The 57,671-nt window shown below is 51.2% G+C and carries 51 protein-coding genes, 8 tRNA genes and 2 pseudogenes (1 of these 61 running past the window's edge); 30 read left to right on the top strand and 31 right to left on the bottom strand.

All coding sequences use genetic code 11. The features are described from left to right. Positions 1 to 285 carry the 5' portion of an iron uptake porin gene (locus H6F67_RS15985; RefSeq protein ID WP_242020659.1) on the bottom strand. Its footprint begins 1,554 nt before the window's first position, so only the first 285 of its 1,839 coding nucleotides appear in the window; its start codon is at positions 283 to 285; the stop codon falls past the left edge of the window. An 812-nt stretch (positions 286 to 1,097) separates the two neighbouring features. Between H6F67_RS15985 and H6F67_RS15980 the strand changes: the two genes are divergently transcribed. The 6 genes from H6F67_RS15980 to H6F67_RS15955 all read left to right on the top strand — a co-directional run bounded on the left by H6F67_RS15980 (position 1,098) and on the right by H6F67_RS15955 (position 6,527). Then, complete coding sequence (locus H6F67_RS15980; RefSeq protein ID WP_190767618.1) at positions 1,098 to 2,399, top strand: ABC transporter substrate-binding protein; 1,302 nt, start codon at positions 1,098 to 1,100, stop codon at positions 2,397 to 2,399. Between the two features lie 18 nt (positions 2,400 to 2,417). Next, positions 2,418 to 3,320, top strand: a complete 903-nt coding sequence (locus tag H6F67_RS15975) for a carbohydrate ABC transporter permease (protein WP_190767617.1) — start codon at positions 2,418 to 2,420, stop codon at positions 3,318 to 3,320. A 3-nt stretch (positions 3,321 to 3,323) separates the two neighbouring features. Then, positions 3,324 to 4,211, top strand: a complete 888-nt coding sequence (locus H6F67_RS15970; protein ID WP_190767616.1) for a carbohydrate ABC transporter permease — start codon at positions 3,324 to 3,326, stop codon at positions 4,209 to 4,211. A 33-nt stretch (positions 4,212 to 4,244) separates the two neighbouring features. Then, entirely contained in the window at positions 4,245 to 5,408 is a 1,164-nt protein-coding gene (locus tag H6F67_RS15965) for an ABC transporter ATP-binding protein (RefSeq protein ID WP_190767615.1), read from the top strand. 57 nt (positions 5,409 to 5,465) lie between these two features. Continuing rightward, a complete protein-coding gene (locus tag H6F67_RS15960) occupies positions 5,466 to 5,969 on the top strand; it encodes a hypothetical protein (protein WP_190767614.1) in 504 nt (167 codons plus the stop codon). Between the two features lie 99 nt (positions 5,970 to 6,068). Next, positions 6,069 to 6,527, top strand: coding sequence for a hypothetical protein (locus tag H6F67_RS15955; RefSeq protein WP_190767613.1), 459 nt, complete (start codon positions 6,069 to 6,071; stop codon positions 6,525 to 6,527). An 85-nt stretch (positions 6,528 to 6,612) separates the two neighbouring features. On the opposite strand, the gene H6F67_RS15950 is transcribed toward H6F67_RS15955, so the two are convergent. From H6F67_RS15950 to nuoB, 13 genes are all read right to left on the bottom strand, one after another. After that, entirely contained in the window at positions 6,613 to 7,986 is a 1,374-nt protein-coding gene (locus H6F67_RS15950) for an alkaline phosphatase family protein (protein WP_190767612.1), read from the bottom strand. A 214-nt stretch (positions 7,987 to 8,200) separates the two neighbouring features. Continuing rightward, positions 8,201 to 9,412, bottom strand: coding sequence for a metabolite traffic protein EboE (eboE, locus tag H6F67_RS15945; protein ID WP_190767611.1), 1,212 nt, complete (start codon positions 9,410 to 9,412; stop codon positions 8,201 to 8,203). A 42-nt stretch (positions 9,413 to 9,454) separates the two neighbouring features. Beyond that, positions 9,455 to 10,651: a 3-dehydroquinate synthase gene (locus tag H6F67_RS15940; RefSeq protein WP_190767610.1), complete on the bottom strand. Its 1,197-nt coding sequence runs from the start codon at positions 10,649 to 10,651 to the stop codon at positions 9,455 to 9,457. 93 nt (positions 10,652 to 10,744) lie between these two features. After that, positions 10,745 to 11,677 (bottom strand): UbiA-like protein EboC, encoded by a 933-nt coding sequence (eboC, locus tag H6F67_RS15935; protein WP_190767609.1) that lies wholly within the window; start codon positions 11,675 to 11,677, stop codon positions 10,745 to 10,747. A 105-nt stretch (positions 11,678 to 11,782) separates the two neighbouring features. After that, entirely contained in the window at positions 11,783 to 12,706 is a 924-nt protein-coding gene (locus tag H6F67_RS15930; protein ID WP_190767608.1) for a TatD family hydrolase, read from the bottom strand. A gap of 88 nt (positions 12,707 to 12,794) precedes the next feature. Beyond that, complete coding sequence (locus H6F67_RS15925) at positions 12,795 to 13,685, bottom strand: EboA domain-containing protein (protein ID WP_199304453.1); 891 nt, start codon at positions 13,683 to 13,685, stop codon at positions 12,795 to 12,797. A 961-nt stretch (positions 13,686 to 14,646) separates the two neighbouring features. Then, a complete protein-coding gene (locus H6F67_RS15920; RefSeq protein ID WP_190767606.1) occupies positions 14,647 to 20,490 on the bottom strand; it encodes a HAMP domain-containing protein in 5,844 nt (1,947 codons plus the stop codon). Positions 20,491 to 20,925: 435 nt separating this feature from the next. Then, complete coding sequence (locus tag H6F67_RS15915; RefSeq protein ID WP_190767605.1) at positions 20,926 to 23,169, bottom strand: family 1 glycosylhydrolase; 2,244 nt, start codon at positions 23,167 to 23,169, stop codon at positions 20,926 to 20,928. Positions 23,170 to 23,236: 67 nt separating this feature from the next. Continuing rightward, positions 23,237 to 23,920, bottom strand: coding sequence for a hypothetical protein (locus tag H6F67_RS15910; RefSeq protein WP_190767604.1), 684 nt, complete (start codon positions 23,918 to 23,920; stop codon positions 23,237 to 23,239). A gap of 187 nt (positions 23,921 to 24,107) precedes the next feature. Continuing rightward, positions 24,108 to 25,373 (bottom strand): ATP-grasp domain-containing protein, encoded by a 1,266-nt coding sequence (locus H6F67_RS15905; RefSeq protein WP_190767603.1) that lies wholly within the window; start codon positions 25,371 to 25,373, stop codon positions 24,108 to 24,110. Beyond that, entirely contained in the window at positions 25,370 to 26,296 is a 927-nt protein-coding gene (locus H6F67_RS15900; protein ID WP_190767602.1) for an isoaspartyl peptidase/L-asparaginase family protein, read from the bottom strand. Before H6F67_RS15900 ends, H6F67_RS15905 begins: the two co-directional genes overlap by 4 nt. Positions 26,297 to 26,631: 335 nt before the next feature. Then, positions 26,632 to 27,039 carry a pentapeptide repeat-containing protein gene (locus H6F67_RS15895; protein WP_190767601.1) on the bottom strand — a complete coding sequence of 136 codons (408 nt, stop codon included), beginning with the start codon at positions 27,037 to 27,039 and terminating at the stop codon, positions 26,632 to 26,634. 44 nt (positions 27,040 to 27,083) lie between these two features. After that, positions 27,084 to 27,872, bottom strand: a complete 789-nt coding sequence (gene nuoB, locus H6F67_RS15890; protein WP_190767600.1) for an NADH-quinone oxidoreductase subunit NuoB — start codon at positions 27,870 to 27,872, stop codon at positions 27,084 to 27,086. Between the two features lie 414 nt (positions 27,873 to 28,286). On the opposite strand from nuoB, the gene H6F67_RS15885 reads away from it, so the two are divergent. Together H6F67_RS15885 and H6F67_RS15880 are read left to right on the top strand one after the other, a co-directional pair. Continuing rightward, the gene (locus H6F67_RS15885) at positions 28,287 to 29,090 is read left to right on the top strand and encodes a phytanoyl-CoA dioxygenase family protein (RefSeq protein ID WP_190767599.1); all 804 of its coding nucleotides are present in this window, start codon (positions 28,287 to 28,289) and stop codon (positions 29,088 to 29,090) included. A 21-nt stretch (positions 29,091 to 29,111) separates the two neighbouring features. After that, positions 29,112 to 30,098: a glycoside hydrolase family 43 protein gene (locus H6F67_RS15880; RefSeq protein ID WP_190767598.1), complete on the top strand. Its 987-nt coding sequence runs from the start codon at positions 29,112 to 29,114 to the stop codon at positions 30,096 to 30,098. A gap of 724 nt (positions 30,099 to 30,822) precedes the next feature. On the opposite strand, the gene H6F67_RS15875 is transcribed toward H6F67_RS15880, so the two are convergent. The 8 genes from H6F67_RS15875 to H6F67_RS15840 all read right to left on the bottom strand — a co-directional run bounded on the left by H6F67_RS15875 (position 30,823) and on the right by H6F67_RS15840 (position 37,766). Beyond that, positions 30,823 to 31,221 (bottom strand): nuclear transport factor 2 family protein, encoded by a 399-nt coding sequence (locus H6F67_RS15875; RefSeq protein ID WP_190767597.1) that lies wholly within the window; start codon positions 31,219 to 31,221, stop codon positions 30,823 to 30,825. 39 nt (positions 31,222 to 31,260) lie between these two features. Beyond that, complete coding sequence (locus H6F67_RS15870; RefSeq protein ID WP_190767596.1) at positions 31,261 to 31,812, bottom strand: SRPBCC domain-containing protein; 552 nt, start codon at positions 31,810 to 31,812, stop codon at positions 31,261 to 31,263. Further along, a complete protein-coding gene (locus H6F67_RS15865; RefSeq protein WP_190767595.1) occupies positions 31,809 to 32,132 on the bottom strand; it encodes a helix-turn-helix transcriptional regulator in 324 nt (107 codons plus the stop codon). Before H6F67_RS15865 ends, H6F67_RS15870 begins: the two co-directional genes overlap by 4 nt. Positions 32,133 to 32,326: 194 nt before the next feature. Next, positions 32,327 to 32,935 (bottom strand): HAD family hydrolase, encoded by a 609-nt coding sequence (locus H6F67_RS15860; RefSeq protein ID WP_190767594.1) that lies wholly within the window; start codon positions 32,933 to 32,935, stop codon positions 32,327 to 32,329. 157 nt (positions 32,936 to 33,092) lie between these two features. Next, positions 33,093 to 33,587 carry a glutathione peroxidase gene (locus H6F67_RS15855; RefSeq protein ID WP_190767593.1) on the bottom strand — a complete coding sequence of 165 codons (495 nt, stop codon included), beginning with the start codon at positions 33,585 to 33,587 and terminating at the stop codon, positions 33,093 to 33,095. 381 nt (positions 33,588 to 33,968) lie between these two features. After that, complete coding sequence (locus H6F67_RS15850; RefSeq protein WP_190767592.1) at positions 33,969 to 35,156, bottom strand: ABC transporter permease; 1,188 nt, start codon at positions 35,154 to 35,156, stop codon at positions 33,969 to 33,971. 4 nt (positions 35,157 to 35,160) lie between these two features. Beyond that, positions 35,161 to 36,378, bottom strand: a complete 1,218-nt coding sequence (locus tag H6F67_RS15845; RefSeq protein WP_313926840.1) for an efflux RND transporter periplasmic adaptor subunit — start codon at positions 36,376 to 36,378, stop codon at positions 35,161 to 35,163. Between the two features lie 167 nt (positions 36,379 to 36,545). Next, positions 36,546 to 37,766: a phosphoglycerate kinase gene (locus H6F67_RS15840; RefSeq protein ID WP_190767591.1), complete on the bottom strand. Its 1,221-nt coding sequence runs from the start codon at positions 37,764 to 37,766 to the stop codon at positions 36,546 to 36,548. Positions 37,767 to 37,938: 172 nt separating this feature from the next. On the opposite strand from H6F67_RS15840, the gene H6F67_RS15835 reads away from it, so the two are divergent. The 4 genes from H6F67_RS15835 (at position 37,939) to glmU (ending at position 41,991) form a co-directional block, all read left to right on the top strand. Continuing rightward, on the top strand, positions 37,939 to 38,340 hold the full coding sequence (locus tag H6F67_RS15835; protein WP_190767590.1) for a universal stress protein: 402 nt from the start codon (positions 37,939 to 37,941) through the stop codon (positions 38,338 to 38,340). Between the two features lie 284 nt (positions 38,341 to 38,624). After that, on the top strand, positions 38,625 to 39,455 hold the full coding sequence (locus tag H6F67_RS15830) for a carbohydrate ABC transporter permease (RefSeq protein WP_190767589.1): 831 nt from the start codon (positions 38,625 to 38,627) through the stop codon (positions 39,453 to 39,455). 552 nt (positions 39,456 to 40,007) lie between these two features. Then, on the top strand, positions 40,008 to 40,478 hold the full coding sequence (locus H6F67_RS28510; RefSeq protein WP_396798158.1) for a DUF2267 domain-containing protein: 471 nt from the start codon (positions 40,008 to 40,010) through the stop codon (positions 40,476 to 40,478). Positions 40,479 to 40,626: 148 nt separating this feature from the next. Beyond that, positions 40,627 to 41,991, top strand: a complete 1,365-nt coding sequence (glmU, locus tag H6F67_RS15820) for a bifunctional UDP-N-acetylglucosamine diphosphorylase/glucosamine-1-phosphate N-acetyltransferase GlmU (protein ID WP_190767587.1) — start codon at positions 40,627 to 40,629, stop codon at positions 41,989 to 41,991. On the opposite strand, the gene H6F67_RS15815 is transcribed toward glmU, so the two are convergent. The 4 genes from H6F67_RS15815 to H6F67_RS15800 all read right to left on the bottom strand — a co-directional run bounded on the left by H6F67_RS15815 (position 41,973) and on the right by H6F67_RS15800 (position 43,812). Further along, on the bottom strand, positions 41,973 to 42,212 hold the full coding sequence (locus tag H6F67_RS15815; RefSeq protein WP_190767586.1) for a hypothetical protein: 240 nt from the start codon (positions 42,210 to 42,212) through the stop codon (positions 41,973 to 41,975). The genes glmU and H6F67_RS15815 overlap by 19 nt on opposite strands. A gap of 146 nt (positions 42,213 to 42,358) precedes the next feature. After that, positions 42,359 to 42,649: a 50S ribosomal protein L27 gene (rpmA, locus tag H6F67_RS15810; RefSeq protein WP_190767585.1), complete on the bottom strand. Its 291-nt coding sequence runs from the start codon at positions 42,647 to 42,649 to the stop codon at positions 42,359 to 42,361. A gap of 27 nt (positions 42,650 to 42,676) precedes the next feature. Then, complete coding sequence (gene rplU, locus H6F67_RS15805; protein ID WP_190767584.1) at positions 42,677 to 43,066, bottom strand: 50S ribosomal protein L21; 390 nt, start codon at positions 43,064 to 43,066, stop codon at positions 42,677 to 42,679. Between the two features lie 305 nt (positions 43,067 to 43,371). After that, positions 43,372 to 43,812 (bottom strand): Rrf2 family transcriptional regulator, encoded by a 441-nt coding sequence (locus tag H6F67_RS15800; protein WP_190767583.1) that lies wholly within the window; start codon positions 43,810 to 43,812, stop codon positions 43,372 to 43,374. A gap of 214 nt (positions 43,813 to 44,026) precedes the next feature. Between H6F67_RS15800 and H6F67_RS15795 the strand changes: the two genes are divergently transcribed. Continuing rightward, positions 44,027 to 44,431: an AbrB family transcriptional regulator gene (locus tag H6F67_RS15795; protein ID WP_190767582.1), complete on the top strand. Its 405-nt coding sequence runs from the start codon at positions 44,027 to 44,029 to the stop codon at positions 44,429 to 44,431. Positions 44,432 to 44,609: 178 nt separating this feature from the next. On the opposite strand, the gene H6F67_RS15790 is transcribed toward H6F67_RS15795, so the two are convergent. The 3 genes from H6F67_RS15790 to H6F67_RS15780 all read right to left on the bottom strand — a co-directional run bounded on the left by H6F67_RS15790 (position 44,610) and on the right by H6F67_RS15780 (position 46,627). Further along, positions 44,610 to 44,831 (bottom strand): hypothetical protein, encoded by a 222-nt coding sequence (locus H6F67_RS15790; RefSeq protein WP_190767581.1) that lies wholly within the window; start codon positions 44,829 to 44,831, stop codon positions 44,610 to 44,612. Positions 44,832 to 45,266: 435 nt separating this feature from the next. Further along, positions 45,267 to 46,352, bottom strand: a complete 1,086-nt coding sequence (locus tag H6F67_RS15785; protein ID WP_190767580.1) for a hypothetical protein — start codon at positions 46,350 to 46,352, stop codon at positions 45,267 to 45,269. Between the two features lie 134 nt (positions 46,353 to 46,486). Continuing rightward, on the bottom strand, positions 46,487 to 46,627 hold the full coding sequence (locus H6F67_RS15780) for a hypothetical protein (RefSeq protein ID WP_190767579.1): 141 nt from the start codon (positions 46,625 to 46,627) through the stop codon (positions 46,487 to 46,489). Here H6F67_RS15780 and H6F67_RS15775 point away from each other — a divergent pair. Both H6F67_RS15775 and H6F67_RS15770 read left to right on the top strand, forming a co-directional pair. Then, positions 46,626 to 48,263, top strand: a complete 1,638-nt coding sequence (locus tag H6F67_RS15775) for an ABC transporter substrate-binding protein (protein ID WP_190767578.1) — start codon at positions 46,626 to 46,628, stop codon at positions 48,261 to 48,263. The two genes, H6F67_RS15780 and H6F67_RS15775, sit on opposite strands and share 2 nt — an antisense overlap. A 70-nt stretch (positions 48,264 to 48,333) precedes the next feature. Further along, a complete protein-coding gene (locus tag H6F67_RS15770; protein WP_190767577.1) occupies positions 48,334 to 49,359 on the top strand; it encodes an ABC transporter permease in 1,026 nt (341 codons plus the stop codon). A 70-nt stretch (positions 49,360 to 49,429) separates the two neighbouring features. On the opposite strand, the gene H6F67_RS15765 is transcribed toward H6F67_RS15770, so the two are convergent. Then, positions 49,430 to 50,719 carry a hypothetical protein gene (locus H6F67_RS15765; RefSeq protein WP_190767576.1) on the bottom strand — a complete coding sequence of 430 codons (1,290 nt, stop codon included), beginning with the start codon at positions 50,717 to 50,719 and terminating at the stop codon, positions 49,430 to 49,432. A 676-nt stretch (positions 50,720 to 51,395) separates the two neighbouring features. Between H6F67_RS15765 and H6F67_RS15760 the strand changes: the two genes are divergently transcribed. The 15 genes and pseudogenes from H6F67_RS15760 to H6F67_RS15695 all read left to right on the top strand — a co-directional run bounded on the left by H6F67_RS15760 (position 51,396) and on the right by H6F67_RS15695 (position 57,255). Continuing rightward, a tRNA-Leu gene (locus H6F67_RS15760) sits at positions 51,396 to 51,469 on the top strand. A gap of 1 nt (position 51,470) precedes the next feature. Beyond that, positions 51,471 to 51,546 (top strand) — tRNA-Met (locus H6F67_RS15755). Between the two features lie 201 nt (positions 51,547 to 51,747). Beyond that, positions 51,748 to 51,819: transfer RNA gene (locus tag H6F67_RS15750), tRNA-Gly, on the top strand. Between the two features lie 5 nt (positions 51,820 to 51,824). After that, positions 51,825 to 51,899, top strand: a tRNA-Val gene (locus tag H6F67_RS15745). Between the two features lie 5 nt (positions 51,900 to 51,904). Continuing rightward, positions 51,905 to 51,981: transfer RNA gene (locus H6F67_RS15740), tRNA-Ala, on the top strand. A 388-nt stretch (positions 51,982 to 52,369) separates the two neighbouring features. Then, positions 52,370 to 52,446: transfer RNA gene (locus tag H6F67_RS15735), tRNA-His, on the top strand. Between the two features lie 3 nt (positions 52,447 to 52,449). Beyond that, positions 52,450 to 52,537: transfer RNA gene (locus tag H6F67_RS15730), tRNA-Ser, on the top strand. Between the two features lie 120 nt (positions 52,538 to 52,657). Next, positions 52,658 to 52,858: a hypothetical protein gene (locus H6F67_RS15725; protein ID WP_190767575.1), complete on the top strand. Its 201-nt coding sequence runs from the start codon at positions 52,658 to 52,660 to the stop codon at positions 52,856 to 52,858. Between the two features lie 32 nt (positions 52,859 to 52,890). Beyond that, positions 52,891 to 52,964, top strand: a tRNA-Asn gene (locus H6F67_RS15720). 115 nt (positions 52,965 to 53,079) lie between these two features. Next, on the top strand, positions 53,080 to 53,535 hold the full coding sequence (locus tag H6F67_RS15715) for a DIP1984 family protein (RefSeq protein WP_190767574.1): 456 nt from the start codon (positions 53,080 to 53,082) through the stop codon (positions 53,533 to 53,535). 399 nt (positions 53,536 to 53,934) lie between these two features. Continuing rightward, positions 53,935 to 55,392 (top strand): vWA domain-containing protein, encoded by a 1,458-nt coding sequence (locus H6F67_RS15710; RefSeq protein ID WP_190767573.1) that lies wholly within the window; start codon positions 53,935 to 53,937, stop codon positions 55,390 to 55,392. Positions 55,393 to 55,568: 176 nt separating this feature from the next. Next, positions 55,569 to 56,444, top strand: a pseudogene (locus H6F67_RS15705) (IS982 family transposase). An 82-nt stretch (positions 56,445 to 56,526) separates the two neighbouring features. After that, positions 56,527 to 56,631, top strand: a pseudogene (locus H6F67_RS28505) (TniQ family protein); the annotation flags it as partial. A gap of 93 nt (positions 56,632 to 56,724) precedes the next feature. Continuing rightward, positions 56,725 to 57,063 carry a helix-turn-helix transcriptional regulator gene (locus H6F67_RS27755; protein ID WP_242020658.1) on the top strand — a complete coding sequence of 113 codons (339 nt, stop codon included), beginning with the start codon at positions 56,725 to 56,727 and terminating at the stop codon, positions 57,061 to 57,063. A gap of 42 nt (positions 57,064 to 57,105) precedes the next feature. After that, complete coding sequence (locus tag H6F67_RS15695) at positions 57,106 to 57,255, top strand: hypothetical protein (protein WP_190767571.1); 150 nt, start codon at positions 57,106 to 57,108, stop codon at positions 57,253 to 57,255. A gap of 215 nt (positions 57,256 to 57,470) precedes the next feature. On the opposite strand, the gene H6F67_RS15690 is transcribed toward H6F67_RS15695, so the two are convergent. Further along, positions 57,471 to 57,671, bottom strand: a 201-nt coding sequence (locus H6F67_RS15690; protein WP_190767570.1) for an ATP-binding protein, incomplete at its 5' end; no start/stop codon positions are given.

Here is a 57,671-nt window from a genome sequence, read left to right as displayed (position 1 = left end):
TGGTGCAGCGGCAGGCAGCGGCAAAACAGTTTGACTGACAAGATCAGGCTGCGCCGGAATTTCCAAATCCGCTTGAGCCAGATCGGTTTGGGAGGGTGCGATCGCCTCTGCGATCGTCGGCTCAGTTTCGTCGGCTAAAAGGCTGGTGTTGCTAACCGTTGCAGTTTCTTCTGAAGATGCAGCGGCAGCATCCAAATTTGTATCAGTGACATTGGCTTGTGCGGGCAGTGAAACCGAGGCGATCGCCAGCGCGAAGAGAATCGGTCGAGCAAATAAAGTGTTCATTATCTATAAAGATTGCAAGAGACGAAAATTCACTCCTCCTGTCACTTGCTAACGGGCACACCCTGCAATTAAAGACCGCAAAGATTCTTAAAATTGCGGGGTAAACACCACAGCAAACAGGTGAATTGTCGAATGTTTCAGCTCAGGAAAATTTGCAGCGCAAACATCGATCGAGAGTAACAGCTTTCGCTGGTTCTCCCACTTCCACCCATTGCTGGAACACCGACAATCTTTAATTTAATTTTTTGGTCGAAAACTCACTGTCTACCAAAAGAGAGAGCTTACTGCTAATAAAACTGAAGATAGGCTGTTTGTTAAGAGTGCCTGTAGCAAACTGAACAAGAACAATTAAGAAAAGTCGATTGTTGCTCTAGATTGACTCGATTCATCGGTGAAACTTGCAACGCTGCATCTCGATCGCTGGAGAACGCCGGACTGAGCGGCAGAATCACGACTTCAAATGTTAAGTTTTAATAAAAACTAAGCTGCGTTCATCGGCGCAAAACTTTTAGAATTCTAACATTATGAGCTGTGTTTTTGCTTGATCCCCGGATGCAAATCTTCAGTCTATCTTCAGACCGTTTTGAAGGTTTAAGCGTTAGTATTATGTTTTAATTTACGCAGTTTTTGGCTTTCAAAAAGGCAGAAATCATTCAATCTCAAACAGCAAAGCGCCTCAATCAAAGTAGATTAAGTATTTTTTCTTACTGCTAAAGATTGCTAGCGAAGCAAGTAAGATTTGAAGATTTATTAAGGAAGTCAAAACTTGGAATTGCGATCGCTCAAATCAAATTCGAGTTCACAAATTAACCATGCTGTTCTCTAGGCGATTTCCATTTTTATCAATATTTCGATTCAAGCGCTGGCGCTTTTTGGCAGTTGCGATCGCCGCGCTCAGCAGCATTCTAATTAGCTGGGCAGTGATGGCGCAGCAGCCCGTCACGCTGCGGCTGCTGATGACTGCTCCGGATGCTCAGCCCTGGCGAGAAGCAATGGTCGCTGAGTTTGAGCAGAAATATCCCAACATTCGCATCGAAGTGGTGGAAGGGCCAAACGCCACCAACTTGATCGAAGACTTGTATACGTCGGCCTTTTTGCTGGGTGATTCGCCTTACGATTTGGTGAACATGGACGTGATTTGGACGCCCAAGTTTGCCGCTGCTGGCTGGCTAGTAGATCTGACCGATCGCGTTACGCCCGAACAGCTAGAGGGCTTTTCCACCGTTGATATTGAAGGCGGTAAGTACAACGATCGGCTGTATCGTCTGCCGCTGCGATCGGATGCTGGCGTGTTCTACTACCGCAAAGACCTGTTAGACAAACACGGTCTTCAGCCGCCGGAAACCTTTGACGAACTGATGGAGCAATCCAAGCTGCTGCAAGAAAGCGGCGATGTGCCTTGGGGCTATGTTTGGCAAGGTCGGCAATACGAAGGCTTAGCGGCGATGTTCGTCGAAGTCTTGGAAGGCTTCGGCGGCTTTTGGGTGAATCCAGACACCTTGGAGGTGGGACTCGATCGCCCCGAAACGATCAACGCAATCAACTGGCTCCGCAGTACGGTCAGTGAAGGCGTGTCGCCTCCCGGTGTAACGACCTATCAAGAAGAAGAAACCCGCCGATTTTTTCAAAGCGGACAGGCAGCTTTCTTGCGGAGTTGGCCGTATGTTTGGCCGCTGGCAAATGCAGATGATTCTGAAATCAAAGGCAAGATTGGCATTAAGCCGATGCTGCACGCGCAGGGTCAAGAGAGCGGAGCCTGCTTAGGCGGATGGGGTTTGGCAATCTCGAAAAGTTCGCGCCACCAGGAAGAAGCTTGGCAGGCGGTGCAGTTCTTCAGCAGCGTCGAGCCGCAGCGCAACTACATCCTGGAAGCGGGCTATGTGCCCAGCCGCAAAGTCCTGTTTAGCGATCCGCAAGTCGTCCAAAAGTTTCCGCACTATCCGCAACTGTTGGAAATTGTGGGAACAGCGGTTTTGCGCCCGCCGATCGCTCAGTACGCTCAGGCCTCCGACATTTTGCAGCGCTATCTCAGTGCCGCTTTGACCAATCGCATGAGTCCTGAAGAGGCGATGCGGGCAGCCGCCAATGAAACGCGCACTCTGCTGAAAACCTAACCCTTGAAGAGAACATTCATGGACACGATTCGATCGCGGGAACAAAAAACCGCCTGGATCTTGATGACGCCTGCACTGCTGCTGCTGGCGCTGGTTTATCTTTATCCGATTCTGCGAGCCTTCTGGCTGAGTTTGTTTACGCGCAACTTGGGAACGCAACTGCAACCCCAGTTTTCCGGCCTGTTCAACTACGGGCGGATGATGGGCGATGGCCGCTTTTGGCAGTCCTTTGGCACAACCGCAATTTTCACAACTGCTTCCGTGTTGACAGAACTCGCGATCGGCATGTGCATCGCTTTGATTTTGAATCATGCCTTTCGAGGGCGATCGTTCGTCCGCACCTCTGCAATTTTGCCTTGGGCACTGCCCACCGCGCTGATTGGCCTGGCTTGGGCGTGGATTTTTAACGACCAGTTCGGCGTGGTCAACGACATCCTCCGACGCCTGGGACTGATTGAAACAGGCATCAACTGGCTGGGTGAACCAACGCTGGCATTGCTGGCCGTCATCTTTGCGGACGTGTGGAAGACGACGCCGTTCATCAGCATCTTGCTTCTGGCCGGACTGCAATCGATCTCGCCTGATTTGTACGAAGCGCACGCGCTTGACGGAGCATCGGCCTGGCAAAGCTTCCGGCGAATCACCGTGCCGCTGCTGATGCCGCAAATCGTGATTTCAATGCTGTTCCGCTTCGCGCAGGCGTTTGGCATCTTCGACCTGATTCAGGTGATGACGGGAGGTGGTCCCGGCGGTGCAACCGAGGTGGTGTCGCTCTACATCTACGCCACGATCATGCGCTATCTCGACTTTGGCTATGGGGCGGCACTCGTGGTCGTCACGTTTTTGCTGCTCGTTTTGGCGGTGGCGATCGCTGCCTTCTTGCTCAATCGATCGCGCAAACACACGACAGGAGTCGCATAACCAATGGCAACTACGATTCAAGACCGTCGCAGCGCGGCGGCTCCCACAGGCAAACCAACCAGCGCCCGAATCGGCGAAATTTTGCGGTGGATTGCGATCGTTGGGGTTGTAATCTTTTGTCTTGCGCCGATTCTGTGGCAGCTTTTGACTTCTTTTAAGGTCAACGAAGACATCACGGCTGTGCCGACGGTGTACTTTCCGACCCGCTTCACCTTTCAGCACTATGCCGAACTGTTTGAGCGGCGTCCCTTCTGGCGATATATCCTCAACAGTGCGTTTGTGTCGATCGTTTCGACCTTGCTGTGTTTGGCTTTGGGAACGCCTGCCGCCTATGCACTTGCCCGACTGCGCCCACGCGGACAAAGAGCGATTCTGGCAGGCGTTCTGATCGTGACGTTGTTCCCCGGTGTGCTCTTGTTTCTCGGTTTGCTGGAAATTATTCAACTGCTGCACCTGGGCAACAACTACCTCGCCTTGATCATTCCCTACACGGCGATTAACCTGCCGCTGACGATTTTGGTGCTGCGATCGTTTTTTGAGCAACTGCCAAAAGATCTCGAAGACGCCGCAAAAGTAGACGGCTACAACACCACGCAGATGCTCACCAAAATTCTGCTGCCGATGACTGTCCCTGCTTTGGTGACGACCGGAATTTTAACGTTCATCTTCGCCTGGAACGAATTCATCTTCGCCTTGACCTTCATCACCGACGAGAACATGAAGACGATTCCAGTTGCAGCCTCGCAGCTTGGTGGCGCGTCGTCGTTTGAAATTCCGTATGGGGCGATCGCTGCTGCCACCGTCGTGGGCACGTTGCCGCTTGTCCTCCTGGTGCTGTTCTTCCAGCGCAAGATCGTTCAAGGGCTGACCGCAGGCGCAGTCAAAGGCTAATCCAATCGCAATTCATTTATCTGGGAAAAAATCATGGCAAAACTCGAATTAGTCCACCTCAACAAAACCTATTCGCCCAAAGTCGTGCCCGTTCGCGATGTCAGCTTGACGGTTGACGACAACGAATTTCTGACGCTGCTGGGGCCGTCGGGCTGCGGAAAATCCACTGTTTTGCGGTTGATTGCCGGATTGGAACAGCCCACACAAGGACAAGTTTTGATCGGCGGGCGCGACGTGACGAATTTGCGTCCGGGCGATCGCAACATTGCAATGGTGTTCCAAAGCTACGCGCTCTATCCGCACCTGAGCGTATATGACAACTTGCGATCGGGTCTGCGGCTCAAGCATGTTCCTGAAGCGGAAATTAAACAGCGCGTCGCCCACGCTGCTCAGTCGCTCGACCTGGGTGGCCTGATGGATCGCAAACCCGGACAGCTATCGGGAGGTCAGCGGCAGCGGGTCGCGCTGGGTCGCGCTCTGGTGCGCCAGTCGGATATTTTCTTGCTGGATGAACCGCTGTCGAACCTGGATGCCCTATTGCGCGAACGAGTCCGGGCAGAACTCAAGCAGCTATTCGACGCGCAGCAAGTTCCTGTTGTTTATGTAACGCACGACCAAACCGAGGCGATGACGCTTTCCTCAAAAGTGGCCGTTCTCAATCAAGGCTTGGTGCAGCAGCTTGCTCCGCCCCACGAAATCTACAACAATCCTGCCAACCGCTTTGTGGCCGGATTTGTCGGCAGTCCCCAGATGAACTTGGTGACGGTTCCCTGCGATGGGCGATCGGCCATTGTTGGCAACTTCCGCATTCCGCTTCCTTTGCAGGGCGGCTCTGCCCCGCGCCAAGTTGTCATGGGCATTCGTCCGGAACATGTGCGTCTGGCCGAAGCCAGCGATCAGCAGGTTGTTCAAGGTCGCGTCTTCTTAGTAGAAAACTTGGGAATGCACAATTTGGTCAGTGTCGAAGTGCTGAGCGATCGCAACAGCTCCAATCGTCCACTGATGAGTACGATGCGCCCCGAACATCTCGACTCGACGGACACCGCTGCCGTTGTGCTGCGGGCTTTGTTGCCGCCCGATCGCAACTGGCAAAATCAAACGCTCAATCTGGCACTGCCTGCGGAAAATCTGCACTGGTTTGATGTCGAAACTGGAGATGCGGTTTTTAGTCGGCGGCGGGCGGCAGTCGCTCGCTAACGGCAACTATACTGGGGCGAAGGGTGTCAACTTTACCGTCGCCCCATTTTGACGCTTATGCATCCGAAAGCTCGATCGATCGCTTTATTCGCTGGCCTGTCGGCGCTATTGGTCGGCTGCGATACGGTCACAACCAACCGCTATGAACCGATCGCCCAAGTCAGCTACACCTGGCAGGTGCAGTATTCACCAAATTTGGGTGGCGATCGCCGTCCGCGCATCGAAAAATTTGCCTCGACCACGCTGGAAATTCGCAACGGGGAACGACCCGATCGAGCAGTAACCGGGCCAGACGATCGCGGACTCTACTGGCCGGAACTGCCGCCCCGTCCGACTGTGGATGAACTCGAAGCGCGTCGCCGCACCAGCAGCGAAGAAATGACGCAGCCCGAACTGATCAAAAGCGAAGATTACGCCTTGACGTTTGAAGCCGAAGGCCGGACGCAAACGCTGCCGACGAATTACGATGTGTATCGCCAAGCGGTGCGCGGCCTGCAAGACGAGCGATCGCTCAGCCTCACGCTCGGTGCCAACAACGATTCTGTTTTAAAAGCTGAGTAAGCAACTGCTTCATTCGCTCGATCGCTAGCTTTGCATCTGCACCATCAATTCGTTCAGCCGCATCAACCGTAGAATTGAAGCAAGTGAGGCTCAATTAACATGACAGCGACAGTAACGCGAGACGAATTTGAAGACGTAAAAGAATTGCTTGCGTCTGCGGCTCGCTACGCAGAATCAGCAAATGCCAGGCTCGATCGCGTGGCCGCTCAGCAAGAACTCAACACCAGCGCGATCGCGCTATTGGGAGAGCGGCAAGACCGCACCCAGCAGCAATTAGACGTACTTGCAATCAAGCTCGATCGGTTGGGCGATCGGGTTGACCAGTTGACAGAACGAGTTGACCAGTTGACAGAACGAGTTGACCAGTTGACAGAACGGGTTGACCAGTTGAGTACGCAAGTTTCAGAGTTGAGCATCACGGTTGAATCTTTAGCTCAGCAAGCTGTGCAAGACCGCAGCCAAGCAGAAATCGATCGCGCTGAATTTCGCAGCACGGTGACTCAGCTTCTTGAAGTACTAACCCAGCAATTCAACGGGAACGGTCGGAGCGAGGGTTAGCTCGATCGCCCAGACAGCCGCAAGCTACCTGCCCAATCGCTGCCGCATCTGCTTTCGATCGCTTTGTTAAACGCCGCGATCGCTTCTAACCTTTCAAATGACTCAAAATCACATTGAAAACGTCGATCGCCTCTAGGGAATCCTTTTGCAGCAGGCCAGTTTGACGAGTGATCAGCAAAGGACAATCTGCGGGGGATGGCGTTATGTGACCATGCGATCCTTTGACGACACTCGCATCCAGAGGAATGACATCCATCAGATATCGGAATCCCAGTTTCTTCTTTAGCAGCGTCAAGCCAAGCTTTAGCTTTGGCAATTTGAGTTTGGGATCGATAAAGAGTTCGGCAGGGTCGTAGCCCGGTTTGCGGTGAATATCAACTGTTCTGGCGAAATCCGGGGCTTTGCGATCGTCTAGCCAGTAGTAGTAGGTAAACCAGGCATTCGGCTTGGCAACGGCCACTAAATCACCCGATCGCGGGTGAGCCAGATGATACGCTTCCTTCCCTGCCTCATCTAGCACTCGATCGATGCCCTCCGTTTGTTCCAGCAGTTGTTTGACCTTCTCTAGACAACTCGGATCGTTGACATACACATGGGCAATCTGGTGATCCGCTACGGCAAATGCCTTGCTCGCGCCCGCATCCAGCAGTTCCCGACCTAGCTCTTCCCGCACTTGCAGCAGTCCCGCCTCGCGCAGGACTCGATTCAGGTGAATTGGCTGATCTACCGGGGTAATGCCATACTCCGACAGGACAATCACCTGTGCGCCGCGCTGCTCGTAGTAAGCAATCAGGTCGCCACAAATTGCGTCAATTTCGCCTAAATCCTGAGCAATTTCATGCGGCTGACAGCCGATCTTTTGCAAACAATAGTCGAGATGGGGCAGGTAGATTAGCGTCAGCGTGGGGCTGTACATTTCCTCCACTCGCTTTGCCGACTTTGCGATCCATTCGCTCGATTCTGCTGAAGTCGCCGGACCCCAGAATTTGAACAGGGGAAACTCACCGAATTCAGCGTTGAGCACCGATCGCAGTTCAGTCGGCTGGGTGTAGATGTCGGGCAGTTTCCGACCATCAGCGGGATACATGGGGCGCGGTGTCACCGCATAGTCCACAGTGGAATACATGTTGTACCACCAGAACAGATTGGCACAGGTAAAGCTGGGGTCGATGCTGCGGGCAATATCCCAGATCTTCGGACTCTGCACCAATTTATTCGACTGCCGCCAAAACTTGACTTCACAGTCATCGTGGAAATACCAGCCATTTGCAACAATGCCATGCTCAGCAGGATAACGTCCTGTCAAATAAGTTGACTGTGCCGTGCAGGTGACAGCAGGCAAAACGGGCTGAATGGTGGCAAGATGTCCCTGAGCAATCCATTTGTTTAATTGCGGGGTATGTTCTCCTAACAGTCTTGAACTCAGTCCAACAACATTGATGACAACAGTTTTTTTCATAAAATCGCTCAGAGAAGAACAGAGAAAAGTACAGGAATCAGTGGATGGAGTTGAATTTAATCTGAATTATTCATCTGCGTTGGGGTATTTCGATGTAAGCTTATTGCTGCAAATGCTTCGCCCTTAACCCGATCGATAATATCTGTTCGGTGAAGAACACTTGTTTGAAACAGCATTTGTTTGGAACAGCATTGAAGATGATGAAAATGATGTATTAAAGCAGCGTTTTCATCACCCAAAGATATTCCCGTTCGATCGAATCAAGAATGTCAACCTTCATGTCAGCAGGTAACACATCCCAGGTGTAGGTTTCGATTTCTAGATGAGTACATTCGGGCGCAAGCGATAAATTTTCCAAAACATGACAGATATGATCCTGCGTAGAAGCAAACGTAGAATACTGGTCAATAAAAATAGGTACATGAAAATGAATACGCCATTCGATCGCCTCATCGGTATTGAGAGACGGCAGAGCATTTGTCAAGTCGGTATAGTGCTGGAGCGTGCCGTCTGCGGAGCGGCTAATCACCTGATGCAGATAGGTCGATTCTGCAAAGGGAGACAGGGCTTCCACCAAGGATTGACGCTGAGCCAGATCTGGCAGGGCAATTTTGAGGGCAGCACTGAGCTGAAACTTACCGATCGCAATCCCAGCCTGTTGCAGTGCTGTCAGGGCAGACTTTGGCTCCTCGTACTCTACCGCAAAGTGGCAGGTATCATAGCAGAGGCGAATGTGCCGTCGCAGCAAGGTTTCTGCCGTCTCCGCATGAACTCCTAAACGCTTCATCAAGGCAGGAATGCCGATCGGCAGCAGCCAGTTCTGGAAAAAGGCGATTGTCTCCTGTGCGTTTTCAATCAGCCCATCCGGTTCCGGCTCCAAATCCAGGTGAATCAGTTTCCCCGTTTCCTGATGAACCTGCGCCATTGTCATCACCGCCTGCGCCAGATGGAGCGTGCTGTGCTGAAACACCCGCTCCATTGCATCCTCCTGCCACCAAGGTTTGTAAGACAGAGGCAGGGTTGAAATTCCGCCGTCCATGCCTTCGGGCAGCAGAACTGCCAAGATGCGAATCAAGCGTTGCGTATAGGTCAGGCGTTCCTGGATCGACCAGTCCGGCGCATAAACCCGATCTTTCACAACTTGATGATGGAATCCGCCGAAGGGAAAACCATTCACCGTGAACACATATAGACCCTGCTCCTGCAACCAGGTTTGAAACTGACTCAGAGTATCCTTGGCTAACAAATCATCTGTCGCAGCATCCGCCAACCGCAATCCGACGCCAAAAGGCTGATGCGGGCTGAGCCGCTGTTTCAAAATCGGCAGGTAGGTTTTCAGGTTGCGATCGATCGCATCCCAGCTTTCGCCTGGATGAATGTTCGTGCAATACGTGAGATGCAGCGGTGAGGGAGTGGAAAGATGCATGGATGTTATGAGTGAGGAAATGAGAACCAGAAGAATGAGCGATTAGAAACGCGACAGGTAGACGATCGCTCTACGGTATTGCTCCAGGTCAACCTGATGAACTTCGACGCCTTTACCTACCTGGGTTAACAGCATCAGCGTCAGTTCTCCACCCAAATGCTCTTGAAATTCGATCAGCCCTCGAAACAGCGATAGCGGATGCTCTGGTTCAGATAGGTAACTGGTCAGCTCTGGCACAAACAGATTAAATCCCAAGGTCTTCAAAGTGTTGCAGATGCGCTGCCAATCCGTTTCTGGCAGCAGATCGACCAGATAGGAATAGGTAGCATCCAGGGCAATCCCGATCGCCACCGCCTCGCCGTGCCGCAGTTCGTATTGGGTCAGCCGCTCCAGCCGATGGGCTGCCCAGTGCCCGAAATCCAGGGGACGGGATGACCCCAACTCAAACGGATCGCCATGTCCGGCAATATGCTCTAGGTGAAGCTGAGCACACCGATAGATGAACTGCTGCATCGCGCCCATGTCCCGCTGTGCCAATGCTTCTGATCGAGTTTCGATCGCCGCAAAAAACTGAGGATCTTTAATCAGTGCCACTTTGATCGCTTCTGCCATGCCTGCTCGCCAGTCGCGATCGTCTAGCGTCGTTAAGAACTCAAAGTCGTTCAGCACGGCATAGGGCGGCGCAAAGGTGCCCAAGAAGTTCTTTTTATCAAAGGCATTGATGCCATTCTTGACGCCGATCCCCGAATCGTTCTGCGCCAGAACCGTTGTGGGTACGCGAATCAGCCGAATTCCCCGATGCGCCGTTGCAGCGGCATAGCCTGCCATGTCGAGGACAGCCCCACCGCCGATCGCGACCACATAGGAATGACGACATAAGCCGATCGCGTCCATTGTCCGATGCAGTTGTTCAATGAGCAACGAATTATTCTTCGCAGCCTCGCCCCCCGGCACCACCATCGGGGGAACAGGTAAGGTCAGACTGGGATAATGCTCGCTGTAAGCTTGAATCTGATTTAAAAGCTGAGAATGGTGCGGCAGCAGACCATCATCAACAATGACAAACATTTTCTTGGGCGTTGCGTCACCATTCTCGGCGACCACTTGGGCAAGGAGCGGATTCTCCGTCCGAAACAAGCCTTCGGTAAAGTGAACATCATATCGAAAGCTAACTTCAAACCGCTGATTGAGAGCAGGCAGCAGCGACTGAGCGGAACGCCGATTCAGCAAGAATGTCATGGTTTATTTGAAAGTAGTTTGGTTGAGAATGAAAGTTGAAATCAGGTAAAACGAAATCAAATCAAGAATTGATTAATCCGGCAACATGATGAATCAAGTGACAGCAAAGACACGTGCTAGGGAAATGGAGACAGGAAGTAATAGCAGTACGATCGCTCCGTAGATCCATCCGGCAAAGCCAGCCGCGATCGCCGCATCCATCACAATCAGCGACAGCACTCCGGATCTCACCGCATTCCGAATAGTTTCCGCGCTGGGATCGCGCGTGGCTTTCACAAATGCGGGCAGAATTAATGCTGCGAATAGCAGAATAAACGGCACCGCCACAGACAGACGATACACTGGCAGAAATCCCAGCCCCAACAGCCCTGAAATCACAATCCCAGCGAGGACTAATGCCAAGATACCCGTTTCACGCTTGCCACCCTGAACTTCTCCCCGACTGATGGCCGTGACCGCAGCAATATAAGCGATCGGAAGTAGTGCCAGAAACCAGCGTTCAGGCAGTAGCTCTGTTGCCGCACTCACCCCTAGAAGCAGATTTCCGCCTCGGCAAAGCCCCATATTGATGGGACCCCAAGTGTCCTGATGCTTGCCTCCACTGTCGTAGAGTAAGGCTGCAATGGCTATGCCGATCGCGAGTAGGGCACTGATCAGCGACACCTGTGCCGCCGCCAGCACACCACCCACCAGAAGCGCACTGCCCAAAAGTGCTGCTCCTTGCAGTGAAGCCCGACCGCTGGGAATGGGACGCTCTGGACGTTCGATCGCATCAAGTTCGGCGTCAAACACGTCGTTGAACACGACGCCTCCGGCATAAAGTCCAGTTGTTGCTAGCAGCAGCCAGCCCAGCGGCGCTAACGTCAAGAGGGATGCTTGTCCAGCCCATACTGACTGAATCTGATTGGTTTCCCCTGCCGCCGCATAGCCCAGCAGAATGTCTGCCCATGCAGTTAACACATTGGCGGGTCGGGTTAGCTGAAGATAAGCCCACAATGAGGTAGCCTGCACGCGGGTTGTATTCATGGCATTGGGTGTTAAATTTAGCAATTTGTTTTTTCAGTTCGGCTTTTGAGTTTGCACGTGAATCAGACGCCCATTCGATCAGGCGATCGCCCGATCAAAAACTGCTTATCGAATAATCAAAGACTCCTGCTCAACTTCGTAAACGGGCATTTGTCCCCGCAGAACCGAGTTACCGTTGTAAAGCTGCCGTTGATCCACAGGAGACGGATTCAGCCAATCTTCTTCTTTCATTTCGCCGCTCTGTCCGTAGGCAGCCAGGGCATTGCCATAGGAAACAGCTCGCACCTGTTCCTGAGGAATGCCGCTTTGAATCATGAGCTGGGCGGTTTTGGGAACGGCCAAGGGATCGCTCATGCCCCAATCCGCCGCACTGTCAATGATGACTCGCTGACTGCCATATCGCCGCACAATCTCCACCATGCGCTCATTGCCCATTTTGGTATTCGGGTAAATCGAGAAGGCACACCAGAACCCGCGATCTAGCACTTCCTGCACCGTTTCCTCGTTGCAGTGGTCGATAATCACCTTTTGCGGATCGATACCGTGTTCCAGGCAAATATCCATGCTGAGGGTGGTGCCTTCTTTCTTGTTGCGGTGGGGCGTGTGAACCAGCACAGGCTTATCCAATTCCTTCGCCAGTTCAAGCTGAAGCCGGAAATACTTCTCTTCGGCTTTCGTCATTTCGTCAAAGCCAATTTCGCCGATCGCCACAACCCCTTCCTTGCAAGCAAAGAGGGGCAGGAGATCCAGCACTTCCTCCGCTAGAGGCTGATTATTCGCTTCTTTGGGATTGATAGACAGAGTGCAATAGTGGCGCACCCCAAACTGACCAGCACGGAATCGTTCCCAACCCACAAGACTACTGAAATAGTCTTTAAATGACCCGACATTAGTACGCGGTTGCCCCAGCCAAAAAGCAGGTTCGATCAGGGCAACCACCCCATACTGCCGCATCACCAGATAGTCATAGGTTGTGCGGGATGACATATGGACATGCGGGTCAATAAACATCATGGAGTTTGGCAGCATAACACCTTTGCAATGGGTTGAACGCTATGAGGAGGACTGGGGAAATGAAAACTTGAAAGGATTGAATGCGTACACTGAAGGACAAGCTTCAGGAGGCAGAGAGGAAGTCCCAAGACAATTCGCCGCGCTGAATTTGCTGTTGCAAATGGGGCACTTGTGCCAGGAGGTCTTTTGCATCTGGCAGGGGACAACTCGCACAGGCAAGGGCACCAGCTTTTTGCTCTTGTTCATCTGTACTGGCTAACAGCTTTGCCAAATCTCCAATCCGATCGACTTCTAGAAAGGGAGCCGCGACCCGCCATAGTTCCGGGTTAATGGATCGCCCTGCCGCCCAGCGCTCATGGGCATAGTCCGACAGCATACGCGACAGCTTGGGATTGGCACGACGATCCAAACCGACGATCGGATGGAGCGGACTGCCCACAAACAGCGCCTTCAGCACAAGCTGATTCCAGGCATCTTCGCTGAAATGCTGGGCGGGATAGGAATTATTGAGGGCGATCGCATGAAACACTGCCGTCATGTTGGTGCGAATACCGTCGAGTGCTTGATTCAGAAAGTGATGCGAAGCACTTTCCCCTTTGGGAACATCGGGCTGGGGCAGCAGGGGCAAGACCTGATACAGGGCGACGAGTTCGCCCACATCTGCCGCTGAAAAAAGTTTTGCAACTGTACTGACATACGAATCTGGGTGATGGGCTGCCCAGGCCAGAATCAGCACTGCCCGACCCGCTTGATCAACACTCCAGTGCTGAAGGTTCCAATTGGGATGAATTTGAGCAGCCGTTTGCTTCTCGGCGTCAGACACATCGAGGTCAGCTTTACCCAAATATCGAGGAACGGCACTAAAGCGAGCGACAAAAATCTTCTCGGCGGTTTCTTTGACCTGATCAACCGTTTCACTGAACCATTGAAAGGCATTGTCATTCAGGTGCCGCTCCAGGCAGGAATACAAGAATTTTGCTGCCGGATCTAGCACAGGTACTAAGGTTGTTCGTTGCATTCTTAATAAAATGGTACTAAGGGTGATGCTTATCCTGAATGGCAATGCAGTTGAGATAGTCCCCGCCCACAGACAGTCAAATTTCTAAACTCCTTTCATCAGCTTGGCTGGAAAGGCTTTTTATATCAGTGGTATTACGGATGACATTCACCTTACATTTCGACGAATTGCTAACTTCTTAATCATTAAGTGGAGTTGCTGAGTATCTCAAGATCTTCTGCTGAAGTTCATAAAATCTTCATTTTCGCATCGGTCTTTCAACCAGTTCAGCTTGACCTTACCCGTTCTGGAGAAATGAAGTAAGTCCGGGAACGGTAGAAGCAGAATGACCCTCTTCCATCGCTCTAGGCCGTGTTTTCAAACCACCTGATCCTCCCCAGCCCTCCTTAACAAGGAGGGAGCCGAATCGCTCGAAGGCTGCCTTGCAAGGGAGGATTTAGGGCGATCGATCCTACTTCTACATGACTACCAACGTTCTGTTTAACCCTACGGCCCTTTGGTGCAGTGAAACAGGCATCAGACGTACCTGAGAGAAATTCACACATTGTCTGCGTCGCCAAACTCGCCAAACTAGATGTCGTGTTCCACGCACATTGGCCTTGATTCGCCGCTATTTGGCCGCAGGCGATCGAGCGTGAACCCTGTAGTGCAAGCACATTTGCTGCATGAAGCGTGTTTCTGTTTGACGTTCCACGCGCATTGCCGTAGCGTTTGAGGATTGAAATTTCATGTGCCTTGTTCGCCCGATTGCGTCGATCGACCAGCCCAATGAAGCCCTTGCTTTTTCTAACTGTTGATCTGGCTTTTTCCAACCGACATTTCCAAGGTAGAAATTTACCTTGGAAATATGCAAGCCATGTACCCATTGAATCGAAACAGCTTCATATTTTGTTTCTGATTCAACCGATTAAATTTCATCTTTGACTTGCTAAAAATCTTACAGCGCTGATTCTGATCGCGAGTAGAGCCAAACGCGCAGGAGAGAGAGTAGCTGCTCAATATCAACTGGCTTTGTAATATAGTCAGAGGCTCCTGCTTCAAGGCATTTTTCGCGATCGCCCTTCATTGCTTTGGCCGTCAATGCGATCATTGGCAGTTGCTTAAACTGCTCCATCTGGCGAATAGTACGCATTGTTTCATAGCCGTCCATTTCTGGCATCATGATATCGACGAGTGCAACGTTGATATCAGGCTGATTTTGCAATGCTACAATGCCATCTTGTCCATTTTCTGCGTAAGAAACTTCAATTTGATAGTGTTCTAGCAGGCTGGTGAGCGCGAAGATATTCCGTACATCGTCATCAATAATTAAAACTTTTTTGCCTGCTAAAATTGGGTCGTTTTGGTACAGGCTTTCTAGCATTTGCCGCTGTGAAGCGGGCAAGTTTGCCTGAACGCGATGCAAGAACAAAGCCGTTTCATCGAGGAGACGTTCTGGCGATCGCACATCTTTTACAATGATGGTTTCAGATACTCGCCGCAGTTCAGTTTCTTCTTGCGGCGTCAGGTCTTTTCCGGTGTAAACAATGATGGGAAGAAAGCGTAGATTTGCTTCTTGCTTAATGCGCTCAATGAGTTCAAATCCCGTCATGTCTGGCAAGCCTAAATCCAGCACAATACAGTCATAGTGGCCTGTCTTCAAAGCTTCGAGGGCGGCGGCTCCTGTCCCGACCGCAGTGCTGGAGACATCGCCACTGCCAATCAAATCTGCAATGCTGCTGCGCTGAATTTCATCGTCTTCAACAATCAATAAACGCCTGACTGGACGTTCGATGAACTGCTTGATGTTGCTGAGTGCAGCAGACAGCATTTCGCTACTGATAGGCTTTTGTAAATAAGCGATCGCGCCCTGTTTTAAACTGCGCTGCTGTCCGTCTTCAACTGACATGGTGTGCACAGGAATGTGGCGTGTGGCGGGGTCGTGCTTGAGGCGATCGAGCACCATCCAGCCGTCCATTGCCGGAAGACGAATATCGAGCATGATGGCGGCAGGTTTGAATTCACGCGCCATCGCGACGCCCAAATCGCCGCGATGGGCAACAATGCCTTTGAATCCCTGCTGTCGCGCCATATCCAGCAAAATCTGAGCAAAATTGTCATCATCTTCGATGATCAGCAGCACCTGATCGCCTGCTTGAATGGTTTCGCGATCGTCATTGATTTTCGATTCAGCAAAAGATGAAATTGGAGCGATCGCGATGTCGGTCAGACGATCTTGATTCAACGTTTCCCGACGAATGCTAATAAAGTGACCTGAATTTTTGCTCTGTGTTTCTTGAGGGTTCGTTTCTGGTAATAGGTAGGTTTGGGGCAGATAAAGCGTAAAGGTGCTGCCTCGGCCTAATGTACTGACGAGTCGCAATTCACCGCCCAAAAGTCGAGTGATTTCGCGACTGATTGATAAACCTAAACCTGTGCCTCCGTATCGACGGCTGGTTGTGCCGTCCGCCTGCTGGAAAGCTTCAAAGATAATTTGTTGCTTGTCGGGCGCGATGCCGATGCCTGTATCGATCACAGAGAAGGCAATGACGCGATCGGCACGATTGAGCGTGTTGTGATCAGCACTCCATCCACTCGTGACTGTACGAATTTCTAGTTTGACTTGTCCTTTTTCTGTGAATTTGAATGCGTTGGCGAGCAGGTTTTTTAGTACTTGCTGGAGACGCTTTGAATCGCTGTCGATCGATCGCGGTAGCTGTGGATCAAGGTCGATCGAGAAGTTGAGTTTTTTCTCTTGAGCCGTTTGGCTAAAGGTGCGATCGAGATATTCTCTCAAGTCGTTAAATAGAATTTGATCCACGTCCACCGACATCGTGCCCGACTCGATCTTTGCCAGGTCGAGAATGTCATTAATTAGCGCTAACAAATCGTTGCCAGACGAGTAAATTGTCCGAGCATATTCGACCTGTTTCTCAGTTAAGTTATTGCCGCTATTTTCAGAGAGCAGTCGCGCTAAGATCAGCAAGCTGTTGAGCGGCGTTCGCAGTTCGTGCGACATATTCGCGAGGAATTCTGATTTGTAGCGCGAAGTGAGCGAAAGCTGTTCGGCTTTTTCTTCAAGCGATCGCCGTGCCTGTTCAATTTCAGTATTTTTGCGTTCAACTTCGCGGTTTTGCTCTGCAAGCAGTTCGGCTTTTTCTTCTAGTTCGGCGTTCGTTTGCTGTAGCTGTTCTTGCTGCTCTTTGAGCAGTTCTTCTGAAGCGGTGAGCGATTGCGCCTGCTGTTCGAGGCGGGTGTTGGTTTCAGTCAGTTCTTTTTGCTGCGCCTGCAATTCTTCTGCGAGCGATTGTGACTGTTTGAGCAGTTCTTCGGTTCGCATACTGGCGGCGATCGTATTGAGAACGATACCGATACTTTCGGTAAGCTGATCGAGGAAGTTCAGATGAATTTCGCTGAAGTGACGGAAAGAGGCTAGCTCAATTACGGCTGTCACCTGTCCTTCAAACACGACAGGCAAAACGACGACGTTGGCAGGCGTAGATTCTCCCAAACCAGAGCTAATTTTGATGTAGTCGTCGGGAACGCTGCTGATTAAGATTCGCTCTTTTTCCAAAGCGCACTGCCCGACGATGCCTTCACCCAATTGGAAGCGGTTCGACAGATGCTTGCGTTCGCGGTAGGCGTAACTGCTGAGCAGTTTGAGCAGTGGTGAATGATGGTCGGTCGTTTCCATCAGGTAGAAGACGCCTTGCTGAGCCGCGACGAGGGGCGCAAGTTCCGACAAGATCAGTTTTGAGACGGTTTCCAGGTCGCGCTGACCTTGCAGCATTCGCGTAAATCTTGCCAAGTTTGTCTTGAGCCAGTCTTGCTCGGTGTTTTTCTGCGTCGTTTCGCGCAGGTTCGCGATCATCTGGTTGATGTTGTCTTTGAGGGCAGCGACTTCGCCCAAGGCTTCAACCGCGATCGATCGAGTCAAATCGCCTTTAGTCACGGCGGTGGCGACTTCAGCGATCGCTCGAACCTGAGTCGTGAGGTTGGCAGCGAGTTCGTTGACGTTGTCGGTTAGATCGCGCCAAGTTCCCGATGCACCAGGTACTTTCGCCTGTCCTCCCAGCTTGCCTTCGATGCCGACTTCTCGCGCCACGGTCGTCACCTGTTCGGCAAAGGTTGCCAGCGTGTCGGTCATTTCGTTAATCGTGTCCGCCAGCGTTTCGATTTCGCCCTTCGCCTCCAGCATCAGCTTACGCTTGAGATCGCCATTTGCAACGGCTGTCACCACTTTGGCAATCCCGCGTACCTGAGCCGTGAGGTTGCCCGCCATCAGATTAACGCTGTCGGTCAAGTCTTTCCAGGTTCCCGCCACACCGCGCACTTCCGCCTGTCCGCCGAGCTTACCTTCTGACCCCACCTCACGGGCAACTCGCGTTACTTCCGAGGCGAACGAGTTGAGCTGATCGACCATCGTGTTGATCGTGTCTTTGAGGTCAAGAATTTCGCCCTTCACGTCAACCGTAATCTTCTTGGACAAGTCGCCATTGGCAACCGCTTTCGTCACTTCCGCAATGTTGCGTACCTGTCCGGTCAGGTTGCTCGCCATGAAGTTGACGTTATCGGTCAAGTCCTTCCAGGTTCCACCCACGCCCCGCACAAACGCCTGTGCGCCTAATTTGCCATCCGTTCCCACTTCCCGCGCCACTCTGGTCACTTCTGAGGCAAAGGCACTAAGCTGATCGACCATCGTGTTGATCGTGTTTTTCAGTTCGAGAATTTCGCCCTTCACGTCCACCGTAATCTTCTTCGACAAGTCGCCGTTTGCCACCGCTGTCGTCACTTCCGCGATATTGCGGACTTGTGCGGTCAAGCTGCTCGCCATGAAGTTAACGTTGTCGGTTAAGTCTTTCCAGGTTCCGCCCACGCCGCGCACTTCTGCCTGAACGCCCAGTTTGCCCTCGGTTCCGACCTCTCGCGCCACTCTGGTCACTTCCGAGGCGAACGAGTTAAGCTGATCGACCATCGTGTTGATCGTATTTTTCAACTCCAGAATTTCGCCTTTCACGTCAACCGTGATCTTCTTGGATAGATCGCCATTGGCAACAGCGGTTGTGACGGTGGCAATGTTGCGGACTTGTGCCGTCAAGCTGCCCGCCATGAAGTTGACCGAATCGGTCAAATCTTTCCAGGTTCCATCAACGCCCCGGACATCCGCTTGAACGCCCAGCTTGCCTTCACTGCCGACTTCCCGCGCCACTCTAGTCACTTCCGAGGCAAACGAACTCAACTGGTCGACCATTGTGTTGATCGTATTTTTCAGTTCGAGAATTTCGCCCTTGACCTGCACGGTGATTTTCTTGGAGAGGTCGCCGCTGGCGATCGCCGTCGCGACTTCGGCAATGTTTCGCACCTGTCCGGTCAGGTTGCTTGCCATGAAGTTGACGTTATCGGTTAAGTCCTTCCAAGTTCCGGCCACACCGCGCACTTCGGCCTGAACGCCCAATTTGCCCTCAGTTCCCACTTCCCGCGCCACTCTGGTCACTTCCGAGGCGAATGAACTCAACTGATCGACCATTGTGTTGATCGTGTTTTTGAGTTCAAGAATTTCACCTTTGACATCGACCGTAATTTTGCGCGACAGGTCGCCGTTGGCGATCGCTGTTGCGACTTCGGCGATGTTCCGCACCTGTCCGGTCAAGTTACCCGCCATTGAGTTGACGCTGTCGGTCAAATCCTTCCAGGTTCCCGCCACGCCGCGCACATCCGCCTGTCCGCCCAGCTTGCCTTCTGCTCCGACTTCCCGCGCCACTCGCGTTACTTCTGAAGCGAACGAGTTAAGCTGATCGACCATCGTGTTGACCGTGTTCTTCAACTCCAGAATTTCGCCTTTCACGCTCACCGTGATCTTTTTCGAGAGATCGCCATTCGCCACCGCTGTCGTCACTTCCGCGATATTGCGGACTTGCGCCGTCAGATTGCCCGCCATGAAGTTGACGCTATCGGTCAAGTCTTTCCAGGTTCCCGCCACGCCGCGCACATCCGCCTGCACACCCAGCTTGCCTTCACTGCCCACATCTCGCGCTACTCGTGTGACTTCCGAGGCGAACGAGTTGAGCTGATCGACCATTGTGTTGATCGTGTTCTTCAACTCCAGAATTTCGCCTTTCACATCCACCGTGATCTTCTTCGAGAGATTGCCGTTTGCCACCGCTGTTGTCACTTCGGCAATATTGCGGACTTGCGCCGTCAAGTTGCCCGCCATCGAATTGACTGAATCGGTCAAATCCTTCCAGGTTCCCGCCACACCAGGAACTTCGGCCTGCACGCCCAGCTTGCCCTCAGTTCCGACTTCCCGCGCCACTCTGGTCACTTCTGAAGCGAACGAGTTGAGCTGATCGACCATTGTGTTGACCACTCGCGCCGTCTGCAAAAATTCGCCCTGAAGCGGTTTGCCGTCGATCTCGGTGGCGATCGTCTGCGACAAATCTCCATGTGCGACGGCTCTGAGTACCCGTGCGGTTTCTGCCGTTGGCTGCATCAAATCAGTAATCAGCGTGTTCACTGACTCAATGCCCGATCGCCAGCCGCCACGCGCCGCGCCGCCGAGCGAGGCGCGTTCATTGATTTTGCCTTCTTTGCCGACGACCGTACTGATCCGCTCTAGCTCGGCTGTCATCTGCTCGTTGCGATCGATGATGTCGTTGAGCACATCCGAGATTTTTCCAGCAATGCCAGTCTGTTCGATTGGCATCCGCGCAGAGAAGTTGCCCTTCTTCACCTCCGTCAAAACATTGAGAAGCTGTTTCAAATCAAGGCGATCGGCATCGGTTGTTGCTGAAGCAGAGGTCATTGAATCATCCTTTTTAGAAACCAAAATCCAAGAGGCGACTTAACTCTTTTGAGGGAAAAATGGCGGCTTAACGGTGGAAGCTTAAATTCACGTTTGTATCGCCATCAAGCTCTAAAACATTATGACTAACACTCGCCTATTTGCCTTCTCTATCGAAAGATAGAGAGGGAATTCCGGAATCGATTTCTTTAAAAACTCACGCTTAGCCTGCACTGCAATGGCTGCAATGATCAGCAGGAATCGATCGAGCAGTTTTTCAATAGCCCTCGAGGTTGGCGGCTATTTGATTCCTCTCTTTTTGGAGTTTGGTTAGACCGTATTGCGATTTCTGCTGCAATCAGCGATCGTCTGCATCCGATCAGGTTGCGATCGAATGCAGACGATTGCTGTTACGTCGTGAAGACAATATTTTCAACCTCTGCGTCGTTTCAGTTGCTATCCAGCAATGCGATCGCTCAGGTAACGATCGATTGCTCGATCGAGCTTCGGCAGCAAAACCCCGCGTTCACTTGTCAAGGCACTGTAGGCAGGGCGAGGCGCAACCCAGTTGAGTTCTTTCGTAGGACAAGCTCGAATGCGCCTGCTGTCTAGCCCTGCGAGCGTCGCTGCCTCCCGCGCTAAATCTGCCCAGGCGATCGCACCCGGATTTGCCAAATGCCATAGGCCGCACTCGCCATCAATCAGCAAATCGAGGCTGACGTTGACCAGATCAGGAACGTAAGTGGGAGAGACGATCGCATCTTCAGCCGCCACAAAAACCTGTCCCGATTGAATGGTACGCAGGGCGATTGTCAAGAAGTTGTATTCATCCCAAGGGCCAAAGAACGCGCTGGTGCGAATCACAAGTGAACAAGGATGCTGCTGCAACACCCATCGTTCTGCTTGCGCTTTGCTGTGGCCGTAGACGTTGAGCGGGGCGACCGGATCGCTTTCGAGATACGGCTGATTGCGATCGCCACTAAACACCAGATCAGAAGAAAAATTGACCAGCCCAACGTTGCGTTCAGCGCAGGCACCTGCCAAAATTGCTGCTCCGTCTGCATTGATGCGGCGACACAAATGCGGTTCTCGTTCGGCATCATCAACACGCACATATCCAGCGGCGTTTACCACTGCCCAAGGCTGCAACTCATCCAACACCTGCTCAACAATATTGGGCTGGGTGATGTCCATTTCCTGACGCGAGAGTAAATAGTAAGGAATGCCGCGCAGTTCGCAGATGCGAGCAAAAGCTTGACCTAATGTTCCGGTTGCTCCGGTGATCAGCAGTGGAGGAGTTGAGGCGATCGCTGCCCTGTGGATGCCTTTGACCTGCCGCATTTCCGGTGTGCTAAAAATCGCTGCATCTAAATCTGTCCAACCTCCGAGTTCTGGGGTGTAGCGCACAGGCGGATAGAGCAAGCGTTGCGATCGCTGCCACCATCCCGGTAGATTGAGCAGCGGATGGTTGTACGATCGTCCTGCTGTCAAACACTGCACCATTTGGGCGATCGCGGTTGATCGCGGTTGGGGCGATCGCACATCAAACACGCCTGGCTCATAGAAGCCATCATCGCGAGTGACGAGGCTATTCCAGTCATAGGTTCCCAGCAGCGACCAAACGGCAACCGCACGAAAGTCAACGCCTTGATTGCGAAGCGTTTGGGCAATCTGCCAAATTTGCTTGAGCCAGCGCAATTGTTCTTCACGGGTGCAGCCGAGATGCGCCTCGGTAATGGCGATCGGTCGATGATAACGCTCCCACACTTCCCTCAGCAGCGCGACATGATCGTAGAGTCCTTCCGCACAGACCCAAACCGCTTCCACATCCGCGTATTGATGCTGGCCGTTGCCGCCGTGCGTATGGGCAGGATAGCGATCGAGCCGTTCATCCAAGAAGCGATCGCTACAGACATAGCGATTAATGCCGATGATATCGGGCGGACAGGGATTGTCTTGAAACCACAGTAATTCACCTTCTTCAATGCCAGCATCGAGTAGATAGCGCCACAGCGGATGATTGCGATCGATGCGGCCACACAGCAAATCGAGTGAGAGCCAGCGGCGATCGTTCTCTAGTTCTGCTTGATAGGTCAGTAACGGCGTACTGCGTGTTGAGCCTAAATCCTCAGTTTGCACCAGTTGGGCACGCGGATTGACTTGCCGAATTGCCCGCATTGCCAGCACGGTTGCTCGACACTGATTCAGTAATGCTTTGAAGAAGCTCAAATCATCGCGACCATGCGGATACCAGTGCCCATACAGGCCGCTAAAACGTGCGGTTGTTAACGGTTCATTAACAGGGGTGTAATACTCCAGCCGAGGATAACGCTGAGCCACCGCAAACGCAAATTCGGCTAATTGTTCTGGAAAAGTTGGATTAAGCAAATTGGTGTGACGGGGGCCGCTGCCATGATGGATGAGTCCGGCGATCGCTCGAATGCCCAGATCATGCAGGCGAGTTAACCGCTGATCTGCCCAAGACCAATTGGCTTGAGCGAGTCCGTTGGGAGCAATGCGCTCCCACAAAATTGGATAGCGAATCGTTTGCACACCCAAAGCCGCAAATCGATCGAGGTCTTCAATTCTGGTCGCATGACCATTGCGCTCTAGCTGATCAAGATAGCGATCGCCGACGCGATTGACTGTACATTCAATTCCACCCCAAAGTTCCAGCGGTGAAGCTTGCTTTGAACTCATAGAACTCGTATTTTTAAAAAGAGTTGTTGTGACGATTTCAATTCATTTAGTGCCTTTATCAAGCGGTTCAAACCTGCTTGGAAATAGGACAGTAATCTTTGCTGCAATCGGCTGTCTGAACGTTTGCGATCGCAGCCTCGATGAACTCATTCATCTCATTCCAAGTTTGATTTCCGCTGTTGGAAAAAATATAAACATTAGAGTGCTGCGTCGATTTGTACAGATTGCGCTCTTTGAAAAGGACAAGATGCGCTTGGTTCAATAGTTGCTGTTCTAATTCTTGTAAGATAGACGAAGTTGCCTCATCAGGTCGCTCATTCACACAGTCGTACACGATCGCGGCGGATTTTACATGACGGGTAAAAGGCAATGCGGCAGGTGTGCAGTACCAAAGAATTGGATTGTCGATCGCATATTTTTCAATGAGTTCGTCTATCAAGCTGTGGTGCATTGCGCTCACTAAAGCTTCACTTACCCAATCTGGCAGATGGGCGACAACTACCCACACACCACACTCATCTCGACGAATTTCAAGCCACCAGGAACTAATAAATTCCAGAACAGGTTCAGCAATAAAAAAGACGCGATGCGTTTGGGCAAGATAGCTGAGAAGATGGTGCGATCGATCATCGATCGAATTCCACTGCAAGCCAGCCAAATAGACCAAATCGCGACCACCAAGCAAAATATTTTCAGTGATATCGATCGGAGTGTAGTCAACAATTGACTGGTTTTGCTTAGAATGCTTCACAAGTTGGTTTTTTTTATGGAGAAAGGATTTATTAGTAAACAGTAGGATTAAACCATTGAGATCACGTCAGCTTTTTGAGGGATCTTATATTAAGCTGCATTGTGATCAGAGTTACAGCTAAAACCATAAAGTTTGATGCAGTTCTACTTTGCTGCGTAAGGTCGTTCAAGAATTGAAAACTCGAAGATTAACTTGTTAACTGTAATCCTCGATCGCGCAAATGTTGCTCGATTTGCCGCATATTATCAAGCGTTTCTCCCGTGACAATGCCGTAAATTTCCGTGTAAATTTTGCCATATTTCACCTTCTCTAAAGCGGAGAGAATCAGAAAGTCTTTTCGCGCTAGTTCTGGCTTCAAGGTAGTGAGAATGGAATCAAGCGTTCCTGACATTCGGTAGTCGCTGAAGTATTTTGCGATCGCCTTACCCAACTTCAGCAACTGATGTCGCTGTAGACAAAGCGGCGTGGAACCATTGATGCGAAAATTGGCATCGATCGCGTAAAGTTGCCCGTCTCGATCTTCCAACACATCAAAGCCAATCACGCCAAAATATCCTTGCTGATGGGCATATCGAGCGATCGCCGCAATCATCTTCGAAAATCGACTTAAATCATCCGTATAGTCAATAACACCTCCTAAGTATTCACCTTCAGAACTGACGAGTTGCTGAGTGACGCCAATTAAAGAAATTTCTCCTTGTTTGTTGACGTAGAACTGAACGCAGTAGTTGCAAACTTCGTGTTTGACAAATTCTGAAACGATGATTGTTTCAAGAAGTTGAATGATCAAATATTTCTTCAGTTCTTCCAGGCAATAGTTGAGATCGCTGTGGCTGCGGATGATGTAGGTTCCTTCTCCTGAAAGTCCATGTGATGTTTTGATCAAATAAGGAAATTGGGAAGGCAGGGGAATTTGCTCAAGACTGATTTGATCCAAATGATAGGTTTGATAATTTGGACAAGGTACGCCAAGCTGAGCAAGGGTTGCTTTACTGAGCAAACGGTAGTGAGTATCGGGATGGACGGCGTGTTTTTCAGGCCGCAATCGATCGAAGGGAAATAAAGTCATGACTCGATCGATGCGATCGCTTTGATTGAGATCGTCTAGATAAGTGGAACAGTCCATCCATTCCAAATGCTCAGAATTGAAGCCGAAATGCTCGCGCCAGTAGTGCATCAGCAAATCTTGAGGCCGACGAATCACAATTCCAGCTAGCGCATTGCCCAAGACGGCTAAGTTTTTCCAAGGCTCTTTTTGGCAGATCTTATCGAATGATGTTTTCGTCGCTTCACTGCTGCCATCTTGCAGAAAATACTTCTGCGTATTCGGGTAAGCTGCCCAACTTGCTGTTGCCGGATAGTTCAACATCAATGCATGGCGATCGTCGCAGTCTTGAGCAAATAAATCCGAGAGCGAATTGCCTTGGAAAAAAGTCAATGGTTGAGCGATCATGACAGCGCATTCACAGCTTCTTGCTGTTTGCAGGTGAAGACAGCAGGCTGATGTAATGCCTCGCTCATGTAGGCAACGGCCATGTCTTGCGAGTTGTGTGTCCAGCCCATGCGCCCGTCGCGATCGAGCAGAATGCAGCCCGCTTCACCAGGAACTTTCTGTTTCAATACTTCGATCGCCTGTTGCGCTGCTTGTTCTGGATGACGGGCAACAATTCCATCCTGACTTGCTGTATCACCTGACAGCAAATCAACCGCAGTTTTTGCCAACACAACCGGAATCACTGATTCGCCGTCACCTGTGGTTGAGCAAGCACCCCGACTATCCGCATAGAGGCCGCAACCCACGATCGCCGTATCGCCAACGCGCCCCGGTGGTTGATTTTCCAGACCGCCCGTTGAAGTTCCAGCCACCAAATTGCCGTGAATGTCGAGTGCGACGCAACCGACCGTTGAGGAGCGGTCTTCTGGCATCTGTTCTTGTTCCCACATCTGCCGCTGTTCTTCGCTGATCAAGCTGTCGGGTTCGCACATTTCACAGCTTTGTTCTTCGGCAAATTGTTCTGCCCCATGCGCGACTAGAAAGTAAGACTTTTTCTCTAGAATTTTTCGAGCGACTGAAATCGGATGCGCGACCCGCTGCACGGCGGCGACGCCTCCCCATCGAAGCCCCTTACTTTCCATCATTCCGGCATCGAGATATACCTGACCTTCGCGATCGAGCGTTGCCCCAATGCTGGCGTTGAACGTGGCATCCGCTTCCAAAGTGCGAATCGCAGCTTCAACGGCATCTTTGGCATCTCCACCGCGTTGTAGAATCTCCCAGCCTGCTTGAACGGCAGTTAAACATCCTTCTGTATTGGCCTGGGTTTTATCGTCACTGATTGTTTTTGCGCCACCATGCACAATAATTGCGATCGTCATAAACCGGATAAGTGTTTTTATTTCAGTTTTTACCGTTAGTTGTTGCGATGCAGCAAGCGATCGACCTGATGAAGAACTATTGCAATCACTTTTTAATGAATGACTGCCGATCAACAAACATAGCTTTGAGAATTTCGATTAACCTCGTGTAAAAGAAGTAGCCTGATGTTAAATTGCTTTGTAACTCTAGTCACATGACGACAGCAAACTCAAAGCTGTACTAATTGAGCGGCATTTTTGTTTTAGCTTGCGTTCACTCGATCGAATATCAGTTCATGCGAATCATTTGAGTATTGGTAGAAAGCGAATTCCTCTTCAATCTTTGTTGCCACTTCTCATGGATAAGAAACGTAGCCTCTCGGCACAACGGTTCGATTCACGATCGCCTCACTTAAATTGATGTCGATCGGCGTCACATCTGTTAGAGAGGCCCATCGCAAATTTGCGCCGGATAGCTTAGCATTCGTCAGATTCGCTCGTAATAAAACAGAGCCTTCTAAATTGGCATCTGCAAGATTACTTTCACTCAGGTCAGCATCACACAAATCTGCACCTCGTAAATCTGCTCCGCAAAGATTGGCTCGCCGCAAATTTACACCGTTGAGTCGTGCATTGCTCAGGTTTGCGCCGGACAAATCTGCATCAGTCAAATTCGTGTAGCTTAGTCTTGCACCTGCCAAATTCAAGTTTTTGAAATTGTAGTTGCTCGCTGCGTAGCGTTGCAGAAATTCTTTGATATCCATTGCTCGATATTTGATAACGCTGTTTTAATTGTTTCAACCAAAAGTTACGCACCTTCTTCTGCTGTGCCAATGCCGCGATCGACATTCAATGGCGTTTCAGTATCAACGATTTTGCGCTCTGCTGGCTCAGTTTGTAGCGCAGGTGGAACTGGCATTCCGATGGCTTGCGCCAGTTCTGGCGGTGGTGCTTGCCGACTCAAACTGCGTACATAGTCGCCTGTATGAATGGCCTCGATCGGTTTCATTTTGTGAGAAATCGTGTAGTAGCGATGTGTTTGTCCCACCATGCCGCGCTCTTCTATTGCCTCAGCAGAAATCTTTTTACGCAGCTTGATAATGCCGTCCATAATCGCTTCGGGGCGCGGCGGGCAACCGGGGATATAAACATCGATCGGCAAAATTTTGTCTGCACCGCGCACCGTCGTTGGCGAATCGGCGCTAAACATTCCGCCTGTAATCATGCAGGCTCCCATTGCAATCACATACTTCGGATCGGGCATCTGTTCATACAGCCGCAGGGTGGCGGGAGCCATTTTCATATTCAGCGTTCCAGCCAGAATAATCAGGTCAGCTTGACGCGGGCTAGAGCGGGGAATGAGGCCGTAACGATCGAAGTCAAAGCGCGAGCCAATCAGCGCAGCAAACTCGATAAAACAGCAGGCGGTTCCATACAGCATCGGCCACAAACTCGACAGCCGTGCCCAGTTGTAAAGATCATCTACGGTGGTGAGAATAATGTTTTCTGAAAGCTGTTTTGTGATTTGAGGATAGCCAATCGGATTAGTAGTCGAATCTGCGTCTGGGTTAACTGAATCAAGAGGGCTGAGAGACATAGCGAAGAAAACCTGTTACGGTGTGGCGAAGACAGCACTTGATGCATTGCATCTGCACAAGCTGCATTCTTAACTAGGCTAAGTGAGAACTAATTTTGAATGGTCTACCAGAGGTAGAAGATGACGATAAGTTTGCAAGTAGTTTGTAATACAAAGTGACAAATCATACAGCACTCAAAGTAGCGTGATTAATGTAAAGCTCACGAGACTGTGCCCAGAACCTTCCCATCTAAGGTAAGAATACTCACGAAGTTTTAGCAGCGTAGTCTTGTTCTTTACGATTTGTATAAAGTACGATCGATCGCCTCTTTCAAAGAAAATAATTTAGATCGTATTGAGCAATACATTGTTTGCAATTTTCACTGTAAACAATGTTGAATTTTTCTACCGCGCCTGAGTTAAGACGCAACAAGAATGGTGCAAGCACTTCAAAATTCTTTCACGACTTCAGACCTCGATCGATTTGCCTTCGATCTCAACCGCGATGGCATTTGCGTCATCCGCAATCTTTTCGATCGTGACCTGATCGAAACCTGGGCAAAAGCATTCGGTGATTTGTTTGAGCAGCGGCAAAATCAGCCTGGAGGCCTAGCCCCCCGTGAGCAATCTCGCTACTATTTAACCTTGCCTTGGATTGCTCCGTTTGCTGATAGTTCCGTCTTCGCTCATCCGGTGATTTTGGGTATTCTCGATCGCGTTTTTCATCAGGAATACCGCATGGTACAGCTTGGTACGGATACACCCTTTCAGGGGTCAACCTATCAGGAAACGCATCGCGATTTTCGTCCATTATTCTCTGACGAAATTGTCACGCCGCTGTATGCGCTGGCCGTGAATTTTCCCCTGGTCGAAGTAACTGCTGAGAATGGCCCGTTTCAGATGGCGCGAGGAACGCATCTGCTGCCACGTGAAGTGGGATTGGAGAAGATTGCTGCGGGTGAAATTGCGATCGAATCATTCTACATGCAGCCGGGAGATGTGATGATTCGATCGCCTTTCGCGCTGCATCGCGGCTCACCCAATACTACCGCTCAGCCTCGACCGATGGTGGTGATGGGCTACGTGATGCACTGGCTGCACACGCCGAAAGTTGAACTGACTTTGCCACGCGACTATTACGAATCGCTGCCGGAACAGCTTCAGCAGATGTTGCGCTGCGAAGTGGTCGATCGACTGCCGATAGACAAAACTGAAACCTACATCAACTTCAAGTATTAGTTTGCTTGATTGCGGTTATTTATGGAAGTTCGTACCTACACAAATCCGGTGTATTCCGGTTACTTTGCCGATCCGTTTGTTTGGCAGCATGAAGGCATTTACTACGCGATCGGTACAGGCGAACCGGAAGCCGAAGGCGCAGTCCAAGACGTTCACAAACAACCTGTTTTTCCCCTCCTGCGCTCTGAAGATTTCGTCACCTGGCAGTTTGCTGGAAATGCTTTGCAGCGTCCCGATGCCGATTTAGGAACGCACTTTTGGGCACCTGAAATTGCGTTTGAAGACGGCAAGTTTTACCTTTATTACTCTGTTGGGCATGAAGATAAACATCATCAGCTTCGAGTTGCGGCCAGCGATCGCCCGCTTGGTGCTTATGTGGACTGCGGCAAAGCGTTAATTGATCCAAGTACCTGTCCGTTTGCGATCGATCCGCATCCGTTTCGCGATGATGATGGGCAGTGGTATTTGTTCTACGCTCAGGATTTTTTGGATAGTGATGACGAAGTTCGGGCGGGAACGGCGCTGATGGTCGATCGCCTCGTCACTATGAGTGAGCTTGCAGGTGAAGCAAAAGTTGTCCTGCGGGCGCGATCGAACTGGCAGCGGTTTCTCGCCGATCGATCGATGTACGGCGGCGTCTACGATTGGCATACGCTCGAAGGAGCCTGCGTTCGCAAGCATGAAGGGCGCTACTACTGTTTTTACAGCAGCGGACGCTGGGAAACCGAAGATTACGGCGTTGATTATGGTGTGGCCGATCGCGTCATGGGCGACTATTCCGACGCAGGCAACGAAACCGGAGCGCGAGTGCTGCGAACCGTTCCCGATCGCGTTTTTGGCCCCGGTCATAATTCGATCGTCCTCAGTCCTAATGGCGAAGAATACATTGTCTATCATGCTTGGGATAGTCAGCGATCGGCCAGGCGGATGTGTCTCGATCGCCTCGTCTGGACGGCAGAAGGTCCGCGCTGTGACGGTCCTACCTGGACACCGCAGCAGATCAAATAGCCATAAGTGAAGCTATTCAGCTTTCAATCCCTGAAGGGGTTTCGAGTTGGTCGCGCTTCGCCGCCTTCCAGCGATTGGAGGTTCTAGTTAGCTCGCGACAATTTCACCTAAACCCTTTCAAGGATTGAAACGTGCAACAGTTCTTCCTGCTCTTGCATCAGTTGGGCGACAATTTCACCTAAACCCTAGAAGCGTGACAAAGTGCTTCATGATGTTTGCGCCAGTCGAGACAGTGACAAAGGCCGACCCGGTGTGGTTTCCAATGTTTTCTCCGGAATTATTTCTACTTCGTATTCAATCTGACCGCAAAGACAGCTACCTCTTACCATCTTCTCTTCTAAAGACATATTTTTCTCCTAAAGGCATAACATTGCCCATCTCCCGCCGCAGATTACCTTTGTAGCATACTGAATCAACGCTCAACGATCGATGTGTAGGGGCGGTGTTAATCACCGAGGTCGGACGATGAAAGTGTGCCCAATTGCATTGCTTGAACCAAGCGATGCATAGGTGAAACGGTAGCCCACGTGCTCATCGGCAAGCACGGCTCCAGACAGATCAAGCTGATATGGGCGAAATCGCCAGCACACAACTTTAGATTTCACGGAATTTGAGCAGAAAGTCGCTGTTTTGCCCTCACGCCTATTGATTTGCTGTGCTGCGCTGTTCATTTCAAAAGCCGATGTTTGGTGAAGCGCGATCGCTCAAACTGACAACCGAAACATCATTGCTCACTGGCAGTTCTCGTTTTTTGAATCTTCTCTTGAATGGTTTCGGTTTCGCCAATTTCATAAAGACTGATCAAACCATTCTCAATGGTGAAGATTTGCTCAATGGTTGTATCTGCGAGCAAATTGCCTTGCAAATCTTTGACGATTTGATGAACGGTAACGACATCTCGATTGTGTTCATCCGTCTCAAACTTCAAGGTCTCAAGCTGCACCTGAATCACCTGATATTGATTCGTCCAGTAGTCGCGCACCGCGTCGCGTCCATAAACGAAACCGCCTTCCACCCCGTTCGCCCATTTCACGTCCGGTTGCATCAGCGAGATGATTGTTTCAAGCTCGCCTTTGTTGAAGGCTTCGTATAAATTTTGCAGAAACTGCTGATTTGAACTCATGATTGTTCCTCATAAAATAACAGCGAACAAGCTGGATAATTACACACTAGATTGTGCTAGTACTTCAGGTAATTTTTGTTGCAGCCAGTAATGCCAGTTGGTTTGGCGGTTCAACAATTTTGAAGGTCGAGGTAAGCCGTCTTTTGAGGTAGAAGAAAGCGTTTGTAAGGGATGGATGAGCGCTGTTGTAGATGTGAGTTGAGAGTCAATTGTCCTACGCATCGATCGATCGAATACTGGCATACCCAATCCAGGAATCGGCGCAGACCCGATCGCCCGGTGCTGAAGCCGAACTTGCGTCCCGCCTTCTACTGGAGATAATGTCCATATCACTCGTGATGCTGCGTCCGAGGGATGCGCTTTCCAGCTATACACCAGACGTTTGGGTGCTTCCACTTCGAGCACTTCGCAGTGAATCGTGACTTCTAGCTCCGGTAGCGGACAACTGTGAAACCGAAACCGATGCCCCAACTGGAGTTCAAAATCGTTATTCATCATCCAGACACTCAGAGTCCGGCGATCGGTAAGGGCTTGCCAAACTCGCTCCGGTGGATGGGGATAGAACATCTCCAGCACAACGTCCTGACTCATGATTGTTCCTCCAAATACTGCCCTAACGCATCCAGTTTCGCCGTCCAAAACTGTTCATACTGGCTGACCCAGTCCGATATGGGCTTGAGTGAGGTGGGATTGAGTCGATAGATGCGCTGTCGTCCCCGGCGCTGCTGGGTGACTAAACCCGCTGCACACAACACTTGCAGATGCTGCGAGATGGCGGGTAAAGACATCCCGAAGGGTTCAGCAAGGTGTTTGACAGGCTGTTCGCCTCGCTGCAACTGATCGAGAATCGCGCGACGCGTGGGATCGGCGATCGCATGAAAGATGTCGGCACTGGCAGTCGATCGACTCATGGAAATCATTAAGCAAACGCTTAGCCAAAGCGTACTTAAGCATTTGCTTAATTGTCAAGTCATGCTTCCACCTTGCTGTATGACTCTCACGATTGCGTCATCCAAACATTCAATATCCACAAGTTGGCGATAAACCAGGGTGATTCACCCGAAACATCAGCAGGATAACGTGGCGGGTTCGGTTGACCGACAGGTTAGGTAGCACTCGACTCATACCTGCTTAACCCATTGAGCTTTGCACCAACGGGAACAAACTGCCATCCCAGCGCTTTGGCAGCGACGGCATCACAGTGTCCGTCCCCATAGTACGTCACGCTTTCAAAGCTGCCATTCAGTTGCCGGAGCGCGTGAAGCATGATTTCCTGCCGCTGGAAATGGTCATCGCAGGTGGCTAGCGGAACGCCCGTCACCGGAAAGCCTGAGCGCGACAGTTTTAGGAGTGCCGATTCACGCCAACCGCCTGTTGCATAAGCAATTCGATGCGTGGTCGAATGGTGCAGAGACTGCACAAAGGCTCTCGCGCCCGGAATTTCCGTGAACGGGCCGTACTCAGAGACATGACGACGGACACTTTCAATAAAGCGATCTCGAACGGCGGCCACTCTCTGTGATGTTGCGTCGATCGCGTTGTCATTGAGAATCTCGGTCAAGATGCCAGCGGCGGTGAATTGGGTATACATCCCCCAGGACGGACGCAAGCTGACATCGCCAAGGACATCGCGGACTGATGCCAAGTAGAGCGCGTCATCATTAGCGTCCGACTGCAAGAGCGTGCCATCTATGTCGAAAATCGTTGCTTTCACTTTTGCGCCGCCTAACGTTCCGCTTCATCCGTCGCTATCAACTTTCGTTCTTGACCGAGAAATCTGTAATACGATCGCTATGCAAGCGGGTTGTTGGGTGGCGCAACCGCTTCTGTTTGCGTAATGTGATTCAATGCCCTGTAAAGTCCGTTAGCACTTACAGCAATGCCTGAATATCTTTTGCCAAATCTTCCGGCTTTGCAGTGGAAGGATAGCGTTTAACAACCTTTCCGCTGCGATCGACCAGAAATTTGGTGAAGTTCCACTTAATTCCTTCAGTCCCAAAAATGCCAGGTGCAGCTTTAGTTAAATATTGATAGAGCGGATGGGCATTGCTCCCATTCACCTCGATTTTCTGAAACAGTGGAAAGGAGACGCCAAAGTTAGTTTCACAAAAGGACTGAATCTGGTTTGAGTTTCCTGGTTCTTGCTGTCCAAATTGATTACAGGGAAATCCTAAAACAACCAATCCTTGGCTGGCATATCGATCGTACAACGCTTGTAGTCCTTTGTATTGAGGCGTAAAACCGCACTGACTCGCCGTATTGACAATCAATAAAACTTTATCTTTGTAAGTGTTGAATGACACTGACTCGCCATCAATGCTTGTTGCAGAGAGGTCGTAAATCGATGCAGGTGCTTTTGCTGTCATTGGGTCAACCCTTTCCTCAATGCGAAACATTACTTCAAGATCCTACTACGACCCTTTAACAATTAACATTCACGAGGTGTAGTTATTGCTCTGACTTTCGAGGAGTTTGTTCTTATTTGACTCCGCTCAAAGTGATGGAACAGGGATAGTCGAGAGACTGTGAGCATTGCTAAATCCGCCAAGCAGCGTTTTCAACCTGAAGCGACGCAAGCAAAGCAAATTGCTCGAATGCAGCAGTTTCTCGAATCTGGCGACCCAATTTTGATGGCTGAAGCATTCGCTTGGGCACAGGTGAATCTAGGTAGTTTGAAGGTTGGCAGAGTTGATCTGTCTGCGATCGATCTGCTGGAACGCTCAGACTCAAGAAGGTTGCGAGATTTTCTACTGCGATCGCAACGCCTGCACCGGATCAAGCTGGCTGGCTCGGATCGCAGGCAACAGACTTGCCCCAATTCCCACGCCAAAAGCGGCGGCGAGCGTCAGTCCCGCTGTTGCAATTTCAAATCGGTAGGGGAGGTTGAACTGTTTGGAGACGACCAGCGTCAGACCATGAACAGTGGCGATCGCCACTGTTCCACCCACCAAACTGAGCAAGGCCGCTTCCAAGATGAATTGCAGCAAAATTTCGATGCGCGTCGCGCCGATCGCCCGCCGTAGTCCGATCTCAGCCGTGCGTTCGGTGACAGAAGCGATCATGATGTTGGCGATGCCGATGCCGCCGACCAGCAGCGAAATTGCGCCCACCACTGCCAGTCCGCGTGAAGTCAACTCCAAGAGCCGCTGCTGTTCCAAAATATCTTCAACATTGTTGAACTGGTAAAACTGCTGGCCGGGAAACCGCTGCATCAAAAGCTTTTCGGCGCGATCGCCGACTGCTTCAAGGTCTTGCAGTTGAGTGGGGCGGATGCGAAATGAATCAATCTCGCGGCTGCCTGTAAGCGCACTCAAAAAGGTCAGCGTCAGAATCAGTTGACCAGTTGGCTGTTCCTCGTCGTAGTTATTTTTGCTCGCAATCACGCCAATGACCGTGTAGGGCTGACGACTGGCATAGATGCGCTGGCCGATCGGATTTTGGGCTTGAAACAGTTCAGTTGCTAGCAGTTCGTCAATCACAACCACCGGACGGAAGTGAGCAAAATCAGCGCCTGTAAAAAATCGGCCTGCGACGATCGACTGCCCCGATGTTTGCAGATAGGCCTGAGAAACCGCGATGATGTCGGGCTGTGCCTGCTGGCCTTGAAAAACAACGGGCATCGATCGATTCCAGTTCACTGCGCTGATGGCTTCTACCCCCACCAGCCGCTGCTGCAAAAATTCCATATCGTCCTGTTTCAGTTGCGCTCGCACACCCGAAGGCGATCGCCACTCTGGAAAGAGCGTCACCTGCGGAGCTTGCCGTGCGGCTAATCGTCGCGCCACGATCGCCCGACTGATGCTGCCCACTTGCAGCGTTGCGCTCACTGCCGTCACGCCCATAAATACACCCACTGTCGTCAAAATCGATCGCACCGGATTGCCGCGCAGCGATCGATAGGTAAAGTGCAGCAGATCGATTGGGGAAAGGCTCATCGCATTACGACTCCTCGGCGGGAGACACCTGCATTCCCGGCTCCAAAGTTTGATCGGGCGTGGGCAAAACGACCTGTTCACCCGGACGCAGACCCGATCGCACTTCGACACTCGTTAATCCTTCCAGTCCCAAATCAATCGATCGCTGCTCCACCTGCTGATCGCCGTTCATCACCCAAACAAACGGATTCGCCTCGGCCTGCTGAATTGCTTCAATGTCGATCGCCACCACGTTTTGCCGCTGCTCTAGCACAATCTCGACATTTACCTGACTGCCAGGAATCAAACGGCGGGTGGGGCGATCGAGCCGGACAGTCGTGGGAACAGTGGCGCTGGCCTGCTCAGAACTGTCTGCTTCGGCTGGAGCGATCGCCTGTGGATACAGACTTTGTATGCGTGCAGTGTAAATTTGTGGATTTGCCCCAATCACGCTGACGCGAGCAGGTTGGTTCGGCTGCACCTGCGCGGCATTGAGCGTCGAAAGCTGAAGCTGCACCAGTTCTTGAGCGGGATTGCCCAGCGTTAACAGTTCGGTGCGGCGATCGACTCCATCTCCATCCTTGACGCTGACGCCCAAAATCACGCCGCTGGTGGGTGCAGTTACAACCGTTCCTTGCAGTTCTTGCTCGATGCGCTGCTGTTCAAGCTGCAAGCTTTGCAGTTCCAGTGCGGCAGTGCGAGCTTCGGCCTGCGCGGTGTTGAGCGCGGCGATCGTGGTGCGAATTTGGTCTTCAATGTCTTGAATTTGCGTTTGCGGAATTGCTCCTTCTCGCGCCAGCGGCAGCAGCGTTGCGCGTCGTCGTTGATTGGCCGTCAGTTGCGCTTGCGCTTCGGCAATTTGCTGGCGGCTGCGCGAGAGCGTCACTTGCTGCTGTGCAATTTGAATTTGCTGATTGACCAGTGCCGTTTGGCGATCGGGATTTCGCAAGGTTAGCAGGATTTGCCCTTGCCGCACGGTATCCCCAGGCTGGACAAGGACGCGATCGACTGCTCCTTCGGCGGGAGAACTGAGCGTCTGCTGATTGCCCAATTCCACCGTGCCGCTTTCGTTGATCGTCGTTTCCACTGTGCCGCGCTCGACGGTCAACAGACGAACACTAAGCGGATTAGCCGGACGATTCAGGGCAACGGCATAAACCCACCAGCCACCAATGCTGACGATCGCCAGCACACCAGAGCCAATTAGCCAATTTACACCCGCTCGCTTGCTACTCTGAGGCACACCCTTAATGCTGAAGCTATTGCGGTCGATTCTACCAATCTCTCAGGGCAAACGCATCGAATGGCATCGCGCATTGATCGCAGCATCAGATCGCACCAAAGAGCATCGGCTTGATGAACAAAGGCGCGATCGAAACCTGTAGTCGATCGCGCCTTTGTTCATTTACATTAGGCTTCGTCGAGGGCAGCAATTCCCGGAAGCTCTTTGCCTTCAAGCAGTTCGAGGCTGGCGCCGCCACCCGTCGAGATGTGGCTCATCTTTTCGGCCACGCCGACTTTTTCGACTGCCGCAACCGAATCGCCGCCGCCAATGATCGTGACAACGCCCTGACTGGTCAGATCGGCCAGGGTACGCGCGATCGCTTCTGTGCCTTTGGCAAACTGGTCAAACTCAAACACGCCCATCGGTCCGTTCCAGATCACTGACTTGCACTGCTTCAGCGCATCTTCAAACACCTTGATCGAATCCGGGCCAATGTCCAACCCCATCCAGCCATCGGGGATATTTTCGATGCTGACGGTTTGGGCGTTGGCATCAGCGGCGAAGTTATCGGCCACGACCACGTCGGTGGGAAGCAGCAGATCCACGCCTTTTTCCTTCGCTTTGGCTTCCAGCGTTTTCGCCAGTTCCAGTTTGTCTTCTTCGACCAGCGACTTACCGACATTCAGGCCACGCGCTTTGTAGAAGGTGAAGATCATGCCGCCGCCGATCAGCAGCTTATCAACTTTTTCCAGCAGCGTTTCGATCACGCCAATTTTGCTGGAAACTTTGGAGCCGCCGACGATCGCCGCAAGGGGACGCTGCGGATTTTCGATCGCATTTTGCAGATATTGCAGTTCCTTTTCGATCAAAAATCCGGCGACTGAAGGCTTGAGGTAGTGCGTCACGCCCTCGGTGGAAGCGTGAGCGCGGTGGGCTGTGCCAAACGCATCGTTGACGTAGAGATCCGCGATCGACGCCAATTCTTTTGCAAATTCGGGATCGTTGGCTTCTTCACCCGGATGAAAGCGGACATTTTCTAGGAGCGCAACTTGACCGGGCTGCATTGAGGCGATCGTGCTTTGCACAGCCTCACCGATGCAGTCATCCGTTTTGGTGACCCCTTGACCGAGCAAATCGGAAAGCCGCTTGGCAACCGGAGTGAGGCGATACTTGTCGGAAACACGCGCTTCATAGGTATCGCCTTTGGGACGACCGAAGTGGCTGGTCAAAATGACGATCGCACCCTTAGAAGTCAAGTCTTGAATGGTCGGCAGCGCAGCCCGAATGCGCGTATCGTCGGTGATTGCCCCTTGATCATCGAGCGGCACATTGAAGTCTGCCCGCACCAGAACCTTTTTGCCCGACAAATCCGCCGCTGATAAATTTGCTAGAGTTTTTTTTGACACAGCCTACGCTTCCCCCTAAATGAGTCTTTATACTTATTGAAGCATTTCTCGATGAACAAGTGAATTCGCAAATTGCATTTTGCCTAATGGCATTTCGCCCAATGGCTCACATTGCGATCCCGTCCATATTTTACCGGAGTCCCCGTCCCCAAACGGCGTAAGAAGAACTGCTATGTTTGAAACTGTTTTATTTCCGATCGACCAGAGCCGCGAATCCCGCGAAGCCGCCGAAATGGTCGTCCAAGTCGTCAAAACTCACCGCAGCCGCCTGATCGTCCTGTCTGTTGTCGAGCCGCCCGACCCCAACCGCGCCCCCGAAATGGCTTCTCCCGATGCCGTCGCCAAGCTGCTTGACACCGCCAAAGCCCTCTTTGCCGACCAGGGCATTGAAGCCGAAACGATCGAACGCGAAGGCAAACCCGCTTTCACCATCTGCGACATAGCCGACGAACTCGAAGCCGATCTAATCGTCATGGGCTGTCGCGGCCTCGGCCTCACCGACGAAGGCGCAACCGAAAGCGTTACCAGCCGAGTAATCAATTTGTCGCCTTGTCCCGTCTTGATCGTTCCTTGAGGGGAGACAGGAGGCAGAGGGTAGAAGTGGGGGCAGCGAGCAACACGAGGGACGCGGCGGGAAAGCCAATGCGAAGCGCTACATTGACACATACGAGTAACCCCTTGCGTAGCAAAGGGAAAGGCACTCTCCCTGCTGGGGTTGGAGGTGTGGAGGAGGGGCAACGCCCCTAGCCTCCACTGGTTCGGATCAAAGAGCAATCGAAACCTCGATCGATCCCTTCCCCTCCAAAAAATCACGATCGCCCCGCTTAGAATCAGAAAATTCCTTCTTCCAAATTTTTTATGCAGCGGCAGAACGCACTCCGAAACCTAGGAACCTATTCGCTCCTGAGCAGCATCGCGATCGCCATGCTCCTACCGCTGCTGTGGCTTCTCAGCACCGCCTTCAAATCGTCCGGTGAAGACATCTTTCAATTTCCGCCGCGCTTGATTCCAGCCGAACCCACGATCGCCAACTTCGTCACCGTTTGGCAAACCAATCCCTTCAGCCAATACTTATTCAACAGCACGATCGTCGCCGTCCTCACCGTTGCCTTGAATCTGCTATTTTGCTCGCTCGCCGCTTACCCACTCGCCCGACTCAATTTTCGCGGACGCGATGCTTTATTTGCCCTAGTCGTTGCCACAATTTTGATCCCGTTTCAGATTGTGATGATCCCGCTGTATGTGCTGGCGGTTCAGCTTGATTTACGCAACAGCTATTTAGGATTATTGTTTCCTGCGATCGCCTCTGCCTTCGGAATTTTTCTGCTTCGTCAAGCCTTCCAAGCCGTCCCCAAAGAACTCGAAGAAGCCGCCCGGATGGACGGTTGTTCAGAGCTTGAAATCTGGTGGTGCGTCATGCTGCCCTCAATTCGTCCAGCACTAGTGACGCTGGCAATTTTTGTGTTTATCGGGTCGTGGAGCGATTTTCTTTGGCCGCTGTTGATTCTCGATCGCCCCGAATACTACACCTTGCCGCTCGGCGTCGCCAAACTCGCAGGCGCATTCTCGCTCGACTGGCGCTTAATTGCAGCGGGATCGATAATTTCGATCGCGCCCATTCTGCTCTTTTTCCTCATCATGCAGCGCTACATCGTACCGACCGAGGCCGGAAGCGGCGTCAAGGGCTAGCGATCCCCACTGCGAGATCGCTCGATCGAAATGCAACTTCAAGTAGATGCTTTGGATGAATCTTTCCCAGTATGTTCGTTGCTAACAAAACTACAGCGCCCTCGAAATTCAGCCTGGCTGAAAGATCGATCGCTGCCTAACGAAACTACTAAGGAGATTCACATGACAATCAACCTTCGGGAAGATGTGGCCTATTTGCTACTAAAAAAAATTGACGAATTTGAACAGCAAGAAGGTCACAAACAGCACGAATTGCGATTTGAGCAAGGCGATTTCACAGGTCGCAGCGTCACCGAAATTGATCTCATGGCGCATCTCGACTATCTGAACCAAAAGCAGTATGTGCAGGCCGAATTTACGGGCAACGCCTACGCCAACCAGGAAGACGTGCCCGATGTTGTGAATTCCGATGAAGTTGAATTCCGAGTTGCCAATTCCTTTGGCGCACCGGATGGCCCACTGCCGCACTTGATCACGTTCAAAAGCGCGATGCTGACCGAAAAGGGCAAAAAGCTGTTGGAAAAAATGGAGGCCAATCCGCCCAAAGCGCTGATGGAAGGTCCCAGCGTACCGATCGTCACTGAAAGTATGCCGTTCCTGGAAAAAGTGATGATCAAGGCAGAACTGGAAGATTTGTTTGATGCTCGCGATGTGGTTGAAGTCGTCTTCCGCACCATGCGCGACGTGATGCCCACTGAAACGATCGATCGCGTCGCTGGCGAACTACACGAAGAAGCCTTGCCGACCGAAGACAAAGCAATCAACAACGAAATCGCGGATCTGTGGACGGACACCAATCCGATCGTCGCTTTCCTCAGCCGCATTCGTCCGATTCTGCACATCAAGCCGGAAACTTTTCTCTTCCGCATCAAGCAAGAAGCCGGGCTGCCGCTGCACGTGACTCCCGAAAGCGCCGTCACCGCCGTTTTCTCGGCAACCAAAGAAGAACTGACAGACGATCGCATCCAGGAAATTGCCAGCTACCTGCCTGGCGAAATTCGCACGATGTGGGAGCAAGCGTAATTCTGAACTAAACCCCAAAAGTCGATCGCTTCAGCGCACCGAAAGTATCGCTCTGTTTCGGCAGGGCGATTTTTTGTCTTGTTTTTTGTCATGGAGGGGACTCGAACCGCGCTATACTCCGTTGTGAAATTTGACTCCAATTCAAAGCATGGTAGCGGTCGCAATCTTGGCGGCGGGAAAAGGAACCCGCATGAAGTCTCACCTGCCCAAGGTGTTGCACTCACTCGGCGGGCGATCGCTCGTGCAGCGTGTCCTCGACAGCCTCGCGCAAATCCAGCCGCAGCGTCGGCTAATCATTGTGGGCTACGCAGCCGATGCGGTACGCGAAGCACTCAACGGGGAAGCCGTCGAATTTGTCGAACAAACCGAGCAATTGGGAACTGGACATGCCGCCCAGCAGCTTTTGCCGCACCTGCAAGGATTTGAAGGCAATCTGCTAATTTTGAATGGCGATGTGCCGCTGTTGCGCCCGCAAACGCTAAAACTCCTGCTCGATACGCACACGCAAAACAACAACGCCGCAACGATCTTGACCGCGCAAATGCCTGATCCCAAAGGCTACGGGCGCGTTTTTTGTGACGGCAGCAACCTAGTCACGCAAATTGTTGAAGACCGCGACTGCACAACCGCCCAAAAGCAAAATCGCCGCATCAATGCGGGAGTCTACTGCTTCCGCTGGTCAACCTTGGCCGAAGTCTTGCCGCGCCTGCAAAGCAACAACGATCAAAAAGAGTTCTACCTCACCGATGCCGTCAGCCAGATGAGTCCCGTCATGGCGATCGACGTAGAAGACTATCAGGAAATTCTGGGGATCAACGATCGCCAACAGCTAGCCGCCGCCTACGAGATTCTGCAAGCCCGCGTCAAAATCGACTGGATGCGAGCAGGCGTCACCTTAATCGACCCCAACAGCATCACGATCGATGACACGGTGCAACTTCAGCCCGACGTGATCATCGAACCGCAAACGCACCTGCGCGGCCAAACAGCGATCGGGTCGGGCAGTCGCATTGGCCCCGGCAGCCTGATCGAAAACAGCGAAATTGGCGAAAATTCGACTGTTCTCTATTCGGTGATTACGGATAGTCGAATTGCGAACAATACGCGAGTGGGTCCCTATGCCCATTTGCGCGGCCATGCAGACGTGGGGAGCAATTGCCGACTGGGAAATTTTGTGGAATTGAAGAATGCGATCTTGGGCGATCGCACGAACGTCGCTCACCTGTCCTACCTGGGAGACGCGACGCTGGGAACGAAGGTCAACATTGGCGGCGGCACAATTACGGCCAACTATGATGGCGTGAAAAAGCACCGGACGGAAATTGGCGATCGCAGCAAAACCGGAGTGAATAATTCGCTGGTCGCGCCGCTGAAAATTGGTGAAGATGTCACGATCGCGGCGGGTTCAACGATTACCGACGACTTGCCCAATGACTGTTTGGCGATCGCTCGTGCCCGTCAGGTCGTCAAACCCGGATGGCGACCGAAGCGCGATCAGCCCCAAGACGGATAAACCCGACGCACACAGCCCGCTTGGATCGCGTCATTAAGCAGGGCAAGCAGGCGGCGCTCGACTTCGCTGACGCCTTCCGCAACGATGTGGTTGAGGTGGGCTTCAGCAGCGGGGGAAAGTTCGCCAAAGGCGATCGCGGTTCGCACCCAGGCTTCCAGCGATTGTGCCTGGATCGGGTCAGGATATTCAAGCATCGGGTCTTGACGCATCGAAAGCAGCATGGAGATCCAACCGTAGCGCAACTGTTTCCCGAAAAATATCATTGAATTTGTATTCTGCGTTACCGCTTCCCTACGGACACCCAGACAGCAAGAAGCGGGTGGCGCGATCGCGCCACCCGCCTAGCACGGTTGACAGTGAACTAATTCTATGCAGTAACCGTTTCTGCTGCTTCTGCCGCCGCCGGAGCGGGGTAAATGCTCACTTTTTTGCGGTCTTTACCTTTGCGCTCAAAGGTGACGATGCCGTCAATTAGAGCAAACAGCGTGTCATCGCCGCCACGACCTACGTTTTCACCGGGGTGAATTTTGGTGCCGCGCTGCCGCACCAAGATGTTGCCCGCGCGAACGACCTGACCGCCATAGCGCTTGACGCCGAGCCGCTGGGCATTCGAGTCGCGCCCGTTGCGCGTACTGCCTGTTCCTTTCTTATGAGCCATGATTTCTCCTGATTGATAGAACTGTGCTTAAGCGTCTGCGGTTTCCGTTTCAGCAGTTTCCGCAGTCGGAGCCGATGCTGCCGCCGCGCCGATCGACTGGCCGTTGAGCGTAATCGAATTGACAAGAATGCGGGTTAGCTCTTGGCGATGGCCGCGCTTTTTGCGTGTTTTCTTCTTCGGCTTCATCTTGTAGACCAGCACTTTGCGACCGCGCAGGTGCTTGAGGACTTTCGCCTCGATCGCTGCGCCTTCCACTGTGGGCTGACCAACCGAGAATTCACCGTCATTTTCGACAAACAAGACACGATCGATCGTCAGCGAGCCGTCTGCTTCGACCGCGAGGCGATCGACATCATAGAAGCGACCGGGTTCAACGCGAATTTGCTTGCCACCCGTTTCAATAATTGCGTAAGCCATGATTTTTCCAGTTTGGCCGTACAGGTAGCTGGCGCACCAGCGTTTTGGACAAAACCTGATCCGAGCACAATAAACAACCTTTCGATTATAGCTTAGCGATCGGTGCTGCTGAGATGAAACGAGAAACTGTTAGAACGCGAGTCGATGCAGCGACAGAGAAGCCAAAATATTTGGCTTTGTGGATGGAATAAACGATCGTAGGGGCGATTTGCAAACCGCGCCGATCGCGCGATCAACAATACCCTTATTCGCCATCAGCAAGGCCGAAAACAATTATTTTTAACCATTTGCCTTTTGCCTTTCGTTCAAACGACAAAACTTGTCGTGTCGCCTTGAGCCGCTTGCCAACTGCGAGCATCGTAATAAAGATCGGCCAGCGTAATGCTTTGAAAGGCTTCTTTGAGTTTCTGGTGCATTCGCTTCCAAAGCGCAAACGTCACCCAATCTTCGGCTTCAGTGGATGGTGATAGATGCGGCAATGGTTCGATCGTTTCACCCACCGCCGCCAAAATTTGACCAAGCGAAATTTGGCTGGGCGATCGCGCAAGCTGATAGCCGCCTTGTGCGCCGCGAATTGAAATCACAATTCCGGCTCGACGCAGATCGATTAACAGTTTTTCGAGATAGGGAGCGGGCAGATTTTGACGAGCGGCAATCGATCGCACCGAAGCTGGCTGATGATTCGGCTGCAAACTCAAGTCAAGCAAAGCTTTAACGCTGTAGTGTCCTCGCGTAGTTAATTTCATCAGCAACCAATCAGGGGGCAGTGAAGCAATCCAACGGATCGATCGACTTGGAGTAAATCGATCAATTTGATGAACTGTTGAATAAAGAACTTAAAAATTCGCTTTTTACAGTGTAGGATGTTCAAAGCTGATTCGTGGCAAAAACAACATTATTTCTGTCGCTATCAGTTAGAATGCTTTTCTATAGACTCCTTGTTGCGTGTGAGTTAGGTTGATGAGTAAAAAGAAAAAGATCGAACCGCTAACGGGTGAAGCGCTCCTGACCAAGGTAAAGGAACTGGAGCATCTGAGCAAAGAAGAAAAAGCGCGTGAATGTGGCTACTACACCGTTACCAAAAACGGCGTAGAGCGAGTGAACATGATGAAGTTTCTGAACGCGCTCATCGATGCTGAAGGCATTCAACTCGATGGCAAGCAGAACAACAATGGTCGCGGCGGACGCAGTGCGAGCTATCGCATTAGCGTTCAGTCAAACGGCAACTTGCTGATTGGCTCTGCCTACACCAAGCAGATGGAACTCCATCCGGGTGATGAATTTGAAATCTCGCTCGGACGCAAACACATTCGTCTGCGTCAGTTGGATGGGGACGGCGTTGTTGCCGCAGACATCGAAGAGTAGTGACAGATTGCGATTTGAGTATCGATATTAGCCGTCGCAGCAAAACACGTCTAATTGGCTGAGTGCTTTGCTGCGATCGCTCATGTCAGAACGAGCAATCGATCGCGACAAAACGCCAAGGCAAATTGTCTTGGCGTTCACTTTAATTGCAAGAATCGCTGCGAACGAAAGCACCAGTCTATGAGTTGAGCGGTTCGAGCGCAACAACTTTTCCCAACCGAAAATATTGGCGTACCTGGCGATCGCTCACGGGCGTTAAGGCAAAAAGCTCCATGCCCCAATTTTGAGCATACGCCTCAGCAAAATCTTTCGCTTCGCCCTCGGACGAAGTTTGCAGCAGCAGTTCGTTCGCAAGTTCTGTAGTGCCAGGAAAAGCAAATTCAGCCAAATACATCGTCAATGCAACTCCTTATTGGTGCGTGGATTGAAAGGACGATTCGGGAACAACCCGTGCAACTTCAGGAAAACCTTTTGGTAAAGCTTGCTGAGCCGAGACGATCGCAAGCCCTCACCCTCTCTTCATCATAGATTTACAGTTCAAATCAAGTCAGGCGAGAATTACGGATATTTCGATTGAAATCGATCGCGCTGCCTTCATCAGAAATCTCCGCAGTCTCACGAAAAAGCTGCAAGAGCAGTTAGCAGTTCCTCTTTTCGTAAAGATGAGTGGGTAGACACGATCAAACATAAAACCAATAGACCCAGTAGCGCTCTTAGCAGGTGCTACTGAGTTTTGAATCCGGTTTTAATCAGGGGAAGCTACTTATCTAGATTGGCTGAGTTTTTGCTGAAGCTCAAGCAGTTGGCACGGTTCAGCCGCTCATCTGCATTAGCCCTAAAAGCGATCGCGAGGCCAAGGAATTGTGGGATCAGCCGCCAAATCGCGAGCAACGGCGATCGCTCCGGCTTGATTGAGATGGCTAGGGTCGGCAAAGTTGCCAGTTTGCGTCGGCCAGCGCAAGCTGTAATCGCGAAACACAAAGCCTTCGCGAGCGGCGAGCGTCTGCATCCGCTGCCGAAACTGCTGCTCAAAGTTTTGCCTTGCCGCATCAAGATAGTCGCGAGTCAACGGTAGATTCACCACCACCAAGGGAATCTGCTGACTGCGAGCGAACCGCGCGACCTGCACAGTGGCCGCTATCTGTTCGCCGTTTAGGTTAAATGGAACATAGCTGCTGTCATATCGACCGGGAACGCGAGACCGCGATCGATAGTAGCTAGCGGGATCAAAGCGGGTGGCGATCGGCTCAAATCCGTTTGGCTGCAAGTTCGTCGCCACGCTAAAGGCGTTGACTTCCGGCAAATACAGATTGGCCTGACCGAGGCAAAGCTGAACGCTAGAAACGGTTTGGCAGTTTTCGGCTGAAGGCGTCGCACTCGCTTGAATTGGCCGATCGCCCCGTGCAAGCGATCGATAGCCTTCTGAGGCCGCAATGCTGCGGTACGTTAAATCCGGGCGACCGCTGTTGAACGCTCGCAGTCCGTCTCCCCAAATGATCAGGCGCGGAAGCTGATCGGCGGTGAGAATGCGCGTCAACACCAAATCGACAACGCGAGCCGTCGCGCCATTGATGCTGAAGTTGTAAATCCGTAGGGGTGCATGTCCGCGCTGAATCAAAGCTTGCTCTAGCGCAGCAGGATCAATGCCCTGAAGCGATCGCGAACTACCCACGATCAACACATCCGGGCGTCCCTGCGTCTGCAAATACTGCTCATACAGCCAGATTTGCTGGTCGAGGCGATCGCTGCCAAAGCTGGGCTGTGGTGGACGCAGCACCTGCGGCGGACTGCTGACCTGTGCAACGCTGGCTGGATCTGTTCCTGTCGAAACGGACACCGCCGTATCGCCCTTCAGCATGAGCGGAAGGGGAGTGAGCATCGTCAGCTTCATCAGCAGCGCAACTAAAACCGTGCCGCTCATTTGAACGATCGCAAATCGGCACCTTTATTATCGCGTGATTTTCGGATGTCAGGTGTCGGAAAGTTCGTCCGGCTATCTTGCACGATCGCTGGGTTTCGACAGACTCAACTCCAGTTGTCAAGCAATGCAGCCAATTAACTGCCCGGCATTCTTGGCGTGTGACGTTTGACGGCGATCGCAAACTGCCGCACGTCGTCGCGTTTGGAACAGTAAAAGCGATCGAGCGTGTAAAATTCTGATGCGGCTTTTCCTTGCAACTCCAGGTAGCTTCTCATGAACGGCTTTCCCTTGTCTCGATCGCTTTCCCGACGACGATTTCTGCAATTTGTTACCCTTTTTACCGTCTGCTTCGCGTTGATTGTCGGCTGCGCCCGTCCCCAAAGCCAGGCGCCCGCAGGTTCAGCCGCCAACAGCGATCGCGTCACGATGGGAACAACGCTGAAAGCGCGAACGGTTGATCCGGCTGATGCCTACGAAATCTTTCCGGGCATTTTGCTTTACAACATGGGCGATCGCCTCTACACCTACAAACCCGGAACAACCGAACTTCAGCCGCAACTCGCCACCGAGCTTCCTCAAATCAGCAGCGACGGTTTAACTTACACCATTCCGCTGCGTACCGAAGTCACCTTTCACGACGGCACACCGTTTACAGCCGAAGCGATGAAATTCTCGCTCGATCGCTTCATGCAAAACGGCGGACGCCCCGCTTTCTTGCTGTCTGAAAAAGTTGATTCAATCACCGCAGGCAACAACGAAATCACCATCAAACTCAAAACGCCATTCGCCGCATTTCCTGCCCTGCTCACCTTTTGGGGAACCACACCCGTTCCGCAGCAAGGCTATGAAATTGGCGCAGGCAAATTTAATCCCGACAGGTTCGTTGGCACAGGTCCCTACAAACTTGCATCCTTTTCAACAGATTCCATTCGCCTGGATGTCAACGAAAACTATTGGGGTGAAAAACCCGCCAATCAAGGCATCGACATTCAGCTTTATACCAGTGCGGCAAACCTCTACAACGCCTTCAAAACAGGCAGCTTAGATGTTGCCTACCAAACGCTTGATCCCGATCAAATTGCCAGCCTTCAACGCGAAGCAGGTCAAGGCGGCTGGCAGGTGATCGAAGCAGGAACGACGGTGATTAACTACATGCCGTTGAACCAAAAACAAGCGCCAATGAACGATCTCAATGTGCGGAAAGCAGTTGCCGCAATGATCGATCGAAACCTAATTAACGATCGCGTCTTTCAAGGTCAAGCTGAACCACTCTACAGCATGATTCCAACCAGTTTCGACATCTATCAACCTGTGTTCAAAGATGCATTTGGTGATGGCGATTTTGCCAAAGCCAAAGAATTTTTGGCTGCTGCTGGATTTTCAGAATCGAAACCGTTTGAACTGGAGATTTGGTATCCTTCCTCCTCCACAACCAGAAGCATTGTTGCCAATACATTGAAAGAATCGATCGAGCGCGGCCTGCCTGGACTCGTCACCGTGTCGATTAACAGCGCAGAAGCCGCAACGCTTTGGGAGAACGTCGAAAAGGGAACTTATCCTGCTGTGCTTTCCAACTGGTATCCTGATTTCTACGACGCAGATACGTTTGTGGAACCGTTCTTGAGCTGCGCCAAAGGTTCAACGGATGGCTTGTGTGAAGCAGGCCAAAGTCAATCGCAAGGCTCGTTCTATTTCAGCGAAAAAGCCAATCAGTTGATTGCCGATCAGCGAGCTGAAACAGATCAAGCCGCCCGCGACAAAATCTTTGCTGAACTGCAAGAATTGCTCGCCACTGATGTGCCTTATATTCCCCTTTGGCAAAACAAAGATTTTGTTTTTGCGCGTCAGGGAGTGAGCAATGTGGCGATCGAACCCACTCAGCAATTTCTCCTCTGGAAAATTAGCAAATAGCTTGATTTCAGGGACGTAAGATTTTACGTCCCTGCCAGAATTCATTTCACTTTTTGCCAACATTTGCATCATGTCTCGATCGAGCGCCCTCCGCACCTACGTCCTCTCCCGATTGCTCCTCGCGCCATTAATGGTGCTGACGATCGTTACTTTGGTTTTCCTGCTCCTCCGGGCAACTCCGGGCGATCCGGTTGATATTGTTTTGGGAGCGAGAGCGCCAGAATCCGCGAAAGCCGCGTTGCGCGAACAGCTAGGGCTAAATGCTCCCTTGTGGCTTCAGTATTTGCGCTACATCGGGGCTTTGCTCAGGTTTGATTTGGGAACTTCGCTGACCAGTCAAGGGCAAACGGTTTGGGAGATTGTGCAAACGCATTTTCCTGCAACCGTCGAATTAACGATCTTCAGCATGATTGTTTCGGTTGTAGTAGGCGTGGGGATCGGCACGTTTGCCGCGACGCGACCCAATAGCGCGATCGATGCAGGCGGCAGGCTCTTCGGCATCCTCACTTACGCGGTGCCGATGTACTGGTTTGGCATGATTTTGCAGTTGATTTTTGCCGTGCAGCTACGCTGGTTTCCTTTGGGAACGCGCTTTCCGCTGACCGAAGCACCGCCTGTTTGGATTACGGGACTGTACACGATCGATAGCCTCCTCACCTTCAACCTCGGCCAGTTCTTCACCAGCTTGTACTATCTGACGCTGCCCAGCTTGACCTTGGGAATTTTGCTCAGCGGCATCTTTGAGCGAATGGTGCGCGTTAATCTCAAGCAAACCTTGCGATCGGATTACGTCGAAGCTGCCCGCGCCAGAGGCATCCCCGAACGCCGCATTGTTCTGGCTCATGCGCTCAAAAATGCCTTAATTCCCGTGATTACCGTGCTGGGGTTGACGATCGCCTCGCTCCTTGGCGGCGCAATTCTCACCGAAGTCACCTTTTCCTGGCCGGGACTCGCGAACCGTTTGTATGAAGCGATCGAGCAGCGCGACTATCCGGTGGTGCAAGGCGTGATTGTGTTTTTTGCGGCGATCGTGGCAATTGCCAGTATTGCGATCGATATTCTCAATGCCTACGTCGATCCACGCATTCGGTACTGAGTCTCAGGTTAATCCGAGGAGTTGAGCATTAGTAAGAAGGGTTGGGGGGATCATGCAGTTTTTAACCATCCTAGGGATAGGCCTGCAAGTCGTTTTCATCTTCAGATTGATTGGTTTTTGAACTGATCAGGTTGCCGATTGCTGCCAAATCTTGCTCGCTTAGCGAATTCATGTTCAAGAAAATTGCGGAGTCATCTTGCCGCAAAAATCTTTGAATGTGGCGCGAGAAGTATCCAGAAGTTGGAATCACAATATCTGCTTGAGCGATCGCATGAATACTTTTGAGTAGTTTTTGCCGAGATTCACCAATAATCGTGGACGTATTACCGATGCTGGAAAACGATTTTAGCCGCTGCTCAGAACGGTAAACTTCTTTAAGCAATGCAAGTACTTCAAGTGGATTGAGCTTAATCTCTCTTCTAAGAAGCGCACGAAAAACCACTTCCAAGGATCTGTGGTAGCCATCTGAGATGACAACAACCGAAAATTTGTCTGGAGTATAAGTTTGGAAGATTGCTTCCAAGAGGTTGAAGATTTTTTGCAGTTCGATCGGTTTACGGCTGCTATCTAGAGCATCTTTTGAGTCAATGATTTGGACAGAATAGCAAAAAGTGGACAGTGTTTTACCGCCTATCTTAAAGCTTGCCATATCGCCATTTCTGATGTGCACCAAGAGCTTCACTTTACCTGGTAAAAATCCAGAGTTAATTGGTTTTTTACTTCTAGCAAGCCAGTAATACTTTGCTACTTCAAGTTCCCTAAAGTAATCTTTCTTCTCACCTGCCTGTTCTAGCAATTGAGCGATCGCATCAACATAAGAATAAATTCCTTGATAGGTCGTAAATACCTTAATTGTGTTTTTGCTGCGATCGAAACTGTTAATAATTTCTCTAAGTTCATCTAGATTTGTAATTTTTTGATTCTGAAAGATATTATCCAGGGATATTTCTACTTTCTTGTAGTTTTTGAAAGCTAAATCATTGATATTCAACGCTCTTCTTTCAAGCGCTAAAAACTTGCCAATATAGTCAGATTTGTAGGGTTGAGTATGAGTTACAGCCGCTAAGTTTCTGGAATATCTGAGAAGTGCCATGCCCCAATAGCTAGAGGCAGAACTTCTGACGCAGCTAAATGGAGTGTGAACATAATTGTATGACAACGCTCTTCCCAAAGGATGCAGCTTCGAGAGGTGCCATAACTTATCAGTGATGCCCATCCAGTCAGTCAGCGCGATCGCAAAAAAACCGTCATTAGGCTTTGCATCAAAATTCATCTTCACTACTCGGAAAAGCTTGTGCTCTTTATAACACATCCTCAAAGGGGGCAGCTCGTAGCTTGATTTCACGTTCTGCCGCGCCATCAGTAACCGGAAATTGGGCTGTCCCAGAAGGTTTTGACAAAACTATACGACGGATAGCTGAGTTGGTCGGGGTAGAAGGTCAAGGATGATTGAGTTCCAATTGTCGTGCGATCGAGGCAGTCCGTGCATTCTTGTGAACGCGCAAAAGACTTGATCTCGCTCCAATGCGGAACTGCACAAAAATTTTCTGGAATGCTCTTGACACCCATGTAGTATATGTGTAGTATAAGTAGTATAACGAAATAAACAAGGAGAAAAGATGCGATTACGTTCTACTGAAATTTCCAAAAACCATTGATCGAACATTCATATGCTCGTAAGTGTTCTAGGAGTGATTCTCTAAAAACGCTTCAGAATGAAATCAGCCAAAACATCGGCTGAAATAACGTAAGAAATTCATTCTCAGCAGCCATCTTCTGAACCTTGACAACTTAATGAATTTTGTAGGAGATCGTTCAATTTCTTCCATCTGTGAATTAAGCACAGCAACAACTAAGCTGTAGTGCACAATCTCTTGGAAGAGATTGAACGGTCAAGATAAATAGATCTGTCCTTCACTAACAGACAAAAGTGAAAGACAAAAATAATTGTCTTCAAGACAACAGTTATACAGACAGGACAAAATTTTGTGAAAAGTTCGATCGCTACCCTAGATTACTCCACCACAAGTCCTTGCGCCCCTGTGATGCAATTGGTAGACATGGCTCGCTTAAAACGAGTTTATTGCAGGTTCGATTCCTGTCAGGGGTATGCGGAGATGGAGCAACAGCGGCTCGGCAGGTTCATACCCTGCAAATCAGTAAGTGCAATTCTTACCTCCGTTACCAAACACTGGTGTAGCTCAATTTGGCAGAGCAACTGTCTTGTAAACAGTCGGTTGCAGGTTCAATTCCTGTCACCAGCCCCATTGATGTCAACGTTTATTTCAAATTGCGATCGTGGTGTAATGGCAGCATTTCAGTTTTCCAAACTAACGATATGAGTTCGAGTCTCATCGCTCAGCCTGCTGCCCCGAAGGAATCGCTTTTGCGGATGTGATGTAGTGGCTAGCATCTGAGTCTGCCAGTCTCAGCGCACGAGTTCGAGTCTCGTCTTCCGCTTTCGTAGCCTCGTAGTTCAACGGTAGAGCATCTGTCTTACAAACAGAGAGTTGCGGGTTCAAATCCTGCCGAGGCTACCAATCTTGGGTCTGTAGCTTAATTGGAAAAGCGTCTGCCTTGCAAGCAGAAAGATGTCAGTTCAACTCTGACCAGAATCCACCAAATGAGTTCGTTGCTTAATGGAAAAGCGTTTCGGGTTTCGTGTCCAAATCGATCGAGCCTACATACTTCATATCATCCATGCTGATGGTGAGTTGATCTGTGCCTGTTTTGGTTGGAGGGCGGGAAGGCACAAGTTAAATGATGCTCTACAAACTTACACGAAAAGAGCAATTTAGCTCACTCGAAAAATATCGGTTCGACTCCGATCGAATTCACCAATGGGTCTGTAGCTCTAGTGGCAGAGCGCCGAAATCAACTCGTATCCCAACCTGCAAAGCTTACATACTAACTTCCTGTTAAGAAGTAAAAAACAGCTTTGTGAACTTGTACGAGAGATGAGTGAAATTCTCATCCGGAAGCAATCGGTTCGATTCCGATCAGATCCACTGTGACTGAACCCGAAGTGATGGAGGGGCTGGTCTGTGAAACCAGTATTAACGAGTTGAAGTCTCGTCAGTCACCCCAAATGGAAGCTGCAATCCCTGGGCGATAACCTGTCTCGAAAACAGGTGTACAGCTATGTGCTGTAGAGGTTCGATTCCTCCAGTTTCCGCCAATTGGAAGGTGCGGCTGTGTGGACGGCAACTGATTTGGAAGATCAGAGGATAGCATCACGCTATCGAGGTTCGACTCCTCCTCCTTCCGTTGTTTTTTACTAGAGAAAGAGGTGATTGCAATGGTTCATATTCGCTTTGAAGGTCGATCGATCGACCTGTCAGAAAATCAGCTTGGCATTGCATCGGGCATGAATGATGTTGCCGTTAAGGAGCGGGTTGCTCGACATTTAGATGTGCGATCGAATCGGTTGGATAGCTATGTGATCGATCGCCGTCCGAGCGGAGATTTAATCATTCGTCCTGAAGCCGTTTACGGTTAAAACTTTCACTTCGTGCCCCGATCGAAAAAGCTTACATACTTGCTCAATGGTAGAGCGATCGACTATTACTCGATTGGTTGCAGGTTCAAATCCTGCGTATGAACCAACGGCTTTTTTAACTTGCATGAAGTGGCCTTAAAAGAATGGCAGTTGTTGGCGCGCTTCGATCGCAGGTGACTTCACCTTAAAGGCAACATTATTCAAACGGAGGTAAAGATAAAATGAAACTAGCAGAAGCCCTGATTTTGCGGGCAGATCATCAGACGCGAATTTTTCAGCTTCGGCAGCGCTTGAGCCGTAGCGCTAGAGTGCAAGAAGGCGAACAGCCCCCTGAAAACCCGCAAGAATTGATTGCCGAATTAGAAACACTATCCGCTGAATTGACACAGCTAATTCAGCGCATCAATCGCACAAATTCAACGACTGAATTGCGCGATCGATTGCTCTCTGACGCGCTAGCAGAACGAGATATTTTGCGGCTGAAGCGAGAAACTTATGAGGGCGTCATCGATGCTGCCACTGTTCGATCGGATCGCTACATGCGATCGGAACTGCGGCTGGTTAGCACCATCAACGTTGCGGATGTGCAGCGACAAATCGATCGACTCTCGCGAGACTATCGCGAACTCGATGCCCAAATTCAAGCGATGAATTGGGCAACTGATCTCATTGAGTAGCAACAGCGGTAGCCAATTTGCAAAAGCGAGTACAGCCCGCCAACTGGGAAAGTTGGATTTCGATTGGTATTACCAATCGCCACTTGGTCGCGCTGAGGCAGTGCGGATGGGTTCAACTCCCATTTACAATTTACGCCCAGTATTGTGACAAGCGTATCGGGTACTGTATTTCTCACTACCACGTACTGATTTGCATTTGGTGAGGGCGGGTTTGGGGAATTCACCTGTTGCTCAATCGATAAATTGAATCATTCAAAACGCGATCGCCGCGCCCTAACCAGAAGAACTTACACATTTGTTTAGGGGACAAAACCCGTGAATTCAGTTCTTCTAACTTGCGCGGTTATGTGATGCCAAAAAGCAGCGTGGCGATCGCCTCCTAACAGTTTGGAGGACAAGATGAACAACACCGAACGCGATTTGCGGCTCGAAATGCTCAACAGCTTGCTGACCACGCCGCATCGGAGGCTTGAACAGGTTGCAGAAATTCACAAGCTGATTGTGGAGCTTGATCCGATTTTCTACGGTCACTTGGCCGTGTGGTATCAGCGCAATGGCGACGTGCGTGACCACAAGGAAGTGTTTGTCGCGCATCTGCTCACCAGCGACGTGGCCGAACACCGCAGCGCCGGATTCGTGATGCTGCAAGAGTTTCCGCCCTATCAGGTGGCTCGCGTTGTGGACTTCATGAAGCAGCACCGCAACAAGCTGCCGCGATCGGCTCGGACTGCCGTAACGCGCTATCTCAAGGTGCGCGAAAGCAATCCAGCTCTATTCGATCGCGCTGCCCTCCGGGGTCGAAAGGCAATGAAGCACCTGTACGCCTCGCTGCACATCAAGCCGAATGAGCGGGCAAACGCCATTTTGTTTCGGGACGCGCCGCCTGTGGGTTCGCTCGCGGCTGTCCTCAAGCAGTTAGCAAACGCACCAACGGCGGCAGAGCAGGCGCGGTTGATCGTGGAGTTCAACATTCCCTACACGATCGCTGTGGGTGCAATCAAGCAGCTAACCCCGGTCGTTCTCGTCGCGCTGATCAACAACATGACGCCGCAGGAAGTGATCAACAGCCTCAAGTCGCTCAAGGCACGAGGCGCAATGGATCACCCTGAAGTCAAGGCGCTGATTGACGCCAAGCTGGAAGCAGCAGCAAAGGGCGATCCCTTCGGGATCGGCAAAGCCGCGCGCGTCTCGGCATACAAGGCACAAGTGGCCGCCGATGCGGTGGAACTTGATGCGGAAACGATCGCTCGGCTGGAAAGTGTGACCAATGAGCAGGTGAAGCGGCGCGGCTCGATCGATCGTCCAACTGCTTTGCTGGTGGACAAGTCTGGCTCGATGGATCAGGCGATCGAACTGGGCAAGCGGCTCGCTGCTTTGATTTCCGGCATCACCCAAGCGGATCTGTTCGTCTACGCTTTCGACACGATTCCCTATCCTGTCACTGCACAGGGGAAGGAGTTGACCGACTGGGAGCGGGCGTTCCAGCTTGTCAAGGCGGGTGGCGGAACGAGTGTGGGCTGTGCGATCGAGGTGATGCGCCGCAAGCGCCAAGTCGTTGACCAGATCATTCTGGTGACGGACGAAGGCGAAAACACGGCTCCCTACTTTGCGGAGGCATACAAGACCTACTGCCGCGAGTTGTCCGTCCTGCCCAATGTGGTGATCGTCCGCGTTGGCAACTACTGCTCCTATGTGGAAACGCAACTGAAGCAGCAGCAAGCCCCGATCGAAACCTTCACGTTCGCAGGCGACTACTACTCACTCCCGAATCTCGTCCCGCTCCTGACACGGCGATCGCGTCTAGAGCTACTGATGGAGATTCTTGAGTTGCCGCTGCCTGCACGGAAGGATCAGTGACATTACAATCACTGTGTACTGCATTACTCATCAGCGCACAGTGATTGTTTATTTTAACTTTTTTATCCATGTACTGTTTTCGCAGTACAATTGAACTAAGATAACGTGAGTTCTGGATAAGGAAAGGTGGGGGCAGTAGGCTGAAAGTCACCAAATCATTCAGCACCCCCAACCCAATGCTTAGCTTAGAAGAACTTTTTTGCAGTGTCGATGATTTCTGCCAACGCTTTGAACCGCTCTGGCAGAAGCAACTGCTCAAGCAGAGGCTACACCAGCGCGCCCGCAGGAGGCGAAGCCCCGATCGCGGCAACTGTGCGTGAGCGAAATCATGACGATCCTGATTGCATTTCATCCGCAACACTACCGGACGTTCAAGCACTTCTACCTTCAGCATGTGAGTGTCTACTGGCGCGATGCTTTTCCTCGATTAGTCAGTTACACGCGCTTCGTCAGTTGGATGCCCTCGGCTTTAGTCCCCTTGTGTGCCTATCTCAGGCACTGCTTTGGAACCTGTTGCGGCATTAGCTTCATTGATTCGACGAGCCTCAAGGTCTGCCACAATCGCCGCATCAAGCAGCACCGAGTGTTCAAACTCCTTGCCATGCGAGGCAGAACCTCGGTCGATTGGTTCTATGGATTTAAGCTCCACCTGGTGGTCAATGACCAAGGCGAACTGCTCAACTTGACCCTGACACCCGGCAACACCGATGACCGCAAGCCCGTTCCTTGTGCTCCAAGGCGTGTTTGGCAAAGTGTTTGCAGATCGCGGCTATGTCTCTCAGCCCTTGGTCGAGCAGCTTAGACTACGTGACATCGAGTGCTTCGCCAAGTCTCGCCGCAACATGAAACCGCGCTTGATGCAGTTCACTGACAAACTGCTTGCCCGCAAACGCGCAATCATCGAGTCGATTATTGATCAACTCAAAAACATCTCACAAATTGAGCATTCACGCCATCGCAGCCCGATGAATTTCTGCGTCAATCTGGTGTGCGGCTTGATCGCTTACTGTCACCAACCCAAAAAGCCATCACTCAAACTGGAGTTTGCTTAATTGCCTTATCCAGAACTCACGTTACTTACACTGGTATTCTGGTCTGAACTGCTGCCATAAAGGAAATTGTTAAGGCGACATCGTGTCTTGGTGCCCAATTTGCTATCAAGAGTGGCAGGCAACAGGATCAGTGATTTATGAACCCTTATTTTGGTCCTTAGCTGTTGTTAAAGTTTGTTCGTTGCATCACTGTCTCTTGGCAGAGGTCTGTCCCTACTGTCATAAAAATGATCTTTTCTTAAGATGGCACTCTCGCTTGGGATACTGTTCACAGTGTCAGATGTGGCTCGGTTCATTGCCAGATAACTCACATAACAATCTCAAAAATATTGCCGAGCAAGAACTAGAAGTATTACTTTGGATAAGCAAATCAGTTGGGGAGCTAATTGCTGCTACACCCAGTATGGCTTCAGCTATCACTAAACAGGATCTTGCAAAAGCCTTCAAAGCTCATATCAATGTTGTTTCCAGTGGAAACAAAGCAGAGTTTGCTCGTCAACTTCAGCTACCTAAAAACACTGTTTGGCTTTGGTGTAATGGTAGGAATCTTCCGCAGCTAGATACTTTAGTACAAATCTGCCATCGCCTTAACCGCTCCTTAATAGAGTTTATAACTTAGGAACCAGAACAAAATATCCGTGTGGGTGTGGACAAAATGCTGATGTCTCTACGATCAGAACCAAAAGCTGAAGCTAGGGCGATCGACGCCACTCATCTCAAACAGCAATTAGAAGCCATTCTTCTCAACCATGAGTGTCCACTGCCCCCAATGGAAGAAGTTGCGAGACGGCTAGAAATTCATCGAGTGTGAAATGTCAAGGGGGTAGCCTGTCGCGACAGCACCTTGGCGGGAAGAACACTGAACTTGTCTACCAGCCATCGCAGCGTGAGCAGGTCACCTGAGCCAATCGCCAGCGCGACAGCTCAGCAAAATTTGGGTTGAGCGCTTGGCGACAACCGAGATCAAAATGACATGCTCAGATCGAAATGACAACCAAGATCAAGATGACACGATTCAGATCGCACTCAAGCGGCTGGAGCACTCGTTGGTGAACCAGCGCTGGCAGATCGCGCTGCTGCTGCCTGCTTGCGATAGCTTTCGGTATGGATCTCGATAATCACGGCATGATGCACCAGTCTATCGACCGCAGCCACTGTCATCATCGAGTCAGCAAAGATGCTGTCCCATTGGCTAAACGGTTGATTGGCCGTGACCAGTAGGCTTTT

Source organism: Microcoleus sp. FACHB-1515 (assembly GCF_014696105.1).
Taxonomy (GTDB): Bacteria; Cyanobacteriota; Cyanobacteriia; order Elainellales; family Elainellaceae; genus JAAUTJ01.
The sequence above is the reverse complement of the archived record's forward strand: the minus strand, read 5'-3'. Positions and strand labels throughout refer to the sequence as shown.

Coding starts and splice junctions, on each gene's coding strand:
- H6F67_RS15980 (WP_190767618.1), top strand. CDS start 1,098: ATGCTGTTCTCTAGGCGATTTCCATTTTTATCAATATTTCGATTCAAG.
- H6F67_RS15975 (WP_190767617.1), top strand. CDS start 2,418: ATGGACACGATTCGATCGCGGGAACAAAAAACCGCCTGGATCTTGATG.
- H6F67_RS15970 (WP_190767616.1), top strand. CDS start 3,324: ATGGCAACTACGATTCAAGACCGTCGCAGCGCGGCGGCTCCCACAGGC.
- H6F67_RS15965 (WP_190767615.1), top strand. CDS start 4,245: ATGGCAAAACTCGAATTAGTCCACCTCAACAAAACCTATTCGCCCAAA.
- H6F67_RS15960 (WP_190767614.1), top strand. CDS start 5,466: ATGCATCCGAAAGCTCGATCGATCGCTTTATTCGCTGGCCTGTCGGCG.
- H6F67_RS15955 (WP_190767613.1), top strand. CDS start 6,069: ATGACAGCGACAGTAACGCGAGACGAATTTGAAGACGTAAAAGAATTG.
- H6F67_RS15950 (WP_190767612.1), bottom strand. CDS start 7,986: ATGAAAAAAACTGTTGTCATCAATGTTGTTGGACTGAGTTCAAGACTG.
- eboE (WP_190767611.1), bottom strand. CDS start 9,412: ATGCATCTTTCCACTCCCTCACCGCTGCATCTCACGTATTGCACGAAC.
- H6F67_RS15940 (WP_190767610.1), bottom strand. CDS start 10,651: ATGACATTCTTGCTGAATCGGCGTTCCGCTCAGTCGCTGCTGCCTGCT.
- eboC (WP_190767609.1), bottom strand. CDS start 11,677: ATGAATACAACCCGCGTGCAGGCTACCTCATTGTGGGCTTATCTTCAG.
- H6F67_RS15930 (WP_190767608.1), bottom strand. CDS start 12,706: ATGCTGCCAAACTCCATGATGTTTATTGACCCGCATGTCCATATGTCA.
- H6F67_RS15920 (WP_190767606.1), bottom strand. CDS start 20,490: ATGACCTCTGCTTCAGCAACAACCGATGCCGATCGCCTTGATTTGAAA.
- H6F67_RS15915 (WP_190767605.1), bottom strand. CDS start 23,169: ATGAGTTCAAAGCAAGCTTCACCGCTGGAACTTTGGGGTGGAATTGAA.
- H6F67_RS15905 (WP_190767603.1), bottom strand. CDS start 25,373: ATGATCGCTCAACCATTGACTTTTTTCCAAGGCAATTCGCTCTCGGAT.
- H6F67_RS15900 (WP_190767602.1), bottom strand. CDS start 26,296: ATGACGATCGCAATTATTGTGCATGGTGGCGCAAAAACAATCAGTGAC.
- H6F67_RS15895 (WP_190767601.1), bottom strand. CDS start 27,039: ATGGATATCAAAGAATTTCTGCAACGCTACGCAGCGAGCAACTACAAT.
- nuoB (WP_190767600.1), bottom strand. CDS start 27,872: ATGTCTCTCAGCCCTCTTGATTCAGTTAACCCAGACGCAGATTCGACT.
- H6F67_RS15885 (WP_190767599.1), top strand. CDS start 28,287: ATGGTGCAAGCACTTCAAAATTCTTTCACGACTTCAGACCTCGATCGA.
- H6F67_RS15880 (WP_190767598.1), top strand. CDS start 29,112: ATGGAAGTTCGTACCTACACAAATCCGGTGTATTCCGGTTACTTTGCC.
- H6F67_RS15875 (WP_190767597.1), bottom strand. CDS start 31,221: ATGAGTTCAAATCAGCAGTTTCTGCAAAATTTATACGAAGCCTTCAAC.
- H6F67_RS15870 (WP_190767596.1), bottom strand. CDS start 31,812: ATGAGTCAGGACGTTGTGCTGGAGATGTTCTATCCCCATCCACCGGAG.
- H6F67_RS15865 (WP_190767595.1), bottom strand. CDS start 32,132: ATGAGTCGATCGACTGCCAGTGCCGACATCTTTCATGCGATCGCCGAT.
- H6F67_RS15855 (WP_190767593.1), bottom strand. CDS start 33,587: ATGACAGCAAAAGCACCTGCATCGATTTACGACCTCTCTGCAACAAGC.
- H6F67_RS15850 (WP_190767592.1), bottom strand. CDS start 35,156: ATGAGCCTTTCCCCAATCGATCTGCTGCACTTTACCTATCGATCGCTG.
- H6F67_RS15835 (WP_190767590.1), top strand. CDS start 37,939: ATGTTTGAAACTGTTTTATTTCCGATCGACCAGAGCCGCGAATCCCGC.
- H6F67_RS15830 (WP_190767589.1), top strand. CDS start 38,625: ATGCAGCGGCAGAACGCACTCCGAAACCTAGGAACCTATTCGCTCCTG.
- H6F67_RS28510 (WP_396798158.1), top strand. CDS start 40,008: ATGGAAGGTCCCAGCGTACCGATCGTCACTGAAAGTATGCCGTTCCTG.
- glmU (WP_190767587.1), top strand. CDS start 40,627: ATGGTAGCGGTCGCAATCTTGGCGGCGGGAAAAGGAACCCGCATGAAG.
- H6F67_RS15815 (WP_190767586.1), bottom strand. CDS start 42,212: ATGCTGCTTTCGATGCGTCAAGACCCGATGCTTGAATATCCTGACCCG.
- rpmA (WP_190767585.1), bottom strand. CDS start 42,649: ATGGCTCATAAGAAAGGAACAGGCAGTACGCGCAACGGGCGCGACTCG.
- rplU (WP_190767584.1), bottom strand. CDS start 43,066: ATGGCTTACGCAATTATTGAAACGGGTGGCAAGCAAATTCGCGTTGAA.
- H6F67_RS15800 (WP_190767583.1), bottom strand. CDS start 43,812: ATGAAATTAACTACGCGAGGACACTACAGCGTTAAAGCTTTGCTTGAC.
- H6F67_RS15795 (WP_190767582.1), top strand. CDS start 44,027: ATGAGTAAAAAGAAAAAGATCGAACCGCTAACGGGTGAAGCGCTCCTG.
- H6F67_RS15785 (WP_190767580.1), bottom strand. CDS start 46,352: ATGAGCGGCACGGTTTTAGTTGCGCTGCTGATGAAGCTGACGATGCTC.
- H6F67_RS15775 (WP_190767578.1), top strand. CDS start 46,626: ATGAACGGCTTTCCCTTGTCTCGATCGCTTTCCCGACGACGATTTCTG.
- H6F67_RS15780 (WP_190767579.1), bottom strand. CDS start 46,627: ATGAGAAGCTACCTGGAGTTGCAAGGAAAAGCCGCATCAGAATTTTAC.
- H6F67_RS15770 (WP_190767577.1), top strand. CDS start 48,334: ATGTCTCGATCGAGCGCCCTCCGCACCTACGTCCTCTCCCGATTGCTC.
- H6F67_RS15765 (WP_190767576.1), bottom strand. CDS start 50,719: ATGGCGCGGCAGAACGTGAAATCAAGCTACGAGCTGCCCCCTTTGAGG.
- H6F67_RS15725 (WP_190767575.1), top strand. CDS start 52,658: ATGGTTCATATTCGCTTTGAAGGTCGATCGATCGACCTGTCAGAAAAT.
- H6F67_RS15715 (WP_190767574.1), top strand. CDS start 53,080: ATGAAACTAGCAGAAGCCCTGATTTTGCGGGCAGATCATCAGACGCGA.
- H6F67_RS15710 (WP_190767573.1), top strand. CDS start 53,935: ATGAACAACACCGAACGCGATTTGCGGCTCGAAATGCTCAACAGCTTG.
- H6F67_RS27755 (WP_242020658.1), top strand. CDS start 56,725: ATGTGGCTCGGTTCATTGCCAGATAACTCACATAACAATCTCAAAAAT.
- H6F67_RS15695 (WP_190767571.1), top strand. CDS start 57,106: ATGTCTCTACGATCAGAACCAAAAGCTGAAGCTAGGGCGATCGACGCC.